This is a genomic window from Amycolatopsis sp. NPDC005232 (assembly GCF_040607795.1).
GTDB lineage: Bacteria > Actinomycetota > Actinomycetes > Mycobacteriales > Pseudonocardiaceae > Amycolatopsis.
In genome coordinates, this window is the sequence record NZ_JBEXHL010000002.1 from 286,843 (window position 1) to 342,641 (window position 55,799).

General features: G+C 67.5%; 58 protein-coding genes and 1 tRNA gene (2 of these 59 only partly in view). 32 read left to right on the forward strand and 27 right to left on the reverse strand.

Translation table 11 applies throughout. The annotated features are described in order from the left end of the window. The 4 genes from ABZU76_RS05035 to ABZU76_RS05050 form a co-directional block, all read left to right on the forward strand. Positions 1 to 3: the 3' end of a M20/M25/M40 family metallo-hydrolase gene (locus tag ABZU76_RS05035; protein ID WP_354865205.1), read on the forward strand. Its footprint begins 1,428 nt before the window's first position; only the last 3 of its 1,431 coding nucleotides appear in the window; the start codon falls outside the window, past its left edge; the stop codon is at positions 1 to 3. A 253-nt stretch (positions 4 to 256) separates the two neighbouring features. Beyond that, complete coding sequence (locus ABZU76_RS05040) at positions 257 to 1,180, forward strand: ABC transporter substrate-binding protein (RefSeq protein ID WP_354865981.1); 924 nt, start codon at positions 257 to 259, stop codon at positions 1,178 to 1,180. Positions 1,181 to 1,204: 24 nt separating this feature from the next. Further along, complete coding sequence (locus tag ABZU76_RS05045; RefSeq protein ID WP_220245192.1) at positions 1,205 to 2,158, forward strand: amino acid ABC transporter permease; 954 nt, start codon at positions 1,205 to 1,207, stop codon at positions 2,156 to 2,158. Then, entirely contained in the window at positions 2,155 to 2,928 is a 774-nt protein-coding gene (locus ABZU76_RS05050; RefSeq protein WP_354865207.1) for an amino acid ABC transporter ATP-binding protein, read from the forward strand. The genes ABZU76_RS05045 and ABZU76_RS05050 overlap by 4 nt, the downstream gene beginning before the upstream one ends. A 68-nt stretch (positions 2,929 to 2,996) precedes the next feature. On the opposite strand, the gene ABZU76_RS05055 is transcribed toward ABZU76_RS05050, so the two are convergent. The 4 genes from ABZU76_RS05055 to ABZU76_RS05070 all read right to left on the reverse strand — a co-directional run bounded on the left by ABZU76_RS05055 (position 2,997) and on the right by ABZU76_RS05070 (position 6,378). Beyond that, positions 2,997 to 3,743 carry an ESX secretion-associated protein EspG gene (locus tag ABZU76_RS05055; RefSeq protein ID WP_354865209.1) on the reverse strand — a complete coding sequence of 249 codons (747 nt, stop codon included), beginning with the start codon at positions 3,741 to 3,743 and terminating at the stop codon, positions 2,997 to 2,999. A 286-nt stretch (positions 3,744 to 4,029) separates the two neighbouring features. Then, positions 4,030 to 5,274 (reverse strand): hypothetical protein, encoded by a 1,245-nt coding sequence (locus ABZU76_RS05060; protein WP_354865211.1) that lies wholly within the window; start codon positions 5,272 to 5,274, stop codon positions 4,030 to 4,032. A 6-nt stretch (positions 5,275 to 5,280) separates the two neighbouring features. Next, positions 5,281 to 5,850 (reverse strand): DUF3558 domain-containing protein, encoded by a 570-nt coding sequence (locus ABZU76_RS05065; RefSeq protein WP_354865213.1) that lies wholly within the window; start codon positions 5,848 to 5,850, stop codon positions 5,281 to 5,283. 24 nt (positions 5,851 to 5,874) lie between these two features. Beyond that, entirely contained in the window at positions 5,875 to 6,378 is a 504-nt protein-coding gene (locus ABZU76_RS05070) for a hypothetical protein (protein WP_354865215.1), read from the reverse strand. A 260-nt stretch (positions 6,379 to 6,638) separates the two neighbouring features. Here ABZU76_RS05070 and ABZU76_RS05075 point away from each other — a divergent pair, with 260 nt between their 5' ends. After that, positions 6,639 to 8,939: an oxidoreductase gene (locus ABZU76_RS05075; protein ID WP_354865217.1), complete on the forward strand. Its 2,301-nt coding sequence runs from the start codon at positions 6,639 to 6,641 to the stop codon at positions 8,937 to 8,939. Between the two features lie 7 nt (positions 8,940 to 8,946). Here the strand turns inward: ABZU76_RS05075 and ABZU76_RS05080 are convergent, their stop codons facing one another. Then, positions 8,947 to 9,513, reverse strand: a complete 567-nt coding sequence (locus ABZU76_RS05080; protein WP_354865219.1) for a hypothetical protein — start codon at positions 9,511 to 9,513, stop codon at positions 8,947 to 8,949. Positions 9,514 to 9,665: 152 nt separating this feature from the next. Between ABZU76_RS05080 and ABZU76_RS05085 the strand changes: the two genes are divergently transcribed. From ABZU76_RS05085 to ABZU76_RS05095, 3 genes are read left to right on the forward strand one after another with little or no spacing between them, the layout of a single operon-like run. Further along, complete coding sequence (locus ABZU76_RS05085; protein ID WP_354865221.1) at positions 9,666 to 11,510, forward strand: NHL domain-containing thioredoxin family protein; 1,845 nt, start codon at positions 9,666 to 9,668, stop codon at positions 11,508 to 11,510. 40 nt (positions 11,511 to 11,550) lie between these two features. Further along, positions 11,551 to 11,844: a co-chaperone GroES gene (locus ABZU76_RS05090; RefSeq protein WP_220247246.1), complete on the forward strand. Its 294-nt coding sequence runs from the start codon at positions 11,551 to 11,553 to the stop codon at positions 11,842 to 11,844. Between the two features lie 23 nt (positions 11,845 to 11,867). After that, on the forward strand, positions 11,868 to 13,700 hold the full coding sequence (locus tag ABZU76_RS05095; RefSeq protein ID WP_354865223.1) for a VanW family protein: 1,833 nt from the start codon (positions 11,868 to 11,870) through the stop codon (positions 13,698 to 13,700). A 55-nt stretch (positions 13,701 to 13,755) separates the two neighbouring features. Here the strand turns inward: ABZU76_RS05095 and ABZU76_RS05100 are convergent, their stop codons facing one another. The 4 genes from ABZU76_RS05100 to mug form a co-directional block, all read right to left on the reverse strand. Continuing rightward, positions 13,756 to 14,031: a GlsB/YeaQ/YmgE family stress response membrane protein gene (locus ABZU76_RS05100; RefSeq protein ID WP_354865225.1), complete on the reverse strand. Its 276-nt coding sequence runs from the start codon at positions 14,029 to 14,031 to the stop codon at positions 13,756 to 13,758. Between the two features lie 230 nt (positions 14,032 to 14,261). Further along, positions 14,262 to 16,106, reverse strand: a complete 1,845-nt coding sequence (locus ABZU76_RS05105) for an acyl-CoA dehydrogenase (RefSeq protein WP_354865227.1) — start codon at positions 16,104 to 16,106, stop codon at positions 14,262 to 14,264. 159 nt (positions 16,107 to 16,265) lie between these two features. Then, positions 16,266 to 17,054 carry a response regulator transcription factor gene (locus tag ABZU76_RS05110; protein WP_354865229.1) on the reverse strand — a complete coding sequence of 263 codons (789 nt, stop codon included), beginning with the start codon at positions 17,052 to 17,054 and terminating at the stop codon, positions 16,266 to 16,268. Between the two features lie 294 nt (positions 17,055 to 17,348). Further along, on the reverse strand, positions 17,349 to 17,897 hold the full coding sequence (mug, locus tag ABZU76_RS05115) for a G/U mismatch-specific DNA glycosylase (RefSeq protein ID WP_354865231.1): 549 nt from the start codon (positions 17,895 to 17,897) through the stop codon (positions 17,349 to 17,351). Positions 17,898 to 17,925: 28 nt separating this feature from the next. On the opposite strand from mug, the gene ABZU76_RS05120 reads away from it, so the two are divergent. Further along, positions 17,926 to 18,591 (forward strand): class I SAM-dependent methyltransferase, encoded by a 666-nt coding sequence (locus tag ABZU76_RS05120; protein WP_354865233.1) that lies wholly within the window; start codon positions 17,926 to 17,928, stop codon positions 18,589 to 18,591. 162 nt (positions 18,592 to 18,753) lie between these two features. On the opposite strand, the gene ABZU76_RS05125 is transcribed toward ABZU76_RS05120, so the two are convergent. Both ABZU76_RS05125 and ABZU76_RS05130 read right to left on the reverse strand, forming a co-directional pair. Then, positions 18,754 to 19,395 carry a VanZ family protein gene (locus ABZU76_RS05125; RefSeq protein ID WP_354865235.1) on the reverse strand — a complete coding sequence of 214 codons (642 nt, stop codon included), beginning with the start codon at positions 19,393 to 19,395 and terminating at the stop codon, positions 18,754 to 18,756. A 91-nt stretch (positions 19,396 to 19,486) separates the two neighbouring features. Continuing rightward, on the reverse strand, positions 19,487 to 19,618 hold the full coding sequence (locus tag ABZU76_RS05130; protein ID WP_354865237.1) for a hypothetical protein: 132 nt from the start codon (positions 19,616 to 19,618) through the stop codon (positions 19,487 to 19,489). Between the two features lie 214 nt (positions 19,619 to 19,832). Here ABZU76_RS05130 and ABZU76_RS05135 point away from each other — a divergent pair, with 214 nt between their 5' ends. Together ABZU76_RS05135 and ABZU76_RS05140 are read left to right on the forward strand one after the other, a co-directional pair. Then, positions 19,833 to 21,521 carry a bifunctional metallophosphatase/5'-nucleotidase gene (locus ABZU76_RS05135; protein WP_354865239.1) on the forward strand — a complete coding sequence of 563 codons (1,689 nt, stop codon included), beginning with the start codon at positions 19,833 to 19,835 and terminating at the stop codon, positions 21,519 to 21,521. A gap of 95 nt (positions 21,522 to 21,616) precedes the next feature. Then, entirely contained in the window at positions 21,617 to 21,940 is a 324-nt protein-coding gene (locus tag ABZU76_RS05140) for an MmcQ/YjbR family DNA-binding protein (RefSeq protein ID WP_220245208.1), read from the forward strand. A gap of 1 nt (position 21,941) precedes the next feature. Here the strand turns inward: ABZU76_RS05140 and ABZU76_RS05145 are convergent, their stop codons facing one another. After that, the gene (locus tag ABZU76_RS05145) at positions 21,942 to 22,472 is read right to left on the reverse strand and encodes a GNAT family protein (protein WP_354865241.1); all 531 of its coding nucleotides are present in this window, start codon (positions 22,470 to 22,472) and stop codon (positions 21,942 to 21,944) included. A gap of 9 nt (positions 22,473 to 22,481) precedes the next feature. After that, a complete protein-coding gene (locus tag ABZU76_RS05150; protein ID WP_220245210.1) occupies positions 22,482 to 22,859 on the reverse strand; it encodes a nitroreductase family deazaflavin-dependent oxidoreductase in 378 nt (125 codons plus the stop codon). Between the two features lie 114 nt (positions 22,860 to 22,973). Here ABZU76_RS05150 and ABZU76_RS05155 point away from each other — a divergent pair, with 114 nt between their 5' ends. From ABZU76_RS05155 to ABZU76_RS05175, 5 genes are all read left to right on the forward strand, one after another. Continuing rightward, the gene (locus tag ABZU76_RS05155) at positions 22,974 to 23,624 is read left to right on the forward strand and encodes a hypothetical protein (protein ID WP_354865243.1); all 651 of its coding nucleotides are present in this window, start codon (positions 22,974 to 22,976) and stop codon (positions 23,622 to 23,624) included. A 110-nt stretch (positions 23,625 to 23,734) separates the two neighbouring features. Next, positions 23,735 to 24,082: a YciI family protein gene (locus ABZU76_RS05160; protein WP_354865245.1), complete on the forward strand. Its 348-nt coding sequence runs from the start codon at positions 23,735 to 23,737 to the stop codon at positions 24,080 to 24,082. Next, positions 24,079 to 25,272, forward strand: coding sequence for a sigma-70 family RNA polymerase sigma factor (locus tag ABZU76_RS05165; RefSeq protein WP_354865247.1), 1,194 nt, complete (start codon positions 24,079 to 24,081; stop codon positions 25,270 to 25,272). Before ABZU76_RS05160 ends, ABZU76_RS05165 begins: the two co-directional genes overlap by 4 nt. A gap of 113 nt (positions 25,273 to 25,385) precedes the next feature. After that, positions 25,386 to 25,778, forward strand: a complete 393-nt coding sequence (locus ABZU76_RS05170; protein WP_354865249.1) for a nuclear transport factor 2 family protein — start codon at positions 25,386 to 25,388, stop codon at positions 25,776 to 25,778. 5 nt (positions 25,779 to 25,783) lie between these two features. Beyond that, positions 25,784 to 26,089 (forward strand): hypothetical protein, encoded by a 306-nt coding sequence (locus ABZU76_RS05175; protein WP_354865251.1) that lies wholly within the window; start codon positions 25,784 to 25,786, stop codon positions 26,087 to 26,089. A gap of 6 nt (positions 26,090 to 26,095) precedes the next feature. Here ABZU76_RS05175 and ABZU76_RS05180 read toward each other — a convergent pair whose 3' ends face one another. From ABZU76_RS05180 to ABZU76_RS05205, 6 genes are all read right to left on the reverse strand, one after another. Beyond that, entirely contained in the window at positions 26,096 to 26,371 is a 276-nt protein-coding gene (locus ABZU76_RS05180) for a hypothetical protein (RefSeq protein WP_354865253.1), read from the reverse strand. 404 nt (positions 26,372 to 26,775) lie between these two features. After that, a complete protein-coding gene (locus ABZU76_RS05185) occupies positions 26,776 to 27,081 on the reverse strand; it encodes a hypothetical protein (protein ID WP_354865255.1) in 306 nt (101 codons plus the stop codon). A 185-nt stretch (positions 27,082 to 27,266) separates the two neighbouring features. After that, entirely contained in the window at positions 27,267 to 28,133 is an 867-nt protein-coding gene (locus ABZU76_RS05190) for a hypothetical protein (protein ID WP_354865257.1), read from the reverse strand. A 24-nt stretch (positions 28,134 to 28,157) separates the two neighbouring features. After that, complete coding sequence (locus ABZU76_RS05195) at positions 28,158 to 29,090, reverse strand: S-4TM family putative pore-forming effector (protein ID WP_354865259.1); 933 nt, start codon at positions 29,088 to 29,090, stop codon at positions 28,158 to 28,160. 251 nt (positions 29,091 to 29,341) lie between these two features. Further along, the gene (locus ABZU76_RS05200) at positions 29,342 to 30,007 is read right to left on the reverse strand and encodes a YdcF family protein (RefSeq protein ID WP_354865261.1); all 666 of its coding nucleotides are present in this window, start codon (positions 30,005 to 30,007) and stop codon (positions 29,342 to 29,344) included. Between the two features lie 15 nt (positions 30,008 to 30,022). Beyond that, positions 30,023 to 30,790, reverse strand: coding sequence for a GntR family transcriptional regulator (locus tag ABZU76_RS05205; RefSeq protein WP_354865263.1), 768 nt, complete (start codon positions 30,788 to 30,790; stop codon positions 30,023 to 30,025). 180 nt (positions 30,791 to 30,970) lie between these two features. On the opposite strand from ABZU76_RS05205, the gene ABZU76_RS05210 reads away from it, so the two are divergent. The 8 genes from ABZU76_RS05210 (at position 30,971) to ABZU76_RS05245 (ending at position 37,444) form a co-directional block, all read left to right on the forward strand. Beyond that, a complete protein-coding gene (locus ABZU76_RS05210) occupies positions 30,971 to 31,423 on the forward strand; it encodes a hypothetical protein (RefSeq protein ID WP_354865265.1) in 453 nt (150 codons plus the stop codon). A 276-nt stretch (positions 31,424 to 31,699) separates the two neighbouring features. Then, positions 31,700 to 31,948, forward strand: coding sequence for a hypothetical protein (locus ABZU76_RS05215; protein WP_354865267.1), 249 nt, complete (start codon positions 31,700 to 31,702; stop codon positions 31,946 to 31,948). Beyond that, the gene (locus ABZU76_RS05220; protein ID WP_354865269.1) at positions 31,932 to 32,180 is read left to right on the forward strand and encodes an AMED_5909 family protein; all 249 of its coding nucleotides are present in this window, start codon (positions 31,932 to 31,934) and stop codon (positions 32,178 to 32,180) included. Before ABZU76_RS05215 ends, ABZU76_RS05220 begins: the two co-directional genes overlap by 17 nt. 329 nt (positions 32,181 to 32,509) lie before the next feature. After that, the gene (locus ABZU76_RS05225; RefSeq protein WP_354865271.1) at positions 32,510 to 34,054 is read left to right on the forward strand and encodes an FtsK/SpoIIIE domain-containing protein; all 1,545 of its coding nucleotides are present in this window, start codon (positions 32,510 to 32,512) and stop codon (positions 34,052 to 34,054) included. Beyond that, complete coding sequence (locus ABZU76_RS05230) at positions 34,051 to 34,437, forward strand: hypothetical protein (protein WP_354865273.1); 387 nt, start codon at positions 34,051 to 34,053, stop codon at positions 34,435 to 34,437. The genes ABZU76_RS05225 and ABZU76_RS05230 overlap by 4 nt, the downstream gene beginning before the upstream one ends. After that, on the forward strand, positions 34,437 to 36,029 hold the full coding sequence (locus ABZU76_RS05235) for a replication initiator (RefSeq protein ID WP_354865275.1): 1,593 nt from the start codon (positions 34,437 to 34,439) through the stop codon (positions 36,027 to 36,029). The genes ABZU76_RS05230 and ABZU76_RS05235 overlap by 1 nt, the downstream gene beginning before the upstream one ends. Positions 36,030 to 36,045: 16 nt before the next feature. Beyond that, positions 36,046 to 36,264 carry a helix-turn-helix domain-containing protein gene (locus ABZU76_RS05240; RefSeq protein ID WP_354865277.1) on the forward strand — a complete coding sequence of 73 codons (219 nt, stop codon included), beginning with the start codon at positions 36,046 to 36,048 and terminating at the stop codon, positions 36,262 to 36,264. A gap of 1 nt (position 36,265) precedes the next feature. Then, positions 36,266 to 37,444, forward strand: coding sequence for a tyrosine-type recombinase/integrase (locus ABZU76_RS05245; RefSeq protein ID WP_354865279.1), 1,179 nt, complete (start codon positions 36,266 to 36,268; stop codon positions 37,442 to 37,444). Positions 37,445 to 37,538: 94 nt separating this feature from the next. On the opposite strand, the gene ABZU76_RS05250 is transcribed toward ABZU76_RS05245, so the two are convergent. Further along, positions 37,539 to 37,609: transfer RNA gene (locus ABZU76_RS05250), tRNA-Gly, on the reverse strand. Positions 37,610 to 37,728: 119 nt separating this feature from the next. Here ABZU76_RS05250 and ABZU76_RS05255 point away from each other — a divergent pair. Then, entirely contained in the window at positions 37,729 to 38,925 is a 1,197-nt protein-coding gene (locus ABZU76_RS05255) for an oxygenase MpaB family protein (protein ID WP_354865984.1), read from the forward strand. Between the two features lie 84 nt (positions 38,926 to 39,009). Further along, entirely contained in the window at positions 39,010 to 39,591 is a 582-nt protein-coding gene (gene dcd / locus ABZU76_RS05260; protein ID WP_220245217.1) for a dCTP deaminase, read from the forward strand. Here dcd and ABZU76_RS05265 read toward each other — a convergent pair. Then, complete coding sequence (locus ABZU76_RS05265) at positions 39,588 to 40,775, reverse strand: FAD-dependent monooxygenase (RefSeq protein WP_354865281.1); 1,188 nt, start codon at positions 40,773 to 40,775, stop codon at positions 39,588 to 39,590. The two genes, dcd and ABZU76_RS05265, sit on opposite strands and share 4 nt — an antisense overlap. 88 nt (positions 40,776 to 40,863) lie before the next feature. Here ABZU76_RS05265 and ABZU76_RS05270 point away from each other — a divergent pair, with 88 nt between their 5' ends. The 3 genes from ABZU76_RS05270 to ABZU76_RS05280 all read left to right on the forward strand — a co-directional run bounded on the left by ABZU76_RS05270 (position 40,864) and on the right by ABZU76_RS05280 (position 47,688). Next, positions 40,864 to 41,334 carry a MarR family transcriptional regulator gene (locus tag ABZU76_RS05270; protein ID WP_354865283.1) on the forward strand — a complete coding sequence of 157 codons (471 nt, stop codon included), beginning with the start codon at positions 40,864 to 40,866 and terminating at the stop codon, positions 41,332 to 41,334. 63 nt (positions 41,335 to 41,397) lie between these two features. Beyond that, positions 41,398 to 46,752 (forward strand): hypothetical protein, encoded by a 5,355-nt coding sequence (locus ABZU76_RS05275; RefSeq protein ID WP_354865285.1) that lies wholly within the window; start codon positions 41,398 to 41,400, stop codon positions 46,750 to 46,752. A 165-nt stretch (positions 46,753 to 46,917) separates the two neighbouring features. Then, positions 46,918 to 47,688, forward strand: a complete 771-nt coding sequence (locus ABZU76_RS05280) for a CAP domain-containing protein (RefSeq protein ID WP_354865287.1) — start codon at positions 46,918 to 46,920, stop codon at positions 47,686 to 47,688. A 13-nt stretch (positions 47,689 to 47,701) separates the two neighbouring features. Here the strand turns inward: ABZU76_RS05280 and ABZU76_RS05285 are convergent, their stop codons facing one another. The 4 genes from ABZU76_RS05285 to ABZU76_RS05300 all read right to left on the reverse strand — a co-directional run bounded on the left by ABZU76_RS05285 (position 47,702) and on the right by ABZU76_RS05300 (position 52,790). Further along, positions 47,702 to 48,706 (reverse strand): cation diffusion facilitator family transporter, encoded by a 1,005-nt coding sequence (locus ABZU76_RS05285; protein WP_354865289.1) that lies wholly within the window; start codon positions 48,704 to 48,706, stop codon positions 47,702 to 47,704. Positions 48,707 to 48,733: 27 nt separating this feature from the next. Continuing rightward, a complete protein-coding gene (locus ABZU76_RS05290; RefSeq protein ID WP_354865291.1) occupies positions 48,734 to 49,147 on the reverse strand; it encodes a DUF742 domain-containing protein in 414 nt (137 codons plus the stop codon). 299 nt (positions 49,148 to 49,446) lie between these two features. Further along, on the reverse strand, positions 49,447 to 50,391 hold the full coding sequence (locus ABZU76_RS05295; protein WP_354865293.1) for a hypothetical protein: 945 nt from the start codon (positions 50,389 to 50,391) through the stop codon (positions 49,447 to 49,449). 137 nt (positions 50,392 to 50,528) lie between these two features. After that, complete coding sequence (locus ABZU76_RS05300; protein WP_354865295.1) at positions 50,529 to 52,790, reverse strand: (Fe-S)-binding protein; 2,262 nt, start codon at positions 52,788 to 52,790, stop codon at positions 50,529 to 50,531. Positions 52,791 to 52,968: 178 nt separating this feature from the next. Here ABZU76_RS05300 and ABZU76_RS05305 point away from each other — a divergent pair, with 178 nt between their 5' ends. From ABZU76_RS05305 to ABZU76_RS05315, 3 genes are read left to right on the forward strand one after another with little or no spacing between them, the layout of a single operon-like run. Further along, entirely contained in the window at positions 52,969 to 53,295 is a 327-nt protein-coding gene (locus ABZU76_RS05305) for a multidrug efflux SMR transporter (protein WP_354865297.1), read from the forward strand. Beyond that, positions 53,292 to 53,852, forward strand: coding sequence for a TetR family transcriptional regulator (locus ABZU76_RS05310; protein WP_354865299.1), 561 nt, complete (start codon positions 53,292 to 53,294; stop codon positions 53,850 to 53,852). The genes ABZU76_RS05305 and ABZU76_RS05310 overlap by 4 nt, the downstream gene beginning before the upstream one ends. Before the next feature lie 43 nt (positions 53,853 to 53,895). Continuing rightward, on the forward strand, positions 53,896 to 54,336 hold the full coding sequence (locus ABZU76_RS05315; RefSeq protein WP_354865301.1) for a GNAT family N-acetyltransferase: 441 nt from the start codon (positions 53,896 to 53,898) through the stop codon (positions 54,334 to 54,336). Positions 54,337 to 54,353: 17 nt separating this feature from the next. Here ABZU76_RS05315 and ABZU76_RS05320 read toward each other — a convergent pair whose 3' ends face one another. Both ABZU76_RS05320 and ABZU76_RS05325 read right to left on the reverse strand, forming a co-directional pair. Then, a complete protein-coding gene (locus tag ABZU76_RS05320; RefSeq protein WP_354865302.1) occupies positions 54,354 to 55,169 on the reverse strand; it encodes an IclR family transcriptional regulator in 816 nt (271 codons plus the stop codon). Between the two features lie 245 nt (positions 55,170 to 55,414). After that, positions 55,415 to 55,799, reverse strand: partial view of an amidohydrolase family protein gene (locus tag ABZU76_RS05325; RefSeq protein WP_354865303.1) — the 3' portion only. Its footprint extends 524 nt past the window's final position; only the last 385 of its 909 coding nucleotides appear in the window; the start codon falls outside the window, past its right edge; its stop codon occupies positions 55,415 to 55,417.

Genomic DNA, 55,799 nt, shown 5'->3' on the forward strand with positions numbered 1-55,799 from the left:
TGAGGTTGCGGTGAAAAGTCCCGGCGCCGGTTGGTCGGTGCCGGGACTTTCCCAACCGCGGGTGCTCCACAGTAGACGCCTTGTGGTTTGGACCACACACTTTTCGCGTCTCAGCTGATACCGGGAGTCACGACTGCATAGGGTGAGACTGCGCCGTAACGTACGGGTGCTGTGCTTACCCGCTTTCGAGTGGCAATATGCGTGCTCTCGACAGTTGAGAACTACGAGGAGTGACGAAGTGGCCCGAGGACACCAGATGAAGGCGCTCGCCCTTCTCCCGGCTTTCGCGCTGGTCGGCCTGACCATGGCCTGCGGCGCGGGCGGCAGTGGCGCGGGCGATGCGGGAAGTGCAAGCTCGTCGGCGGCGGCCCCTGGGGGCTCGTCGGACATCCCGGCCGTGGCCAAGGACGACAAGCTCGCCGCGATGGTGCCGGCTTCGGTCACCAGCGACGGCAAGATCCTGGTCGGTCAGGACCAGAGCTATCCGCCCAACGAGTTCCAGGACGAGAACGGCAAGGTCACCGGCTTCGACGTCGACCTGGGCACCGCGATCGGGCAGAAGCTGGGGCTGCAGATGGAGTTCCAGAACTCCGCCTTCGACGGCATCATCCCCGGCATCCAGGCCGGCAAGTACGAGCTCGCGATGTCGTCGTTCAGCATCAACCCGGAGCGGCTGCAGACGGTCGACATGGTCAGCTACTACAAGGCCGGCACGTCGCTCGCCGTCCTCAAGGGCAACCCGGACGGCCTGAACCTCGACGACCTGTGCGGCAAGAAGATGGGCGTGCAGAAGGGCACCACGCAGGTCGACGACCTGCAGACGCGCTCCGACGCCTGCGTCAAGGCGGGCAAGCCGGCCATCGACGTCACGCAGCTGCAGGCGCAGACGGACGTCAACCTGGCGCTGACGGCCAAGCGCGTGCAGGGCGAGCTGGCCGACTCCCCGGTGATCGACTACGCCGTGAAGCAGACCGGCGGGCAGCTGGAGGTCGTGGGCGCGCCGTACGACACCGCGCCCTACGGCATCGTGCTCAAAAAGGACAGCGGCGACTACACGAAGGCCGTGCAGCAGGCCGTGCAGGCGCTGATCGACGACGGCACGTACAAGAAGATCCTCGACAAGTGGGGCCTGTCCGGTGCGGGCGCCGTGACCACGTCGGAGATCAACCCGGCTTCCTGAAGCCGTAGATAGGACGTAGTTCTCGTGCCCAGTAACTTCGAGGCTCCTCCGACCGTGGAGGCGCCGGCCGACACGACACCCATCAAGGCCGTCCCAGTGCGCCACTACGGGCGCTGGGTGGCCGGGGTGATCATTCTGTTCCTGGCGTTCATCGTCGTGCGCAGCGTTGTCACCAACGTCAACCTGGACTGGCCGACGGTGTGGGCCTACATGTTCAACGACCGTGTGCTGCGCGGTCTGCAGAACACGTTGATCCTCACGGTCATCTCGATGGCCATCGGCATCGTCGGTGGCGTGCTGCTCGCGGTGATGCGCCTTTCGCCGAACCCGTTGATGAAGGGTGCGGCGGGAATCTACGTCTGGTTGTTCCGCGGCACCCCGCTGATCACGCAGCTGGTGTTCTGGAACTTCCTGGCGTTCGCGTACCCGCGGCTCGGCCTCGGCATCCCGTTCGGCCCCGAGTTCGTTTCGTGGGACACCAACACGCTGATCAACCAGTTCACGGCATCGCTGCTCGGCCTCGGCCTGAACGAGGCCGCGTACATGGCGGAGATCGTGCGCGGTGGCATCCAGTCGATCGACGCCGGCCAGCTCGAAGCGTCGTCGGCCCTCGGGATGAAGCGCACGACCACGTTGCGGCGCATCATCCTTCCCCAGGCGATGCGCGTGATCATCCCGCCGACGGGCAACGAGACGATCTCAATGCTCAAGACCACATCGCTGGTCGTCGTGATCGGGTACTTCGAGCTGATGGTCGCGGTGCAGACCATCTACGCGCAGAACTTCAAGACCATCCCGCTGCTGCTGGTGGCGGTGATCTGGTACCTGATCATGACGTCGATCCTCACCGTCGCCCAGTACTTCATCGAACGCCACTTCGCTCGCGGGACCACGCGCGGGATCACTGACAAGAACAGGTGGGGCACTCGGATGTTCGGGTTCCGCGTCGGGCGCCAGGGCAGCGGAGGTGTCGGATGACCGCGGTCGTTTCCGCGCAGAAGATCTGCAAGAGCTTCGGTTCGCTGAACGTGCTGAAAGGTATCGACCTCGAAGTCCACGAACGCGAAGTGTTGTGCCTCATCGGCCCTTCAGGCTCGGGCAAGTCCACCCTGCTGCGCTGCATCAACCACCTCGAGAAAATCGACGCAGGCCGTTTGTACGTCGACGGCGTCCTCGTCGGCTATCGGCAGCGGGGCGACAAACTCCACGAACTGCGGGAAAAAGAGGTCGCCTTCCAGCGCAAGGACATCGGCATGGTGTTCCAGCGCTTCAACCTCTTCCCCCACATGACCGCGCTGGAGAACGTCATGGAGGCCCCGATCCAGGTCCGCCGCGAACCTCGCTCCGAGGTCCGCCAGCGCGCCCTGGAACTCCTCGAGCGCGTCGGCCTGGCCGACAAAGCGGGCTCCTACCCGGCCCAGCTTTCCGGCGGCCAGCAACAACGCGTCGCCATCGCCCGCGCGCTGGCCATGCAGCCCAAACTGATGCTCTTCGACGAGCCCACGTCCGCCCTGGACCCGGAACTCGTCGGCGACGTCCTGGGCGTCATGCGCCAACTCGCGAAAGACGGCATGACCATGGTCGTGGTCACCCACGAAATGCAGTTCGCTCGCGAGGTGGCCGACAAGGTGCTGTTTATGGACGGCGGCGTGGTCGTCGAGGCCGGCCCACCCGACCAGGTAATCGGCGACCCGCGACACCAGCGCACGAAAGAATTCCTGGCCCGGGTCCTAAGCCCGAACGCTTGATCACCGGTGTGGCCGCTTCCCCGCGGGGAGGCGGCCACACTGCTGTTCAGGGGTCAGCGCGGGAGCCTTCAGCGTCCGCTGCGCAGCTCGTTCTCCAGCTGCTGCACCTTCTTCACGAGGTCCTGCGGTCCCGCCCCAGCCAGGCTGATCCACCCCGACTTGTCCACCCCGAACAGAATCCGCCCCTGCTCGGTATCAATCCATCCCGGCGGATTCTCATTCCGCAACCGCTTTCCCCGACTGTCCCTGACCGCGACGTACAGCCGCCCGAAATACGTCTTCGGCGCCCGCAGCCACTGCACCACCTGCTTGGCGTCCCGAATACTCGGACTGGTGCCGCTCGGAATAACGCCACTCTTGATCATGTTCAGATCCGCATCGGAACAGTTCAGCGACGCGATCCGCGCCGCCGGCGCCTCCGGCAGCAGCAGCGCGAACTCCCGCGCCAACGCCTCCGCCGACACAGGCGCGATGTAGAGCACCTGGTTCACCGTCACCACGCTCACTGCATCCCGCCCACTCGCCGCGGCCCGCACAGTGCGCTCGCCCTTGTCGGACTTCACCCACGAGTAGTACTCGACCCCCGGGCGCTGCAGCAGCTGCAGCACCTCGACGAAGTCGTCGTCCAGCCGCCCGCCGCGGATCAGCCCCCGTTGGTTCAGCTCCGCGTCCGTGTCGGCCGCCAGCCGCTTCCGCTCGTCCGGCGAGTACCACAGCGCGCCCCGCACCAGCGTCGGGTGGATGTCGCCGAGGTTGAGCCGCTCGAGCAGCACCTCGTACGTCTGCAGGCTCAACTCCACCGGCTTGCGCAGCACTTTCTCACTCCCCCTTTGTCAGACTTCGGCAGCCGGCGTCGACGGGATGACCACGTCGTTCCTGTTGCTTGCCATCGAAACGCGGCCATTCGCCAGTTCGTCCGTCTGACATCGCTGCCGTGCCTCCCCGCACGGGCCGCTCCAACTCGGGTGCGGCCTACCCTCTGTTCATGTCCCGCTTCGCTAGGTGACTTTAACAGGATTCAACCGCTCCGAAGCGCGCTTCCCTCAAGATCACCCGCCTCGGTAGGGCGGCCGGCCACCTGCCAGCCGCCCCGGCGCTTCCCTACGCCCCGATCACCGGCGGGGTGGGCTTGTTGCCGTCGTATCCGCCGAAGATGGAGTCGGGGTCTTCCTCGGACAGGAGGATCTTGCGCTGGTGCTCCTCGTCCTCAGGCCCCTTGCCGCCCTTGTTTCCGCCGGCACCCATGCCACCACCCATGCCGGGCTGGCCCTTGGCACCGGCCGCACCCATTCCACCGGGCCTCGCGGCGCCTGCGCCTTCACCCATCGCACCGGCTCCGGTGCCCGCACCTGCACCGACGCCACGCCCGGCACCCGCTGCGCCACCGGATGCCCCGCCACCGCCGGGCCCGAAGCCGCTGCCGCTGCCACCGGGACCGAAGCCGCCCCGGCCGCCGCCCGGCCCGAAGCCGCCACCGCCGCCGAATCCGCCGACCGGCCCGAACCCGGGACCGAAGCCGCTGCTGTTGCCACCGCCGGGCCCGTTGACCCCAACCCCACCGGGCCCCTGCCACGACGATGATCCGGGTCCACCCGGCGTCTGCGTCGGCCCTGCGAACGCGGCACTCGTGGTGTCATTCGCCGCCGGGGTGTTCACTCCGACCGTCGAATGCCCCGGCGGAGCAGGAGCGTGGTATCCGGCCGCGCCGGGAGGTGCGGAGTAGGTGCTGGGGCCAGGCGTGTAACCGCCGGAATGCCCGGAAGAGTGGCTACCGCTGCCGGAGCTGTGGGGGCCACCGGACGTCACCGGCGTTACTTGATCAGGCGTGATCCCGCTGGCGGAGACGTTGGGGTCGTGAGCTGCCGGGTAGTCCGGCGCGAGAGTCGTCCTGCGCGGCTGAGTGCTCTGGTAGTACGGCTCGTACAGCTCGACGTTGAACTTGGTATCGGCGTCGAACTGAGCGGCTGCCTTCTCGTCGTCACTCGCTCCGATCGAGAACCAGTCTTCAGGCGTGTTGTCGTTGGCCTTGTCCTTGGAAACGTTCTTCGCGTTGTCGCGGACGTAGCGAAACGCGTCGGATTGTTCTTGCATGGAACGGCTTGCCCGGTCCAGGTTCTCGCTGGCGATTTGAGAACCTTGGATCAAGGGCGTGAGGCCCGCGGTGCCTGTATCGGCCGCCTTGCCGTGCCAGAATTCGTTGAGCGCACTCTGCCCTGAGGTCAACGTGCGCACGATGTTCTCGTGGATTGTCTTGAGTGAGCCAGACGCGTCTCGGGCGTTGTCCAGAGGCTCTGTTTGCCCAGGATTGTGGATATAGGTGTAAATCTCCCAGCCGCTGTAGGTCATGATCAATCAGCCTTTGAGGTGCGTGATCGCGGCGGACGCCAGCGCTGTGGCCATGGAGCACGGGTCCTGGAGGGCTGGATTGCCGTCTCGAAGCTGGGTGATCACCGTGTACGTGACGTCGTTACGAATCCCGACTGCGAGATTGCATGCGCCTAGGCCTTCGCCACCGTTGTCGTACACCACCGCCGGGTAGCCCTGGATGGACGGCTGCGGCTTGAAGGTCGTTAGCGCGCCGCGGGAGTGCTGGATGTACAGACCGTTCAATCCGTCCTTGTTCGCAGTGACCAGTCCGCCGCTGACGTTGCCGGTGCCATCGAAAGTCCAGGCGCAGTCTTTGCCCAAGTCTGAGTCGTCGACCGCAGTCTTCTTCACCGTGCCGCCGGCGCTTTCGACAACGGTGACCGGCACTGCCGAACACGGGTCGGCCTCAATGGAGGACGTGTCAGTGATCGGCTCAGTGATTTTGGGCGCCAAGCTCTGCGGTGCTGTCGAGTTGGCCGACGGTGAAGGAGAGGGCATACCGGAGGTTGATCCGCCGCTGCATGCGGCTGAGGTCAGTGCTGCGGCGATCAACACGACTGCCGAACTGCGGGCTCGCATCTACAGGGCCTTTCCGAAATTGCGTAGCTGTTCTTTGGTTTGCTCGTCGTTATTCTGATAGGCGGTGCGAATATCCTTCAGTGTTTTGACGTATGCGCTGATGAAATCCGTGGCGCCCTTCAAGAACTGGTTATAGGAAGCGCCGGAAGCACTCGCGGTTTGGACGTACCCCTGACTTCCGACTTCGGATCCGGGTGCTGGGATCTGCATCAGCTTTGCCGCGTGCCGGCGCGCCTCGGCGTAGTCACCGTCAAGGCTGTCTTCGAGCTGGGTGATTACCTTGTCGATTGCTTCCGGGTCGAAGTCCCAGCCACCGTTCGCCGATGCGGTTGCGAAATCGGACTTCGCCTGGTCCGACCCCAGTGCGAGATAGTCCGGGGGCTGGGCAGGTGGCGGTGCGGTGTTCGAGCCCGGTATCAGACCAGAGTCTGCCGGTGCCTGTTGCGCCGGTGTGGTCAGCTCGTTGTTGACACCCTGCAGCCCGCCTGTGTTTCCGTCTGGCATGTCGTGCCTCCCCGCACGGGCCGCGCGCGCGGCCTACCCTGTGTTCAGATTCAGCTCCAGCAAGTGACCTTAACAGGGACGACTCCCCCACAAGATCGGTTCCCGCAAGATCACCCGCCGGCGGGGAACAGCTCGTCAGGCGTTGAAAAGCACCACGAACTTGGCAGTCCGCCAACAAGTCACCGCTACTCCATTAGGACGCTTGCCATTCCTCCTCTCTTCCGATTCGCTGGTACTACCACCAGCGAGCGAGGGGGCACGTGCCGACCGACACGACGCTGCCGCCGCTGGATCCGTTTGCCGGGGTGCCCGACAAGAGGTACGAGGTGAAGGCCGCGGACCTGCTGAAACCCGGCACGGGCGGGATTCTCGGGTGGCGCAAGCAGGCGACCAACGCGCCGATCGTGCAGGTCGAGGACGCGTACATCACCGGGACGTTCGACCTGAGGGCCGCCGAGCTGGGGTATCTGTTCCGCTTCGAGCGGTGCCGGTTCGAGTTTCCGCCGGATGTGCGGGAGGCGAACGTGCTCGGGCTCGTCTTCCGGAAGTGCTGGTTGCCGGGGCTCAAGGCGCGCAACCTGCGTAGCCGCAACGATGTTCGGCTCATCCGGAGCGTGGTGGAGGTCGGGCCGGAGGACAGTGAGATCCCCGAGACCACGATCATGCGCGGCGACGACCGCGAGCGTGGCATGCCCAACGCCGCCGTGAACCTCACCGACGCCGTGATCGAGGGGTCGGTCGTGCTCACGCGCACGACGATCAAGCACCCCCACGGCAAGGCGATCCAGGCCGACCGGCTCGTGATCACGGGCGCGCTGCTCGCGTATCGCATGGTGGCGCGCGGCGAGGTGCGCGTGCCGGGTATGCGCACGGGCGGCAACGTGAACTTCTCCGGCGCGGAGTTCGACAACCCCGACGGCTTCGCGTTCAACGGCAACGGCATCCACATCGGCGGCAGCCTGCTGTGCGAAGTGGACAACTACGGTCCGGCCGCCGAGCGGAAACGGTTCTCCGCCAAGGGCATCATGTACTTCCCGAGCGCCACTGTGGACAGTGACATCGTCCTGCGGGAGGCGAAACTGACCGTGGACCAGCGCGGGCCGGTGGCCGTCGACGCGTGGAAGTCGAACGACCCGTACCTCGACCCGCGGCCCGCGCTCGTCGCCGATCGGCTGAAGGTCGACGGCAACCTGGAGCTGTCCGACGGGTTGCAGGCGTTCGGCACGCTGCGCATGGTCAACGCGCGCATCGGCGGCTCGCTCAGGCTGGCCGGCGCGGAGATCAAGATGGCGCGCGGCCGCGCGACGCCGTACTACGACCGCGCGCTGCACCTCGACGGGTCGACCATCGGCGGGGACGTCGAGGCCACGAGCCTGCGCGTGCCCGTGGGGCAGCTGCGCATGGCGGACGTGCAGATCGGCGGCAACTTCCTCGCGTGGAATTCGATGTTCCTGCACCCCGGGCGCGACGTCTTCTCCGCGCGCCGCGCCAAGATCGCGGGCAACTTCCAGCTCACCGACGCGACGTTGCAGGGCACCGTGCGCCTGCAGGGCGTCGTGGTGGGCGGCAGCGTGAACCTCTACGGCAGCAAGCTCACCGAGCCGGGGCAGCGCACGTCGTCGAGCTTCTCGCTCGACGTCCGGACCGCGCGAATCGGCCGTGACCTGGTGCTGACGGAGAACAAGGACCGCGCGTTCGTCGCGGAGGGCGGCGTCAATCTCGACGGCGCGCAGATCGCTCGGCGGCTCGAGCTCGGCGGCGCACAGCTCGGATCCCTTCCGTCGCACGGGATCGCGCTCGACGCGAGCGACGTGACGGCCGACGAGTTCCTCTTCGGCTTCCGCACGCCGCCCGCGGGACGCGTCGTGCTCCGGCGCGCGCACTGCGGGACCCTCGGCGACACGGAGGAGTTCTGGGCCGCCGCGGACGGCATCGAGCTCGACGACTTCCGTTACGACGCCTTGAAACACGGCATCCCCCTCGACGACGACCGCGCTCTCGACCATCGCATCGCGTTGCTGAGCAATGCGATGCGCGGCTACCGGCCCGGTCCGTACGACCAGCTCGCCGCGACCCTGCGCGCGGCCGGCAACGAAGAACACGCCTCGACGGTCGGGTTGCGCAAGCAGCAGTTCCGCTACGAAGCGCTCGCGAAGGGGTTCAAGATCTTCGGCCCCGGCGTGCGGCTGTGGAGCTTCCTGCAACGCTCGATGGTCGGCTACGGCTACCGGCCGGTGCGCGCGCTCGGCTGGCTGCTGACGTTGCTGGTGCTCGGCAGCCTGTGGTTCGGCCTCGGCAGCGACGACTGCGTGCAGAACCCCGGCCGCTACGCCGTGAGCGGGCCGCGCTGCCTCGTCAACCAGCAGGACACGGGGCTGCAGTGGAACCCGGTGATCTACACGGCCGACCTGCTGGTGCCGATCGTCGACTTCGGCAACAAGTCGCGCTGGTACATGCACGGCGCGGACAACTGGGTGGCCGCCGGCTTCACCGTCTCTGGCTGGCTGCTCGCGACGACCGTCGCGGCCGGCTTCGGCCGCATGGTGCGCCGCGACAGCTGAACAAACCTCACTCCGACAGCCCCGACCAGAACGCCACCTCACGCGCGTCAGCCGGCTCTTCGGCCAACGGCGCGCCGTCGAACTCATGCCGCAGGTAACCGCGCAGGTCCCAGCCGTATACCACCACGTCAGCGTGGTAAACGGACAACACCGGATACCCCGACGCGCCCGCGATCGCCGGCAGGTAGCGGTGTCCGCAGACCGGCACCAGCTGGGGCACGGCGGCGAGACATCGCTGGGCGCAGGCCAGCGCGTTGGAGAGCACCCTGGGCCGCTCGCCCCACGACGGGTGCCAGAAGCCGTTGTGCTCGACCTCGTACAGCAGCCCGTCGACGGGCCAGTCGAGGCGTTTTCGCAGGTGATCCGGGTTGCCGTGCAGCCAATCGGGCCACCGGTCGCCCACCGGCACGCCCGCGGTGAGAAACGCCCGGTGGTCCAGGGAGAACCGGAAGCCGAACTGGGCTTCGACGTCGGTGAGCTCGGCTTCCGACAAGCCCGGACGCAGGGGCTCCCCGAGGCTTTCCTGCAGCGTGCGGGCCTCCTCCACCGTGAGGACTTGCTGGACGTGTGACATACGAAGAAGCGTACGTACCGCCCACACGGCCTCGCGCGTCCTTTTTGCGCCGCCTTGACGGCCGGACAACAACCTCCCTCGGCGGGGTGAGGTTCTTCTCCCAGACCGTGGTTGACGGAACACACCACGGCAACGTGTAGTTCACTCGTCGCGTGAGTTCCGCACAGGCGCGAGTACGCGCACCCGAACTGACCGGCGACGTCTGGCTCAACACCGGCGGCCGGCGACTCTCCCTCGCGGAGTTGCGCGGGCGGATCGTGCTGCTCGACTTCTGGACCAGTGGCTGCGTCAACTGCCTGCACGTGCTCGACGAGCTGCGCCCGCTCGAGGAGGAGTACGTCGACGTCCTGGTCACCGTGGGGGTGCACTCGCCGAAGTTCCTGCACGAGGGTGAGCGCGCGTCGATCGAGGCGGCCGTGCGCCGCTACGAGGTGCACCACCCCGTGGTGAACGACCCGAAGATGGAGCTGTGGTCGCAGTACGCCGTGCGTGCGTGGCCGACGCTGGTGGTCGTCGACCCCGAGGGCTACGTCGTGCACGTCGCCGCGGGTGAGGGCCACGGTGAAGCGCTGAGACGCGTTGTCGCGGACCTCGTGGCGAAGCACGCCGCGAAGGGCACGCTCCGCCGGGGCGGCAACCCGTACGTGCCGGTCGAAGAGCAGCAGACGGAGCTGCGCTTTCCGAGCAAGGCCGTCGCCACGGCGGAGGGCCGCATCCTCGTCGCCGACACCGGGCACCACTCCGTGGTCGAGTTCGCGTCCGACGGCGAGACCGTGATCCGCCGCTTCGGCAGCGGCGAGCGAGGCGCGCAGGACGGGCCGTTCGACGTCGCCACCTTCACCGAGCCCTCGGGCATCGCGCTGCTGCCCAACGAGGTCGCCCAGCGCGCCGGCTACCACGCCGTCGTCGCCGACACCGCGGGTCATCGACTGCGCGGCATCGACCTCAACACCGGCGAGGTCACCACCGTCGCCGGCACCGGCAACCAGTGGCGCAACGGCACCGACACCGGCAAAGCCCTCGACACCGACCTCACGAGCCCGTGGGACGTCGCGTGGTGGGCGCCCGCCGGAGGCGTCGTGGTCGCCATGGCCGGCAACCACACGCTCAGCGTTTTCGACCCGATCTCCGGCGGCATCCGCCGCTTCGCCGGGACGACCGTTGAAGGCCTCAAAGACGGCGAAGCGAGCGAGGCGTTCTTCGCGCAGACGTCCGGCCTCGCGCCCGACGGCGACAAGCTGTGGCTCGCCGACGCGGAAACCTCGGCGCTGCGGTGGATCGAGCCCGAGGGCGAGACGTTCACCGTGCACACCGCCGTCGGCACCGACCTGTTCTCCTTCGGCCACGCCGACGGCGCGGCCGAAGAAGCGCTGCTGCAGCACCCGCTGGGCCTGGCCGTACTGCCCGGCGACCGCATCGCGATCGCCGACACCTACAACGGCGCCGTCCGCCGCTACGACCCGTTCACGCGCGAGGTCACCACGCTCGCCACCGGCCTCGCCGAGCCGCAGGGCCTGCTGCTGCACGACGGTGAGCTGCTCGTCGTCGAGTCGGCAGGCAACCGTCTCGCGCCGGTCGGAGCCCAAGTCACGACCGTGGCCGGCGAGAAGAACGCGGTCCGGCGCCCGCCGACGGTGCTCGCGACCGGCGACGTCGAGTTCGCCGTGGTCTTCACGCCGCCGCCGGGTGAGAAGCTCGACGACCGCTACGGGCCGTCCACGCGGCTGGAGGTCAGCGCGTCGCCGCCGGAGCTGCTCGCCGACGGCGCCGGCATCGGCACCGACCTCACCCGCCGCATCCGGTTCGCCGACGGCGTAACGGAAGGCGTGCTGCAGGTCGTCGCCCAGGCGGCCAGCTGCGACGAGGGCGGCGAGCACCCCGCGTGCCGCATCACGCGGCAGGACTGGGGTGTGCCGGTGCGCTTCGAGAGCGGTGGTGAGCGCACGCTCAGCCTGGTCATGGCGGGTGAGCCGAAGCCGGCGGCACCCAGTCAGTAGCATTGGGGACGTGCCCGACAAGCCCAAGCTCCAGATCCAGATGCTGCAGGACCGCGTGCTCGTGCGCCTGTCGCCGGAGGAGGGCGAGCGCCGCAGCAGCGGCGGAATCGTGATCCCCGCGACCGCGCAGGTGGCCCGCAGGCTCGCCTGGGGTGATGTACTGGGCGTCGGCAACAGCGTGCGCAACGTCAAGCAGGGCGATCGCGTGCTCTTCAACCCGGAGGACCAGCTCGAGGTCGAGATCCAGGGTGAGGGCCACTTCGTGCTGCGCGAACGGGACGTTCACGCCGTCGCCACCGAGCGGACCGAACACGGCACGGGGCTCTACCTGTAGCTCCCGGCCACGGGAGGGCAGGCGTGCGCGAAGACGAGACCTCGCAGGACCTCTTCATCGACGACCTGCTGCCGGAGCGCGAAGACGACGACCTCGCCACCGAGATCTTCGCCGTCGTCGACGGGCCCCCGCTGCCGGAGACGCCGCAGCGGCGCCTGCGCAAGGGTGTCGCACGCACGTTCATGATCGTCGGCTGCGCGCTGGGGCTCTTCGTACTGCTGTACGCGATCGACCTCGTCACCAGCGCCGGCGACGTGCCGCGCGGCGTGCTCGTGGCGGGCGTCGACGTCGGTGGCCTCTCCCACGCCGACGCCGAGGCCAAGCTGCGCACGGAGCTGCAGCCGCGGCTGACGCAGCCGGTGACCTTGCACGCGGGCGACATCACGACGTCGATGGTGCCGTCGGAGTCCGGCCTCGGCCTCGACTGGCCAGGCACGCTCGCGCAGGCCGGGCACCAGCCGTTGAGCCCGATCACGCGGTTCCTGTCGTTCTTCACCACGCGCGACGTCGGCGTGGTCACGCGCTCGGACCAGGAGCAGGTGGCGCAGGCGCTGGGCACCCTCGCGACGGACAAGCTCAACCACCCGCTGGTCGAGGGCAGCATCGGCTTCCAGCCCGGGGACGACGGCGCCGTCACTGCGTACCCCGTGGAGCCGCGACAGGGCCAGGAGCTCACCGACGTGCGCGCGGCCGCGCAGACCGTGGCGAACGAGTGGCTCGCACCGGGCGGCGTCACGCTGCAGATGGCCGTGAGGCCGGCGAAAGCCACGTCGAAAGGCGTTCACGCGCTGCTCGACCAGGTCGTGGCCCTCGCCGTCGCCGCGCCGGTGGTGTTGCACGGGCAGGGCAAGGACGTCGCGCTGGAGCCGGCGGCCATCGCGGGGTCGTTCCAGTTCGCGCCGCGCGACGGCGGCTCGCTCGAGCTGCGCATCGACCAGGGCAAGCTGCAGCAGGCCGTGGAATCCGACCTCGCGTCGACCGAAACCGACGGGCGCAACGCCGAAATCGTGTTCACCTCGGGCGCGCCGACCGTCAACCCGTCCGAAGACGCCCGGAAGATCAACTGGGCCAACACTTTCAAGTCGCTCACGGCCGTGCTCGCCAAGCCGAGGGGGCGTGACCTGCCGGTGGCCTACGACGCCACGAAGCCGAGCCTCTCCACCGACGCGGCCAACGCGCTGGGCATCAAGGAGGTGATCGGCGAGTTCACCACGAGCGGGTTCTCCGGCCCCGCGGCCACGAACATCCAGACGCTGGCCGACCGAATCTCCGGTGCCATCGTGAAACCCGGCGACACGTTCAGCCTCGGCGCCCGCTCGGGCTCGCGGACCGCGGCCGACGGCTACGTCAGCGCGCCCGCGAACGAAGACGGCACCGGTCCTTCCGTGGTGGGCGGCGGAGTTTCGCAGCTCGCGTCCACTTTGTACAACGCGGCGTACCTGGCCGGCCTCGGCGACGGCGGCCACCTCGCCCACGACCACTACCTCGACCGCTACCCCGCCGGCCGCGACGCGAAAGCCATCGACGACGCGGGGAACCCGGTGGAGCTGAAGATCACCGACAACGACGACACGGGCTTCGCGATCCAGGCCGGCGTCAGCGGGGATTCCGTCACCGTGCGGATCTGGGGCACGAAACACTACCTCGTCGAGGGCCGCACCGGGGGCACGTCCGACGAGGTCTCGCCGACCGTCCAATTCGGACCCGGTCCCGACGGCGCGTGCCGGCCGTCGATCGGCGCGCCGGGCTTCAGCGTGTCCGACACACGCGTGTTCCACGACCTGGCGACGGGCAACGAGGTCCGTGAGGAAACGCGCAACACCACGTACTCGCCGCAGCCGATCGTGATCTGCTGACAGCGTCCACATAGGACAGAACGGCCCGGCCCGCACAAGGGGCCGGGCCGCGAAGTCACCTGTTGATACTTCGCTTGCTCCACAGGCTCGCGACCAAGGCCACGCCGAGTGCGGCGACACCGACCTGGGTGATGATTTCGAGCCAGTCGATGCCGCTCGTGTCGGCGTATCCGATGCCGCGCGCGATGGCGCTGCCGATGAAGGCGGCCGCGATGCCCACGAGGAGCATCAGCCAGATCGGGATGTTCTGTTTGCCGGGCACGACCAAGCGGCCGAGCAGGCCGAGGATCAAGCCGACCACGATGGCGCTGATGATGCCTGAGACGGTCATCGAAACTCCTCTGCCAGATGGGTTCCGGGCCGAGCCGCGGACTCGGCGTCCGGATGCCCTGGGAACGGACGGCCGAAACTCGAGACCACGGCGATATCACCCACCTGGCACCAGCGTGCCGTGAGCCGCGGCGGGAGCTCTCACCCGCAGCGGGCGAAGTCACCCGGAAGAAACACGGATGCCCCCGGCCCGAGATGGGCCGAGGGCATCCGCAGGGGAACGGGAAGAGCCTAGAAAGCCGCCTCGTCCAGCTCCATCAGCGCGTTGTCGGCGCCTTCGACGATCGTGCGGCGCGAGGACAGCTCCGGCAGCACCGACTTCGCGAAGAACGACGCCACGGCCACCTTGCCCTCGTAGAAGGCCACGTCCTTGGCCGCCGCGCCCGCGTCGAGCTTGGCGATCGCGACCTCGGCCTGCTTGAGCAGCTGCCAGCCCACCAGCAGGTCGCCCATCGACATCAGCAGCCGCACGGTGTGCTGGCCGACCTTGTTGATGCTCTGCGGGTCGTCCTGCGAAGCGGTGAGGAAGCCGATCATCGCGCCGAGCATGCCCTGGGAGTCCTCGAGGGCCTGCTTCAGTAGCGCGCGCTCGTTCTTGAGCCGGCCGTTGCCCGCCTCGGACTCGATGAACTTCGTGATCTCACCGGCGAGGAACGCGAGTGCCTGCCCCTTGTCGCGCACGATCTTCCGGAAGAAGAAGTCGAGCGACTGGATGGCCGTGGTGCCCTCGTAGAGCGAGTCGATCTTCGCGTCGCGGATGTACTGCTCGATGGGGTAGTCCTGCAGGAAGCCGGACCCGCCGAGCGTCTGCAGCGACTGCACGAGCTGCTCGGTGGCGCGCTCGGAGCCGACGCCCTTGACGACCGGCAGCAGCAGGTCGTTGATGCCGTGCGCCAGCTTCAGCGCGGCCTCATCACCGTCCTGCGTCCACAGCTGGTCCTGGAACGACGCCGTGTACAGGTAGACGGCGCGCAGGCCCTCCGCGTACGCCTTCTGCAGCATCAGCGAACGGCGCACGTCCGGGTGGTGCGTGATGGTGACGCGCGGCGCGGCCTTGTTGAGCATGTTCGGCAGGTCGGCGCCCTGCACGCGCTCCTTGGCGTAGCCGAGCGCGTTGAGGTAACCGGTCGACAGCGTGGCGATGGCCTTGGTGCCCACCATCATGCGGGCGTACTCGATGACCTGGAACATCTGGGCGATGCCGTTGTGCACTTCGCCGAGCAGCCAGCCCTTGGCCGGGGTGCCGTGCTGGCCGAAGGTCAGCTCGCACGTGGTGGACGCCTTGATGCCCATCTTGTGCTCGACGTTCGTCACGAAAGCGCCGTTGCGCTCGCCCAGCTCACCGGTCTCGGAGTCGAAGTGGAACTTCGGCACGAGGAACAGCGACAGGCCCTTGGTGCCCGGCTTGGTCTCGATGCCGGGACCCTCCGGGCGCGCCAGCACGAGGTGCATGATGTTTTCGCTCATGTCGTGCTCGGCGGAGGTGATGAACCGCTTCACGCCGTCGATGTGCCAGGAGCCGTCCTCCTGCTTGACAGCCTTGGTGCGGCCGGCTCCGACGTCGGAGCCCGCGTCGGGCTCGGTCAGCACCATCGTGGCGCCCCACTGGCGGTCGATCATGAGCTGCGCCCAGCGCTTGTGCTCTTCGGTGCCGTTGTTGTTCACGATCATGGCGAAGTTCGGGCCCGCCATGTACATGAACAGCGGTGCGTTGGCGCCGAGGATCAGCTCGGACGCGGCCCACTGCACCGTCGGGGGCAGGCCGAAGCCGCCCAGGTCGTTGGTGAGGCCGAGGCGCCACCACTCGCCGTCCAGGAGCTGCTTGTAGCTCTTCTTGAACGACTCGGGGATCTTCACGCTGAAGGTCTTGGGGTCGTACACCGGCGGGTTGCGGTCCGCGTCGGCGTAGGACTCGGCGAGCGGGCCGGTGGCGAGCTTGTTCAGCTCCGAGAGCACGCCGCGCGCGGTCTCCTCGTCCGACTCGGCCAGCACGCCCTTGCCAAGGCGGTCCTGCACGCCGAGTACCTCGAAGAGGTTGAACTCCAGGTCTCGGACGTTGCTCTTGTAGTGGCCCATGTCGTCACTCCGTGTCGTGTTCGGCTTTCCGGCCGGGCACATGTTCCCTTACTCGCCGGTAACTTCAGGATATTACCTACGAGTAACTGGAGCAAGCGGTTCCCCTCTTCCAGGGGTGTGGATTCAGCCGAAAAACCGACATCGACCAGGAAGCCGACCTCAGGGCGTGCCGCGCGCCACGGCGCGGTCGGCTGGCACGGGCATGTGGGTGTCGTCAGTGTGGGGCACGAGGATGCCGCTGCGGAACGCGATGGTCACGGCGTGTGTGCGATCGCGCGCGGTCAGCTTGCGCAGGATGCTCTTCACGTGCGTCCGGACCGTTTCGACGGAGAGGAACAGCAGCTTCGCGATCGCCGAGTTCTCCAGGCCTTCGGCCACGAGCTGCAGCACCTGGTACTCGCGGCGCGACAGCGGCATCGCGCCCTTCGGCTGGGTGAGGTGCTCCTCGGCCGGCGCCGCCCTGGGGGACGGCTGCCGCTTGGGCCGCGCGGTGAGCGCGGCCAGCGCCGGGTCGATGTAGCGCCGGTCGGTGTGCGCGCGCCGGACGGCTTCCGCCAGCCGCCGCGGATCCACCGCCCGCGGCACGATCGCGTGCACGCCCGCCGCGATGGCCGTGGCGAGGTACTGCTGTGTGCGGTTGACGTCGCGCACCAGCGTCACCAGCACCACGGCGGGGTCGCCGGAATTGAGGAGCTTCGTGAGGTGGCAGTGGGGATCCAGCGCCGAGTCGAGGATCACGACGTCGGGACGCACCTGCTCGCACAGCTGCATCGCGGCGTGGTGGCTGGCCGCCTGGCCCGCCCAGTGCAGCCCCGGCGTCCGGTGGACCATCGACGCGAGCCCCTCGCGGAAGATCGGGATGGGATCGACGACAGCCACCCCCAGGCTGCGGTTCGCGGTCAGTTGTCCGGGCACAGCCGGCGTTCGGTGGGGCTCGATGCCGCGCATCTCGGGCCTCCGTCTTCCAGGTCGTTCCCGGGTCGCCGGACGCCCGCGCACGCCCCCCGGCGTGCCGTCCTGGCACCACCCGATCCCCCCTGCTGGGATCGGACAGGAATGACACCTTGTCCTTGATTCGACTCCTTCGGAAGGCGGTTGTGACGCGGTTTCCCCCTCATGGCCGTATCGGCCGGTTGCAGCAAACTCTCCGTAGAAAAAGGTTCGTGATCTGCGGCTTTTTGGCTCTGTACTGCAGCGGTGGCTCGCCCGTTTGCTACTGAGGGTGTAGCCGAAAGATGGTCGCTACGTGACTACCCGTGCACGCAGCGCGGCGAACTCGCTCGCGAGGCCGGCGGGCGTCCAGTGGGCGTTGAGGCCGCTGGGGTTGGGCAGGACCCAGACGCCGGTCTCGCCGATCACGCGCTCTTGGGGGCCGACTTTGGCTTTCTTCTCGCCGAACGCGGTGCGGTAGGCGGTGATGCCCAGCACGGCGAGCCAGCGGGGTTTGTTCTCGAGGACTTTGTCGACCAGCGTCTTGCCACCTTCGCGCAGCTCGTCGCCGGTCAGCTCGTCCGCCCGGGCGGTGGTCCGCGCGACGACGTTGGTGATCCCGAGGCCGAGGTCGAGGAGCTCGTGCTGCTCACTCGGGTCCAGCAGCCGCGGCGTGAAGCCCCCGGCGTGCAGAGCGGGCCAGAAGCGGTTGCCGGGCCTCGCGAAGTGCAGGCCGAGGGCGCCCGAGTAGAGCCCGGGGTTGATCCCGCAGAACAGCACGTCCAACCCGGGCGCGATGACGTCGGGGATGACGACGTCCTGCGCCGCGGCAAGCTGGTCTTTGGTGGGTCGGATGGGCATGGGTCCAGTTTCGGGCACGCTGTTCGGCATGACCACGACGCCCGACGGTTGCTCCGTGGACCTCTACCTGCGGCTGCCCGCGGCCGGCGAACCAGAGATCGTCCACGGCGCCGTGCCCGACGCCGCGTCGATCCTGGAGCTGGGCAGCGGCTGCGGACGCGTGACGCACCCGTTGCTGGAGCTCGGCCACGCCGTGGTCGCGGTCGACGAGTCTCCGGAGATGCTCTCCCACATCCGCGGGGCGGAAACGGTCTGCACGCGGATCGGCGACCTGCGGCTGGAGCGCGAGTTCGACGTGGTCCTGCTGGGCAGCCATCTGGTCAACGCGGCCGATTCCGCGGAGTGCCACGCGCTGCTCGCGGCGGCCCGGCGGCACATCGCGCCCGGGGGCCGGTTGCTCGTCGAGTGGCACCCGCCGGAGTGGTTCGACCACGTGGCCGAGGGGCCGGGCGGGCTCCTCGGGGAGGTCGCCGTTTCGCTGCACGACGTCGTCCGCGAGGGCGATCTGCTGTCCGCGACGGTGCGCTACCGAGCCGCCGAACGGGTGTGGCACCAAGAATTCACCTGCCGGCGGCTGAGTTTTCCGGAGCTGTCCGAGGCGCTGACCTCGGCCGATCTGACCTTAGGCGAGTGGCTGACCGCTGACCGGGATTGGTTCTCGGCACGCGGGGTAGCGGATCAGGTACCGATCTAGGTAGCCTGTGTGATCTCTCGCACAACGTCGTAGGGAGGAGCCCGCGTGCAGCTTTGGGTTGTCCTCGCACTGGTGGCCCTCATTCTGGCAGCCGCCTCGCTGATCGTGGTTCTGGAAGACCGGCGCGCCGCCAAGCGGGCGGCGCTGCGGCGCAAGGCGCGGCTAGCGCGTCTGGGCGAAGTCGATCCGCTCGCGCCCGGTCGGCTGAGCGTGGATCGCTGAAGGGATTCCGCGCAGGGCGAGCAGCAGGGCGCCGAAGAGCCACCCGAGGCCGGCGCCGAAGGTGTTGGTCATGAGGTCGTCGACGTCGAAGATGCGGTAGACGAACGGCGCCGTCCCGAAGTTCGCGGTGAGCTGCGTGATCTCGATGGCCAGTGACACCGCCGCACCCACGGCCAGCGCGCCGACGAGGCCGCGGCGCCACAGGATGCGGGCGAAGATCCCGAGCGGCACGAAGAGCAGCACGTTGAGCGCGGCCTGCTGGAACGTCTGTGTACTGAACCAGTGCGCCGCCGAAAGACCGTGCTTCACCAGCTCCGTGTGGATGTCGGCGATCCACTGGAACGGCCGCAGCTGCACCGTCTGCTCGAGGCGCCGGCCGTTCGCGCTCGGCAGCGGCAGGAAGACGACCGCGAGCGCCATGCACGCGTAGAAGACGACCGAGGCCGTGGTCACGAGGCCGCGCAGCCGCGGGCGGCCGTAGCGCGCCAGCTGCAGCACGAGCTGCGGGACGAGCAGCGTGCCCCACAGTGCGAGGAATCCGATGAATCCGTACTGCAGGGCCGTGACCTGTGCGTTCGTCATGCCGAGAACGTTATGGATCTTGGGGGTCACGCCACTTCGGTCGAAGAGCCGGACGGAATCCGGCCGGATCGGCCATCTGGCCGAGGGCGACTTAAGCCGATCGGTCAGGCTCCTCGTCGCGCTGCTCGTCCTCGGCGCGCTCCGACCGCCACGCCGCGAAGACCGTGCCACCGACGAGCAGGGCGACGACCACGATCACGGTCGCGACGATCTGCAGTTCCACAGTGACTCCCGGGGTTCGGCCGGTTGATCGCTGCCTGGGGGCTGCGCGTTACGCCGGGCAGCCCCATTGCACCGAACCGGACACCCGAGCGAAAACGCCGGGTGACATTTGCCCATCACCCTCCTTTTTCCTCTGGTGAGGTCCCTCCCGTTTGGGCAGACTGCACCGCCGTGTGCCCGTTCCAGGGGACGACGGGCGCGAAATCGGAGGAAACATGAGGCTCTTCACCCGGCTCGCGGTCACCGCCGCGGCCGCATTGGCCACTGTGGCCGTCACGAGCGTGCCCGCGTCGGCCGCGCAGACCACGGACGTCCGGATCATCACGCTGAACGACCTGCACGGCAACCTCGAGCCGCCGGCGGGTTCGGCCGGCAAGGTGTTCGTGTCCGACGGGACCAGTGTGGACGCGGGCGGCGCGGCGTACGTGGCGACGCACGTGAAGCAGCTCGAGTCGCAGGTGCGCAACTCGATGGTGCTCTCGGCGGGCGACAACGTGGGCGCGTCGCCGGTGATCTCGGCGCTGTTCCACGACGAGCCGACCATCGACTTCCTCAACGAGCTGGGCGTGAAGGCCTCCGCGGTCGGCAACCACGAGTTCGACGAGGGTTACCAGGAACTGCTGCGCATGCAGTTCGGCGGCTGCAACAAGACCGACGGCTGCCAGTTCCACCCGACGTACCAGGGCGCGGACTTCCCGATCCTCGGGTCCAATGTGTACTTCACAAACGGTCTGCCCGCGCTGCTGCCGTTCTCGGTGCAGTTCTCCGGCGGCGTGCCGATCGGCATCATCGGCGCCACGCTGAAGGACCTGCCCTCGGTCGTCACGCCCGATGCCATCAAGGGCCTGAAGTTCGGCGACGAGGCGCAGGCCATCAACCGCACGGCCAACCTGCTCGACCTGCTGGGCATCAAGGCCCAGGTCGTGCTGCTGCACCAGGGCGACGAGACGCTGCCGGGCTCCGGCCCCAACGACTGCAAGGTGGCGCCGGGCGGCGAGGCCGACGTCATCGCCAAGAACGTGAGCCCGAAGGTCGACGCGATCTTCACCGGCCACAGCCACCAGCAGTACAACTGCGTGATCAACGACCCCGCGGGCCAGCCGCGCCCGGTGATCCAGGGCGCGTCGTTCGGCCGGCTGCTGTCCGTCGTGGACCTGAAGATCGACCTGCGCACGCGCGACGTCATCCGGTCGCAGACCAAGGCGCACAACGAGATCGTGACCCGCGACGTGACGCCGGACCCGGCCGTGACCAAGCTCGTTGACGAGGCCAAGACCAAGTCGGGCCCGATCGCCAACAAGCAGGTCGGCACCATCACCGCGGAGCTCACCGCGGCCGGCGCGCCCTCGGGTGAGTCGACGATCGGCGACGTGATCGCCGATGCGCAACTCGAAGGCACCAAGTCCAACAACGCGGTCGTCGCCATCACCAACCCCGGCGGCATCCGCGCGGACCTGAACTACGCGTCTTCGCCCAACGGCGAGGGCGACGGCGTGGTCACCTACGGCGAGGCGTTCACCGTGCAGCCGTTCGCGAACATCATGCAGACGATCACGCTCACCGGCGCGAACCTGAAGACCGTGCTGGAGCAGCAGTGGGGCCAGCCGGGCGGCACCAAGATCCTGCAGATCTCGAGCAGCCTGCACTACACCTACTCGGCCTCGGCGCCGATCGGTTCGCGCGTCTCGAACATCACGGTGAACGGCACGCCGGTGGACCCGGCCGCGACGTTCCGCGTGTCGGTGAACAACTTCCTCGCCGCGGGCGGCGACGGGTTCACCGAGTTCACGAAGGGCACCGACCTCGCGGGCGGTCCCGTGGACCTCGACGCGCTGATCGCGTACCTCGGCGCGCACCCGGGCGTCACCCCGCCGCCGGCGGACCGGATCACGATGGTTCCGTAGTCGGTTGTTTCGAGTAGCCCCGCCCCTCGCTCGTTGAGGGGCGGGGCTCTCGTTTTTCCAAGCTTTCACACGTGCGGAAGCGCACGATGGGACCAATGACGACCTGGGAAGACGTGGTGGCACTCGCGGCGGAGCTGCCGGAGACCGAGGAGTCCACCTGGTACCGCACGCCCGCGTTGAAGGTCGCGGGCAAGGGCTTCGCGCGCCTGCGCAGCGAAGCCGAGGGCGGCGTGGTCCTGTTCTGCGGCCTCGACGAGAAGGAAGCCCTCCTCGCGTCCGGCGACCCGGCCTATTTCACGACGCCGCACTACGACGGTTACGGCTCGATCCTCGTCGACCTGGAACGGGTGGATCCGGTGCAACTGAAGGAACTCCTGGTGGAGTCGTGGCGGCGCAAGGCTCCGCGCAAGCTGCTGTGAATCAGTCGACCAGCTCGGGTTCCAGCAGGCTCATCAGGTACATGTCGTGGTACTTCCCGTCGCTGCCGCGGAAGCATTCGCGGTGCCTGCCGTCCTCGACGAAGCCGGCCTTGCGGTAGACGTGGCGCGCGCGTTCGTTCTCGGCGACGACCCACAGGGCGATGAGGTGCAGGCGCATCACGTTGAAGCCGTAGCGGCACATCAGCCGGAGCGCTTCGGTGCCGTAGCCGCCGTTCCAGTGGTCCTTCTCGCCGATGTAGATGTCCAGCTCCGCGCGCCCGGTCTCCGGCGTGGCGTCGCGCAGGTCGGTCACGCCGATCAACGCGCCCGACGCCACGGATTCGATGCCGCACACCAGGTGGGCGTAGGTGTTGACCGGGCGTTCCTCGCAACGCTTGCGCACCTGGTCGAGCGAACGCGGGTACGAGCTGTCCATCCACTGCCCGACCTCGGGGTCGTGGATCCAGCGGTAGAGCGACTCCGCGTCCGACGTCTCGAGCGCCCGCAGCCGCACCAGCTTGCCCGTGAGCACCGCTCCCCCTCACTCCCGCCGTAGCAGCAGGAAGTCCTCGACCCCGACGAGCCCGAGGAACTGGCGCACCCCAGGCGGCATCGGACGGCGGGACCCATCATGCACGAGCCGTGGATCACTGACGCGCCATTTTCGGCCGCGCGTGACGATCTCCGCGTGGCCCGCGGCCAGCACGTTTTTGACCCAGTCGGTGTCGGGGCCGTAGGTGAGGGCGACGACGAAGCCGTCGTCGGTGCGGAAGACGTTGAGCGGAGTGCGGAACTCCTTGCCGGACCGGCGGCCCTGGTGCACAACCATCCCGAAGCCGGGCAGCCACCCGACGAACGGTCCCGTGACGCGGTTGGTCACCACGCGGTTGAAGTGGGCGAGGCGTTCTGGCAGCACCATCCGTCCAGCGTAATCCAACGTCCGTGGAATTAGGGCGTTTTCGGGCCGGTGCGAGGCCGTTTCGCACATCTGGTGGGATGTTCGCGGACGCAGGCACGACGCGGGGAGAAGAACATGTCGAACGACTGGACGCTGCGACAGGACCCTGAGTCGCCCGTGATCTTCGCGCGGGCGTTGCTGGAGGACCCCTCGCAGCTCGCGTTCGTGGTCCTCGACGATGACGACGACTGGTTCATCAGCGACGGCGCCGAGTTCGACGAGGACATGGACGTCAACCGCGAGCAGTTCGGCGCAGTCTCGCTGCGCGAGGCCGTGGAGCTGGTCCCGCAGCTCACGGCGCTGGCGTCGCTGCCAACGGGCATGGCGGCCGACTGGGACCCCGAGCGTTCGGCGTGGCTGCTGAGCTCCGTCGCCGACTCCGACGACGAGGCCGAGGACCGCGAGATCCGCGACGCGCGCATCGCCGCGTGGCAGCACCCGGGCTCGCCGGTGGACGAGGTGCAGTTGTCGACCGGGCTCACCGAGATCGTGACCGGTGGTGACGCGCCCGTTCGCGCCGTACGCCAGGTGGTGCGCGAGGGTGACGGCACGTGGCTCTTCGTGGGCTTCGAGGTGCCGGAAGCCGAGGATTTTGAGGTCGAGGGCCTGGAGCTGGAGCACGTGGTGAGCCTGTACCCGGACGTCGTGAACGTGCTGCAGGCCGCGCCCGGCCAGGTCTTCGACCGCGCCGAGCCGGGTGCCGAGTGGGAGCTCGTCGAGGGTTGAAAGAGGGCTGAAAGTTTTCCGCGGCGATTGTCCTGGCGCGGCAGGGGCCATTCGTCCTTAGAGTGTTAGCCGGCGAACGGCGCCGGTCCGGACACTCACCAGGAGCAGCCATGCCCACCTATGCCGCGCTCATCTATTCCGCCGACGTGGACCCGACGCAGCCCGAAGCCGCGTCGATGATGAAGGACTACAACGAGTTCGGTGCGGCGGCCGCCGCCGTCATCCGTGGCGGCAACGCCCTGTACCCGACCGCGACGGCCACCACCGTCCGCGTGAACGGCGGCAAGGGCGGCGACATCGTGACCAGCGACGGCCCGTACGCCGAGACGAAAGAAGCCCTCACCGGCTTCTACCTCATCGAATGCGCCGACCTCGACGAAGCCGTCAAGGTCGCCGCCCAGATCCCGGCCGCGTGGGACGGCGCCGTCGAGGTGCGCCCGATCGTCGAGTTCTCGTGACGGTCGCCGGTGACACGCTGGCGCGGCTCATCCGGGATGAGGGGACCCGGGTGCTCGCCACGCTCGTGCGGGTCATCGGCAGCGTGGACCTGGCCGAGGACGCGGTGCAGGACGCCGTCGTGCGGGCGCTCGAAACGTGGCCGCGCGACGGCGTCCCGGACAACCCGCGGGCCTGGCTGCTCGTGACGGCGCGGCGACGCGCCGTCGACGTGCTGCGCCGCGAGGCCAAGCGCGTCGGGAAGGAGGCGGACGCGATGCCGCTCGCCGAGGACGATCCGCCGCCTTCCGTGATCCGCGACGACTTGCTGCGCCTCGTGTTCACCTGCTGCCACCCGTGTCTGTCGGTGGACGCGCAGGTCGCTTTGTCGCTGCGGACGCTCGGCGGTTTGTCGACCGCCGAGGTCGCGCGTGGCCTGCGCCTGCCCGAGGCGACGGCGGCGAAGCGGCTGACGCGGGCGAAGCAGAAGATCGCGACGGCGGGGATCCCGTACCGCGTGCCGGCGGCGGAGGAGCTGCCCGAGCGGCTTTCCGGTGTGGCGGCGACCGTGTACCTGATCTTCAACGAGGGGTACGCGGGCGTGCGCGCTCCGCTGGTCGACGAGGCCGTGCGGCTGGCGCGGCTGCTCGCGTCGCTGATGCCGGACGAGCCGACGGTGCTGGGGCTGCTGGCGTTGCTCTTGCTGCACGACGCGCGCCGGTGCACGCGCGTCGCCGACGACGGTTTGCCCGTGCTGCTGGCCGATCAGGACCGTTCGCTGTGGGACGCCGTGCTGATCCAGGAGGGCGTTTTGCTGGTGGGGCGCGCTTTGCGGCGGACGCCTTCCGTGCCCAATCCTTATGTGGTGGAAGCGGCGATCGCGGCCTGTCACGCCTTGGCGCCGACGTACGAGTCGACCAACTGGGACGCCGTGATCTCTTGGTACGACGTGCTTTTCACCGTCCGCCCGAGCCCGGTGGTGTCACTGAACCGCGCCGCCGCGATCGCCGAACGTGACGGCGCCGCCGTGGCCCTGCCGCTCGTGGACGCGCTGGACGTCCTGGCGGACTACCCCTGGTGGCACGCGACGCGAGCGGAACTGTTGCACCGCTTGGGAAATCGCTCTGCGGCTCTGGCTGCTGTGGCCAGCGCCGAAGCGGCGGGCCTTGGTCCCGGCCACGCGGCCTTGTTGCGTCGCCGAGCAGGTGAATAGGGCGGCCTTGACACGTTCGCGGCGCGGCGCGTTCGATGGTGACACGCCCTGCGGCCGGTGAACACGCCCGCACCCAGGGCGCCCAACTTTTTCTTTGCAGAGGGGGCCCCACGATGGCCGAACACCCCAACGCGACACTCATCCGCCGCGGCTACGCGGCCTTCTCCTCCGGCGACGTCGAGGCCCTGTCCGAGCTCATCGCCGCCGACGCCGTGCAACACATGCCAGGCCACAACGTCTTTTCCGGCGACCACAAGGGCCGCGACGCGATCCTGTCGATGTACGGCGAGCTCGCAACCCGCAGCGACGGCACCCTCCGTGTGGCCCTCGAGGAGGTCTACGCGAACGACGACGAGGTCGTCACGGTCTACCACTCCACCGGCACCCGCGGCGGCAAACACCTCGACACTCGCCACGCGCTGGTGTTCAGGATGCGCGACGGCCAAGCGGTCGACCTGCTGGACGTCTCTCAGGACGAATCCTCCGACGACGCCTTCTGGGGGTGATCACCATGTCCGTGCTGATGCTCCTACGCGTTCCCGGCAACGGCGCCCAGTTCGAGAAGGCCGCCGCCTCCGACCCCGCCCGCATGTCGACCATCATCGCCTCCGCCCGCGCCCACGGCCTGCAGTCCCACCACTTCTGGGCCGACGACAAGGACCTCCTGGTCGTCGACGTCTGGCCCGACGAGGCCTCGTTCCAGGCCTTCTTCTCCTCCGAAAGCGACCGCATCGGCGCCTTGATGGCGGCGGCCGGCATCACCACCCAGCCGGAGATCACCTTCTACCGCAAACTCGACGTCGGCGACGACGTGTGAGTATGTCTATTGTGGATCGATCTTCTTGGTGAGCCCGACCCACGTCCCGCTCCACCCACTCGAGACGGCGATTTCCTCGAGGGCGCCGGTGGGGAGGAAGAGTTCCCTGAGCCGTTGTTCTGCGTTGTGGTCGCCTTGTCGGATGCGCTCTTTGAGCTGTTCCAGCTCGGTTATGGCGTCGTCCACGGAGCGGTAGCTGCTCCAGGACGTGTCGTGCTCGCCGGTGCGGAGGATGTGCAGGAGGTCGTTGATGACTTCGCCGAGCTGCTCGCCACGCGTCATGGGTGGGATTATCCCCTTGTGGAGGGTGGCGGTGAAATAGCAGTGAGGGTGTTTTCCGTGAATCGGAAAACACCCTCGCTGCATTTGTGGAGCGGATGACGGGAATCGAACCCGCGTATTCAGCTTGGGAACCAGGGTGATCATGGCCGATAGTGGTCCTGACCTGCGGACCGGGCTGCCTGCGGTCGGCCGCCGTTGACCGTGGTTGACCGGCCTGAATGGCACGGCAATGGCACGCTGCCGCCTGCCCCACTCCCCTCCCTTCACCCCGATACGAAGCCCGCACGCGGACGGTGGTGCCGGGTCAAGGCACGCTTTCCCGCCTTGACGCGGTGTCGCCGGCCGTTGTCACGATCCGGCTTCGGGGTGGAGCCTGGCGACCTCCGTGCGTAACGCTCGCGGCTCTATCGGTCTCCCAGCTTGCGGCTGAGGGTGTCCATAGCGTCGACCAGGTCGGCGGCACCTCGGAGGGTGATGGTGTCATCCTGCATGTATTTGAGCTGGTGGAAGACGGCCAACAGCCCCTCTGCGGTCGCAAGGCTGATCGGGTCGGCGGTACTCCTGCCCTGCTCGATGGCTTGGCGTGCGGCTGCGGCGTGGGCTTCTGCGGTTGCGCGGTCGGACGTCGGCATGAAGTCGACCTTGCCAGCGGGCCTGTCCGGCGTAACTAGGCCGATGAGCTGATCGTCGACGGTGGGGGCGCGCTGCACGGTGCTATATCGTCGGCGGGCTGCCCGGCGACCGGCGGCCGAAGCGGAGCGGCAGGCCGTCCGTGTCGCAGTCGGGCGAGCCCGCCGCACGCGTGGTGACGTGCGCGCCGCCACTGGCGGCGCCTTGATCCCATAGAGCCAAGTTCGGCAGGCAGGAGATAGCCCGATCAGTAGTTTCGCTCCGTTCAGCTGGGAAAATCCTCGCCGAGGACGATACGCCACAGCCTGCGAGCCTCAACCACATCGTTCAGATCTTCTGCTTGAATAGCCCTTTTGCAGCGGTTGCGACTGGTGGCGAATGATTGCAGTAGATCTTGTTTTGTTGACCAGGTTAGGTAGCCGCTTAAGTCGCCGCTATGACCACCTGGGTCCTGTACGATAATGTAACCCGAAGCCCAGTCAAAAAAGTCGCGCAACGCTGTACGTCGATTTGAGTTGAGCCGACTAAAGATCGTCGCAGCCATAGTCTCAAGATGAAAAGAGCTCAACCTTGATGAATGCTCTCGGTTCCATTTCTTCAGCAATCTAACCAGTGGTTTTAGGTGGTAATCAAGCTCTTGATTGCGTTTCGTGAACCAATCATTAGCTTTGAATGGACTCGTCTTTATCCATGAACCGTTACCAGACGGTAGAAGGTAGTCGTCACCTCCGCTATAAAACACTGGTGCGACGTCTACGTGTCCGCCGGTCTGAAAGAAAACTCGGACGGCTTGACCTCGCGCGCCTACTTGCTGGATTGACACGCCGCTATAAGCTTGACGGATGCGGTATAAGAAGTTCTTTGAATCCCACTGGTACTTTTGGTAGGCATCTTTCTCATTTGAGAATATTGCAAGGACATCAATATCGTCGATAGGTCTAATGATCGTCCCCTTTTTTGCTGAACCCATTAGATCGGCCCGCAGGAAGGGCATATCTGAACTTGAGGGGAACTTCTCCTCCAGGTTTTCGATCACGGACTTCTTTCGGGCCGGTATGAGTGTATCTATGTGATACTCAGTGGGCTCGAGCTCCTCGAGGAACTGGGAAAATGACTGCGTGATGGTCGACAACTTTTATTTCCTTTCGGCCTCAAGCTATGCGAGACCGTGATCGCGGGCTTCTTCTATCAATTGCTTGGCGCTGGATTGCATGGAGTATTCGAGCGACTCACGCCTTTTGTTATGTAGCCAATTGGGTACTGAGAGGTTTAGCTGTCGCGACGAAAGTATTCTATCTTGAATTCGTCGACAATCGGTCTCCGTGACCGACTCGGGGTTCTCTAAGCCGCGCCGCCAAGCATTTAGAATCTTACCTTCAAGAGTAGAATTCGATCGACTATTTTCAATATTCCCGCGAATCATGTCAATAAGCTCGCGGGCTGGCCCAATAAGGGGTGCAAATATGGTTGCGAGAGCTTCCGCTATAGGCATATTCAGGAAAATTCCTAAGGCGGTTGCGCTTGCGATTATCAACGTCAACGCGAAACTAAGAATAGTCGCCCAGAGGCTATGAAGGGAAGCGCCCCACCCAACATTGCTCCGCTGGCATATTAGCACGTCGAGCGGTCTAGCAACGGCAGAGGTGTCCGGATACCAATCCTTGAGGCTCTCCCCTGAGTACCGCCTTTCCGCTGCTGCAATAAGGGTGGGTGAAGGGTGATCTGCCGCCATTTCGTTCCATGGAAGAATAAAGACCTGTGTGTCAAACTCTTCCTGCACGGCAGCAGCGTCTTGACTCCTCCGCTTCTCCCAGTTGGCGCCAAGTATCCCTATGATCAATAGAAGTACCGCAGCAGTAAGTCCAATTGCTACTCGGGCATCTTTGAAAACGAAGGTCGCAAGTATGCTTAGCCCGGCTCCGCAAAAAACTACTAGCATTCTGAGGCTGTGTATCGCCTTTGCATCAGAATATAGTCTTCGCTGAGCGGAGAGTAGCCTTAACGCCCGACTCGTGTTCTGCCGATCGAATATTGATTTGCCGCACGGTGTTGCTGAACTTCTGGGCGAGTCGGCGGGTCCGTCCTCCATGCGCAGTCCTGTCAGGTCGTATCCGATGGCTATTCTCTTCTAGTCGCATGAGACGATTGAGTCGTTACAAGCCCGATGTCTTTGATGGCGACCTTGACATAAAGTCGCGGACTGATAACGATCGCACTTCTTCCTGGATACGACTCGACGAGTCGGCAAGACACAGGCCAGTGGATCAGCTGTTTGAGGATTCGAAAGAACAGGACCTGTGGGTCAAATCTTCTTGTGGCAATTATTTATTAGATCGTCGACTATGATAGTAAGCGCTTGGTGAAGCCAAGCGCTTTGAGTCGTGCGAAAGAAGTCTTTGCTGCAGACGTTACTTCTTGCGGTATGGAAAAGCCGCGGTCTGCATAGATGGTGATGCGTTGTGTGTCGCCGACGAGCATGTTGACGACCCGGTCCACGTCGCCGATGCTCTCGATGTATTCGTCAAGGGGCTGCGGCCGTGATGCGCAGATGACGTCGACTTCGGGCCAGAGCTTCTTGCATGTCGCAAACGCTCGGCGCTGCTGGTACGGGCGCGAGATCAGCATGACCGACTTGACCTCCATCCCCCGCGCCTCCAGCAGCTGCCGGCTAAGCGTGATGTTGTCCCCAGTGTTCCGTGCCTCCGGCTCGACCAGGATCGCGTCATCGGGAACTCCCAGTTCCAACGCGTTCTCCCGGTAGTGCACAGCCTCCCCGCGCGGGAACCGCTCCACGGTCGTCGGCGCGTTCGCCCCGGTGAAGACAATCCGCGGGAAGTACCCCTGCTGGTACAGCTCCGCCGCGTACGTGGCGACGCCGAGATCGTGACTCCCCAGACCGATCCCGACGTCTGTAGGCCGAAGTTCGTGGTGCATGTCGTGGTAGTCCCAGAGCGTTTGGACGTCGGCGCGGAGGTTGTCCGGCAGGGTGGTCGAGCGCTCGGTCATACGGGGACTCCGGAGTCAGTCGGGGAGCTTGAACGTATACGACCAGGAGAAACGGCTGGCAGCGTGGATGCCGCGCGCGAACTCGACGACGCGGCCGTCTGCGGTGAACGTGCGGCGCTGCAGGACCATGACGGGCTCGCCGGCCGGAAGCTCCAGCGTCTCGATCTCGTCGGGCGTGGGCATGCGGGAGTAGAAGGTCTCGCTGATCGTGTCGGGTTCGAGCCCCTGCAGCGTGAGAACCAGGAAACCACCACCTCGACCGGCCGGCCCCGGGGTGTCGTCGACAAGGCGAGTGCCCTCGACGTCTTCCGGGCGGTAGTAACTGGACAGGGTATGTGTGGGGTGTCCGGCGTCCTTGACCAGGCGAGCACGTTCGTAGACGAGTGAGCCGATGTCGACGCCCAGGGCTTCGGCGATCTCCTTGTCGGCTTCGACCTTCGAAACGGTCTGCGTCTGGTCGGTGGGCTTCCACTCGCGGCCGGAGGCCTCGCGGTCGGCGATGAAGGCCACCGTGTCGCCGTACTTCCACTTGCTCTTGGCGTAGCGGTCGGTGCCGAGGCGCTTCATGGGCGGTCGCGCGCGAACGACGGTGCCGCGCCGGCGGATCGGTGTCACCAGCCCTTCGGCCTCCAGGACGCCGACGGCTTTGCGGACCGTGTTGACGTTGACGCCGTACTCCTCGGCCAGCTCCTCTTGCTTCGGCAGCGTCGAGTCTGGGGCGTAGTCACCCCGCTGGATCGCGTCGCGCAGGCTCGCGGCGAGCTCGCGGTACCCAGTGCCCACGTGGTCCTCCTCTGTCGGTCGATAACGCTAGCGGTATCGGCTCATCATGGGCTACTGAGCGTGTTAGAGATAGTTCTATTGACAAGTTGATCGACGAAGCCTCTAATAGAACTACCTCTAACGGAGTGAGCGGCCCACGGGGCCCCAGAGACCAGATGCGACGACAGAAGGGCATTTACGATGGCGATCAGCAAGGGACACCGGTTCGCGATCGAGTTCGACGAGGCTTTCCCGCTCGGCCTGGTGCTGGTCGGCGAGGTCGCGCCGGACAACGAGTACCAGTCGCGGGAGGACCGGGCGGCGGGTCGTCCGGCTCGCCAGCGTGTGGACGAGACCACGGGCAAGCGGCAGTGGAAGGCGACGGTCACTGACCCGAACGAGACCAACTCCAAGCGTGCGTCGTTCGACGTGACGTTCCTGGCCGACGTTCAGCCGGTGCCGACGACGTCCGAGGCCCTGCCGGGGATGAGGCCGATCGAGCTGGACGGGCTCACCGCCGAACCCCGCGTGGCCGGGAACGGGGAGTTCAAATACCAGTCCTACGCCTTCCGTGCGACGGGCTTCAAGGCCTCGGCCAGCTCGGCGAAGCCTGCCCGCAACGCCACGACTGAGTCGGCGCAGAAGGCGGCCTGATGAAGCGGGTCCCCGCCGGGGTCGACTTGGTGCAGGCGTGGGAGCACGCCTACCGCCGATACGGCGCTGCGTCGGAGTTCGCGGCTCGGGTGGGCCGGGGAGACCACGGTGGGGCTTCCGCGATGGCGGACGCGTCGTGGTCGGTCGCTTCGGCTTGGCGGGCGCTCGCAAACAACCGGGACGACCTGGAGTGGTGGCTCCTCGCAGCAGTGGAGTCCGCCGCCGAGGCGTTCGAGGACCAGGCACGGTATTGGCAGCAAGAGGAAGGACACAAGGGTGGCGTTCAACGCGACCTGGACCCCGGGTGCGGAGGCGGTCGCCGGGATGCACCAGCTTGGTTCGACGTCGCTCCCGGGCCTGGTGCTGTACCTCGACCCGGACAGTTTGGCGATCGCCCCGCCGGCGGATCCGGCGCTGTGGCCGAGGTTCGCGGAGTTCCTTCGCCAGCTCCGCGACGGGGCGGAGCAGCTGGCGGTAGTGGTCGACGCCCGGGCCGCGGTGGTGCGTGATGGCGACGACGACTGAGCCCACGACCCTCCAGGCCGCGCACAACGAGGCAACCGAGCGACGTCCGCCCTCCAACGCGAATCTCACCGCGTGGGTGGCGTTCCACCAGAGCAACGCCCGGATGTACCGCGCCGTCGCGGACGTCGATCGGTGGCATCACCACGAGGCCATGTACTGGGTCGGCTACGAGGAACGAAAAGCGGGTGAGGTGTCGGCACGGATCCAGGCGGAGAAGCCACGGTCCGACTAGTCCCGTGTAGACAAACAAAAAGTCAACAGATTCAGAAAAAACGCGCGTGATGACGTGCGGCGATCAATCACGCCCTCATGCGGTGATCGAGAAACGTAAGGCGCAGAAGCGGAAACCGGCTACCAACCATGCCGCTCCTGCGCTGTCCACAACCAGCGGAAGTGAACAATGACAACGCTAAACGATGACAAGCGGCGCGTGTCAACGGGGGTCACCCGGACGCGTTGCTGCTCCTGCAAGCGATTCGCGAAGCTGCTTCCCGGCGAGACGAAGTGCGCGGCCTGCCTGGGAATGCTCCCCTTGAACCTCACGTCGCGGGGTGGTCGCTGATGTCGGCCGGGTTCGTGCTCGTGGCAATGGCGGCGCTCGGCGTCGGTGTGTGGGTGTTGCACAAGGTCGGCCGTGCGCTGGCGTCGGTCGCAGAAGCCCTGGCGGCGGCTGCGGTGGTCTTCATCGCGCTCTGGTGGGTGTGCAAGGCCATCGTCTGGGCACTCGCACAGCTCGTGACGCGGTGGCGGACCAGCCTCGCCGTAGTGGCGGTGGTCACGTGGTGTGCTTTGTTGGGCTGGATCTCTCTTGCTGCGGTGCTCGGTGGTGTCGCGCTTGCGCTCGGTGCCTGGCGGTTGATCGACGCGGTGTCGTTCGATCAGCGGTGCTGGCGGTTCCTGCGCTCGTGGTGGGCGCGGTGGTGGTTGTACAACCGCAAGCTTCCGGTGTGGCTGCACGCCTGCGGCCTGTCCGTGCGCGACGGGTCGTTGCCGGTCGTGGTGGACGTGAACTTGCTTGGTCGCAAGGCCAGTCGCTCGACGTCTCCGGCAGCGACGCGGATTCCGAAGGTGCGCAAGGTTCGGTCGGGCGCCTCGTGGGATGAGGTGCGGGTGGAGCTCGTGGCCGGCCAGAAGCCGGAGGACTTCGACGAGGCCGCCCGCACGTTGGCGGTGGCGCGCAAGGTCGCGCGGTGCCAGGTCCGGGAGGTCGCCCCGAACGTCGTCTCCATCGATTTCCAGCGTCACGACCGGCTCTCGTCGCTGGTGCACTGCCCGCCGCTGCCTGAGGGTGTCGAGGCCGGCGGGGTTGATCTGCGCAACGTGTGGGCTGGGCGCACGGACTACGGGAAGGACTGGCGGATTCCGCTGCTCGGCTCGGGCGCGCACACGCTGACGGCTGGTGCGTCGGGTGCGGGCAAGAACTCGGTGATGTGGTGCCCGCTGGTCGCGGCTGCCTCGGCGATCCGGTCCGGCGTGGTTCGGATGTCGGGGATCGACCCGAAGGGGATGGAGCTGGCCTACGGGCGCGGGATCTTCTCCCGCTACGCGGTCACCGGCGCCGAGGCCCTGGAGGTCTTGAACGGCCTGGTGGATGAGATGGAGTCGCGTAAACGCGCCTTCGCCGGGCGAGTGCGCACGATCCCGGTATCTACCGAGTACCCGTTGGAGCTGCTGGAGTTCGACGAGATCGGGGCGCTGACGAAGTACACCGACCGTAAGACCCGTGATGCCATCGTGGAACGGGTCGCCCTGCTCACCACCCAAGGCCGTGCGCTCGGAATGTCCGTGCGGGGCTACGTGCAGGAACCGACCAAGGACACGGTTCCGGTGCGGGAGCTGTTCACCCGGCGCGTGTGCCTGCGGGTGACCTCGAAGACGCACGTGGGCATGGTCCTCGGGGACGGCGCATACGAGCGGGGCGCCTGGGCCAACCGCATCGGCGATTCCGAAGCCGGCGTCGGCTATGTGTGGGGCGAGGGCATCCGCGAACCCCTGCGGGTCCGTGCCGGCTGGGTGTCGGACGAGACGGTAAAGGCACTGGAGGAGTACGTCACCAACGGCGGGCGCGCTGATCTGGGCACCCGTGGGATCGGGGTGGCTGCATGAACCGGCTGATGGTCTTCCTCGACGCGGTCCGCGACCACTTGGACCTGCACCATCTGCCTCCGACGGCATCGGTGACTGTCACTGCTTGGTCCGATCCGCTCGTGGTTCAGCTCGACGTGACGGAGCTGTCGGCGGTCGCGGCCGGCCTCCTGCGGTGGGTCTCGACGCTCGACGAGGTCTCGGTCTCCATCTGGCGGCCTCGATCGTCGGATCGGGTCCACCTGGCCATCCATGGCCGGACTCCGTGCGGGGTGCCGGTGCAGGTCTACGGCGGAGTGCGGTTCGACGAGATGACGTTCCCGGACCTGCCGGAAGGCGTTCGCCAAGATATGCCCGTCTTCGTCCTGCGTGGCTGGGCCGATGCCGGGGAGGTGGCTGCCTGATGGCCGAAACTCGCGCTGAACGGATGCGCCAACCCATCGCGGCGGATGTCATCAAGGCGACGGCCGAGAAGCACGGCGTTTGCGTTCGACCCTTCACAATGGAAGTCGGCGACAAGGAAACCGGCGAACTGCAATACGTTCCCATCCCCTGCGGATCCACTGTGGAATCGGCGTGCCTACCCTGCGCCCGCAAAGCCAAGGCGCTTCGGCAGGTCCAGTGCCGCGAGGGCTGGCACATGACCGAAGAACCCGACCTCACACCCGAGGAACCCACCGAGGACCAGAAGGAGCTATTGACGTACCGCGCTGATCTCGTCGCGGCCTACCGGGAGATGGCGGACCACGATCCGGCCGAGGCCGAGGAGTTGCGTGCGGAGGTCGCCGGGGTGGATGCAGAACTTCGGCAACTCGGGGTCCGGGGCCGGCTGCCGTCGCTCGACCTGCCCGCGAAGAAGCCGGTGAAGCGCTCGACCAAGCGTCGCCAGGACACGCCGAACCTGCCTCGGAAGAAGGTCACCAAGACCACCGTGGGCAGGGAGTTCGCGGGCAAGTTCCGGCCGTCGATGTTCGTCACGCTCACCTGCGACACCTATGGTCGGGTGCGCTCGGACGGCACACCTGTTGATCCGTCGACGTACGACTACCGCCGGGCAGCTCGGGACGCTGTGCATTTCTCCGCGCTCGTGGACCGGTGGTGGCAGAACCTCCGCCGGGTTGTGGGCTGGGACGTGCAGTACTTCGCGACGGTCGAGCCGCAGAAGCGGGCGGCGCCTCACCTGCACGCCGCGCTCCGCGGTTCGATCTCGCACGAGACCGTCCGCATGGTCACGGAGGCGACGTATCACCAGGTCTGGTGGCCCAACCAGGACCAGCTCGTCTACACCGACCGGGTGCCCTCCTGGGACGGGCCAGAACGTGGCTTTGTCGATCCGGAGACACGGCGACCGCTGACCACCTGGGACGACGCTGTGGAGGAGGTCAAGGAACCCGCGCACGTGGTGACGTTCGGGCGACAGGTGCACTCCAAGGGCATCCTCGGCGGCACCGAAGAGGCCGGCCGCCACATCGGCTACCTGACGAAGTACCTCACCAAATCCACCGGCGAAGTCGTCGAGGCCACCGGCGCCGCCCAGGTCGCTCACCACGACCGGCTTCACGCCGAGCTGGCCGTCACCCCGTGCTCGCCGCGCTGCGCGGTCTGGCTTCTCTACGGCATCCAGCCCAAGGGCGCCAACGGCAAGATGACGCCCGGGCACTGCAAGGGGCGCGCGCACCGGCGGACCACCCTCGGGCTTCCGGGGCGGCGGGTGCTGGTGTCGCGGAAGTGGTCGGGCAAGACGCTCGTGGACCACAAGGCCGACCGGAAGGCGTTCGTGAAGCAGGCGCTCGCGGTCGTCGGAATCGAGAAGCCGGAACCCGACCCGGCACGGCTGGTGTGGCGCAAGGTCGAGTCCACCGACGCCCACGTCCCGCCCCGGGATCACCTCGTCATGCGCGCCATCGCCGAACGAATTACGTGGAAGGCCGAATACGACCGGGCGCTACTCGCTGCCGGACCGCCAGAAACTTCGGCAACTCGGCAAGCGGCCTGACCAGGAAGGGGGACGGATGGAGACGAAATACCTGACGGTCGACGAAGCGGCCGACTACCTGAACACCGGCGTCCGGTTCGTGCGTCGGCTCATCGCTGAACGACGGATCGCTTTCCACAAGGCCGGCGCGCACGTGCGGCTGGCGGTGGCAGATCTGGAGGAATTCATGCAGTCGGGGCGGGTCGAGCCGATCACTCGCGTCTCGGTCCGTCGGGATCTCGGAAGGGCGGCCTGAAATGGCGAACAAACACGGCCACCGAGGATTCGGAAGTGTTCGGCAACTCCCGTCAGGTCGCTGGCAAGCCCGATATCCCGGGCCGGATGGCATCACGAGGACGGCGCCCAACACTTTCGACACCAAGCGGACGGCTGAACGATGGTTGTCCGAGGTCGAAACGCAGATCGCACACGGCGACTGGATCGACCCGGAGCGGGCAAAGCGCAAGCTCCACGACTACGCGGACCAGTGGATCACTGAGCGGCCGGGACTGCGTCCGCGCACGGTCGAGCTGTACAGGTGGTTGCTGCGCAAGCACATCGATCCCGGTCTTGGTGGGGTCGAGTTGGGCAAGCTCTCCCCGGCTCTGGTGAGGCAGTGGCGGTCGGATCGGCTGTTGGCGGGCGTCTCAGAGTCCGTGACGGCCAAGTCGTACCGTTTGCTGCGCGCGATCCTGAACACGGCGGTGGACGAAGACAAGATCCTCATGCGCAACCCATGCCGCGTTCGGGGCGCTGACCGGGAGAACCCTGACGAACGGCCGGTGCTCACCGTGCCTCAGGTGTTCGATCTGGCCGGGCGGATGCCGGAACGGTTCCGTGCCCTGGTGCTACTCGCCGCGTTCGGTTCATTGCGTTGGGGTGAGGTGACTGCCCTGCGTCGGTGCGACGTCGCCGAGGACGCGGCGTGGGTTCGGGTGACCCGGGCGATGGTCGAGGTTCCCGGTCGTGGGCTCGTCGTCGGGCCGCCCAAGTCGCGAGCGGGCGTGCGCACGGTGATCATTCCGGCGGCCGTCCGGCCTGACCTGGTTCAGCACCTCAACACCTGGGTCAAGCCGCCGCAGGACGCGCTGCTTTTCACCGGGGAACGAGCTGGTCATGCGGTCCGCCGGCCGAACTTCAGTCAACGGACCCGGTGGACGGAGGTCGTCGAGAAGATGGGCTTAAAGGGGCTGCACTTCCACGACCTGCGGCACGCCGGGAACATCTGGGCGTCCAAGGCCGGCACCTCGACCAAGGACCTGATGGCGCGCATGGGGCACGACGACATGCGGGCAGCCCTGATCTACCAGCGCGCGACCAGCGACGCCGACCAGCAGATCGCGGACCGGCTGTCCAAGCTCGTCGACCGGCACCGCAAGGGCATCGAGCCGAAAGACGACGAGGGTGAGGACGGCCTACCGGTTCCGGTCGGCTAATGGCACATTAATGGCACGCGAGAAATGTCAGCGAGACAAAACGAAAGCCCCAGGTCCACAGTAGACACCATGTGACCTGGGGCTTTCGCATGAGAGCGGATGACGGGAATCGAACCCGCGTATTCAGCTTGGGAAGCTGATGTTCTACCATTGAACTACATCCGCAGTGCCTCGTCAGCTTACACGGGAGCGTGGTCGGCGTGTCCAGTGGGGCGTGGGTTGACGGCGCCGGGGGCAAGTGACAACACTTGTTGTCGGACGGGGTGGCGGCGCCGGAGGTGGATGTGGTGGACGACCCGGTGTTGTTCCGGCAAGGCGGGTTTCGGCTGGTCGCGCGGTTGCGCGGGGTCGAGGGGCTGCGCGCCGGAGACGAGCAGGTGCATCGGCTGAGGGAGTTCGCGCAGCGGCAGGACGCGCCGGCGGATGCGTTGGTGGAGTGGTTCGGGCGGGATGCTGGGAATCGGGCGCGGTTCGAGCGGGCGTTGGTGCATGGGGTAGGCCCGGAGAGCGACGTTGAGCTGCGGGAGTTCATGGCGGGCGTCGAGGCGACGCCGTATTGGGTGGATCGCGCGAGGCTGGAGCGTGGGGCGCGGGCGATCACGCGCGCGGGGTTGCTGGGGCTGTTTCCGCTGGGCGACATGTCGTTGATGGGTGGATATCTGGCGTCGCGGGCGACGAAGGCGTTGGTGGGGACCGGGGAGATCGAGAACCGGGCTCCGAAGCGGCTGGTGGAGACGGCCGCGTGGTGGATCGACGTCACCACGCCCGGGGCGATGGATCGGACCGCGGCCGGTTTTCGGGCGGCGGTGCAGATCCGCGTGGTGCACGCGCACGTGCGGCGGGCGATGAACCAGCGCGAGGACTGGGACTACGAGCAGTGGGACCGGCCCGTCAACCAGGTCCAGACCGCGGGCACGTTGCTGCTGTTCTCGCTGGTCTACGTCTTCGGCACGCAGCTGCTCGGCCTCCGCTACACCGAACGCGAGCGCGCGGACATCCTGCACCTGTGGCGCTACATCGGCTGGCTGATGGGCGTCGACGAGGAACTCCTCCCCGCCGACGAGGGCGACGCCTGGCGCCTGCTCTGGCTCCTCGCCGCGACCGAGTTCATCCCCGACGACGACTCGAAACGCCTGGCCAAGGCCCTCGTCGAGAGCCACGCCGCGATCGGCGAGGGGCGCGGAGCCGCGGGCAAGGTGCTGGCGCATGTGAACGTCTCGGTGCACTCCGCGATCAGCCGGCTGGTGCTCGGCAAGGAGAACGCCGATTTCCTGGAGCTGCCCGACGACCCGGTCGCCCAGGCCGCGGTCGTGGCGGTGGCCGGGGTGAACTTCGCGGCGGAGACGGCCCGGCGGTTCATCCCGGGAGCGACGGCGCTGCAGGAGCTGCTCGGCGGGCTGGGGCGCCGGCGGTATCTGAAGCGGGTGCACGAGGTGTTCAAGGCGGATACGTCGTACGGGAGCGATGAGCGCGCGGCCTGAGTTCAGTTACCGTCTGAACCGGAATAGTTATCATCTGAACCAGCCTGATCCCACCTGGTTCAAAGCAGACGTTAGGCTGCGTCCGTGCTGCTCAGTGACCGTGACCTCCGCAAAGAGCTCGACGCCGGCCGGCTCGGGATTGATCCGTTTGATGCCGCGATGGTCCAGCCGTCGAGCATCGATGTGCGGTTGGATCGGTTCTTCCGGGTGTTCGACAACAGCAAGTACACGCACATCGACCCGCAGTTGCAGCAGGACGAGCTGACCTCGCTGGTCGAGAAGGAGGGCGAGGAGCCCTTCGTGCTGCACCCGGGCGAGTTCGTGCTCGGGTCGACGTACGAGATGGTCACGTTGGCCGACGACCTCGCCGGGCGGCTCGAAGGCAAGTCGTCGCTGGGGCGGTTGGGGTTGCTGACGCACTCGACCGCGGGGTTCATCGACCCTGGCTTCTCGGGGCACATCACGCTCGAGCTGTCGAACGTCGCGAACCTGCCGATCACGCTGTGGCCCGGCATGAAGATCGGCCAGCTGTGCATCTTCCGCCTGTCCAGCTCGGCGGAGTTCCCGTACGGCTCGAAGGAAGCGGGCTCCCGCTACCAGGGCCAGCGCGGCCCGACGCCGAGCCGGGCGTACAAGAACTTCCACCGCGTGGACACCTGGCGCTAGACCGACACCGGGGCCGCCCAGTCGATGCGGTGGTTCCACATGAACGCGTTGGGGTCGTCGCCGCCGGCGTTCTTCATCGCGCGCCGGATGAAGAAGTCGCGGACGACGCGGCCGAAGAAGCCCGGTGATTTGTCGTCGCCGTTGCGTTTTCCCTGCGCCACCACGGCTTCCACGCGTGAGCGGCGCAAGGTCTCGAACGTCGACAGCGCGGCGTCCGGAGCGACGTCACGTAGGCATTGCGCCAGCGTGACGGCGTCCTCGATCGCCATCGACGCGCCCTGGCCGGCGGCCGGTGAGGTCGCGTGGGCGGCGTCGCCGATGATGCCGATGCGGCCGCGGTGCCAGACCGGCACGGACGGGAAGTCGTAGGTCGGCCACGGGGCGTAGAGGTGCTCTGTGGCGCCGATGATCTCGGCGGCGCGAGTGCGGTCACGGCGCACCAGGTCCAGCAGCTCGGCGCGCCATTGCGCGGGGCTCGGTACCGGGGAGGACGGCGTCGGCTCGGTCGCGCGCGGCACGTTGGCGAACCACCACGCCGAACCGTCCGGGTGCACGACGTGCGCGAAGAACACCTTGCGGCCGAACACCATGTGCATCACGCCCGGTTCGTCGTCGAGCCGCACACCCGTGGTGAAACCGCCGGTGTTGAGCAGCGGGACGTACCGCGGCGCCGGCGCGGCCGGGTCGAGGATCCGGCGCACGGTGGACCGCAGGCCGTCCGCGCCGATCAGCAGGTCGCCGGACTCCGACGAGCCGTCGGCGAACACCGCGGTGACCTCGGCCGACGTCTGCGAAGCGTCCGTGAGCCGGCGGCCGAACTCCGTGCGCACCCCGCGTCTGGCGGCCTCGTCGCGCAGCGCGACGTAGAGGTCCGAGCGGCGCACGGTCTGGCTCACCGTGCCGTCCGGCAGCGGCCCGCCCAACGGGAACTCGGCCAGCCGCTTGCCATCACCCAGCCCGATGCTCATCCTCGGCGTGTCGAACCCCAGGCCCTTGACCAGGTCTTTCAGCCCGAACGGCGCCAGCGCGTCGAGCCCGTTTACCGCCAGCGTGAGGAACGCGCCGACCCCCTCGGCCGTGCGGTCGTACGCCTCGAACAGCACCGGCTCGTGGCCCACCTCGTGCAGCGCGATCGCCGTGATCGTGCCCGCGATACCCCCGCCCGCGATCAACACCCGTGACATCCTTCGCCCCCTCGCATAGTTCATAGTCTCGAATATTTCGATGCTCCGAATAATACTGCCGACCGAAGGATGCGCTAGGCTGCCCGTCGTGTCAAGCGAGCACGAGAAACTGGTCGACCGGCTGCTGCTCAAGTCGCGGGAGCTGTCCACGGAGACGGTCATGTTCCACACCGCGATCGCGATCCTGCGCGACCTCTCCGCGGTCGAGAGCAAGGTGCTCGACTACGTCGCGCGCCTCGGCCCGCTCACGCCGAAGGAACTCGCGGAGTACGCGGGCCTGGCGCCGGCGTCGATCACCGCGCTGATCGACCGGCTCGAGCGCAAGCAGATGGTCACCCGCTCGCCGCACCCGGACGATCGGCGGAAGGTGCTCGTCGGCGTCGAAGAGGAGACGATCGAGCGGGCCGTGTCCCTGTGGGACCACATCGTGGCCGCGACGCGCGAGCTCGCGAACGACTACTCCGAAGGTGAACTCCGAACGGTGATCGGGTTCCTCGAAAGAGCCGCGGCGGTCACCCACGAGTCGACCTTGCGCCTCACCAGTCGCTCGCTGGAGTGAGTTGCGGCCACGGCCGGGTTGGAAAACGCGATTCGTTCACCGGTTCGTGGAAAGCTCGCGAACATGGGCTCGGCCGGGAAACGTCTGCTCGCGGTACTCGGCCTCCTGGCCACTTTTGTCGTGCCCGCGCACGCGGACACCGTCAAGGTATTGCAGCAGAATTACCACCAAGTGGTGTACGGCGATTTCCTCTACGCCGGCAACAGCGTGGTCGAGTGCACGCCGAGTGACGCCGACTGCGCGAAAGCCGCCAGTCGCGAGACGAAGAAGTCCGCCGGCGATTTCGCGTTGCGATGGTCCGATGTGGACTCCGACGCGAGCACGTTCGACTCCTCCACCGCGTCGGTCACGATCCCGCCGGGCGCGAAGGTCGCGTTCGCGCGGCTGAGCTGGGGTGGCACGAGGACGGGGTGCGCGAGTCCCGCCGGCGCGCCGAAGACACAGGCCGTGCGGTTTTCAGTCGGCGCAGCCAAGGCCGACGTCACGCCCGGGTCCTACGCCGAAGACGCGAAGTTCTACTCCGCCTACGCCGACGTGACCGGTCAGTTCGCGACAGCCCCGACCGGCGCGCCGCTCGCCCTCACCGCCGCCAACGTCTGGACCACCGCCGGCCGCGGGTGCGGCGGGGGCTGGTCGGTGGCGATCGTCTTCTCCTACCCCGCGCGCGATCCGCAGTACGCGCCGGCCAAGCGCGCGATTTACGTCTACGACGGTCACGTGCCGCAGGGCGCGAACGGTCCCGCCACGACCACCACCGTCACCGGTTTTCGCGCGGCCTCGGCCGACGCCCACGTCGGCGTGACCGCCGAAGGCGGCGACTGGGGCACGACGGGTGACCGCTTCCTCATCAACGACAAACCCGTCGCCGAACCGGGCACCGGCGCGTCGGACAACTTCTTCGTCGCCAGCACCGACAACGCCGGGAAACCCAACGTCAAGAACACTTTCGGAATCGACGCGAAAGCGTTCAGCAGCGACGCCGTGCCCAGCGGCGCGACCAGCGCGAAGCTCGCTTTCAGCACTACCGGCGACGATTTCGTCGCGCAGAACCTCGTGTTCTCCGTGCCCGTGCCGGATCTGCAGCTCGTGACCCACGCCGATCCGCCGCGCGCGCACGCGGGCGACCAGGTCACCGTGACGGTCGGTGTCACCAACCCGAACGACACCGCGGCCACCGGCGTCGAGGTGACCGACGAGCGCTTTCCCGCCTGCGCCAAGAAGATCGGCGAACTCGCCGCGGGCGCGACCACGGGTTACCAGTGCACGGTGACCGCCCCGGACGACGACGTCACGATCGCCGCGAAGGTCACCGGCACCAGCACGCTCGGTGACGCACTCGACGGCAGCGCGTCCACTCGCGTCGACGTCGTGCACCCGGCGATCACGCTCGCGCAGCAGGCCGACAAGGCGGCTTATCGCACCGGCGACCCCGTGACGTTCACCGTCACCGCCACCAACACCGGTGACGTGCCGCTCCACGACGTCGCCGTGACGAACGCGAAGGTCGGCGCGTGCGCGCGCACGATCGGGACGCTCGCTCCGGGCCAGCACACCACCGGTACCTGCACGGCGAAGGCGCCGGTGCCCGACACCAGCGCGTCCGTCACCGGAACCGATCCGCTGGGCAAGACGGTGACGGCCAACGCCGACGTCGACGTCCCCCTCATCGCGCCCGCGCTGGACGTCACCAAGACGGTGGACCCCGCCGTCGTCCACGCCGGTGAGCCGGTGACCTGGACGATCACCGTGCGCAACACCGGCGACAGCCCGCTGAACCCCGTGGTCGTCACCGACGCCACCACGCCGGAGTGCTCGCGGACGTTCGGCGCGCTCGCCGCCGGCGCCCAGCAGAGCTTCCCCTGCGTGGCTAACCCAGCGCTGACCACGACGAACACGGTGACGGCGACCGGCACCGACCTGTCCGGCCAGCTCGTCACCGACACCGCGACGGCCACGGCGAAGGTGATCCACCCGGCGTTGTCGCTCACGAAGACGGCCGCGCCGGCGCAGGTGCGCGAGGGGGACCGCGTGACCTTCACCGTCACGCTGAAGAACACTGGTGACGCGCCGCTCGACGACGTCGCGGTGGCCGACGACCGCACACCCGGCTGTGTGCGGAAGTTCGGCACGCTCGCCCCACAGGCCACGCAGACCTACCAGTGCGATCTGCTCGCGCCGGGCGACGACTTCACCGACCCCGCCGTCGCGACCGGCAAGGATGAGCTGGGCAAACAGCTCAGCGTGACGGCCGACGCGGCAGTCGACGTCATCCACCCCGCCGTCTCGGTCACGGAGTCCGCTGCATCCGCGCAGGTACGCGAAGGGGACCGCGTGACCTTCAGCGTCACGGTTAGCAACACCGGTGACGTCCCACTGAAGAAGCTCGCCGTGACCAGCAGCAAGGTTCCCGACTGCGCCAAGCAGCTCGGAATCCTGGCACCGCAAGGGAAACAGACCTTTACCTGCACCACGGTGGCCGGAACTCACGGCTTCACCAACTCCGTCAGCGCCACGGGAACAGACCCGACCGCCCGTACCGTCACGGCGTCGGCCGACGCGAAGTTCACCGTCCAGCACCCGGCCGTCACGCTCGCCACCACCGTCCAAGGTGGACCCTTCCGCGAGCACGACAGCGTGCCGATCCAGGTCACCGTCAAGAACACCGGCGACACCCCCCTCACGAAGCCGCACGTCACCACCGCGGCCCGCGCCGACGCGTGCACGCAGGACCACGACACCCTGGCACCCGGTGCCACCTGGACCTTCAGCTGCACCACCACCGCACCCGCCGACGACGTCACCGAATCGCTCACCGTCAACGCCACCCCACCGGTGGGACCGCTCGTGACGGCGAGCGCCGAGGCCGCCGTCGACGTGATCCACCCGGCCATCGCCGTCACGCAGACGGTCACGCCGACGGTCGTAAGGCCCGGCGAGCCGGCGACGTTCACGATCACTGCCACCAACACGGGCGACGCCGAACTGCACGACGTCACCATCGAAGACCCAGCAGCACCCGAATGCGCTCACCGCCTCGGAACCCTGGCCCCACAGGCGAAACAGAACTACACCTGTACCCACTCCGCCGGCGACGACCTCACCAGCACTGCGAAAGTCACCGGCACCGATCCGTCGAACCGCCCGGTCACCGCGACCGCCGAAACGCACCTCGACGTGATCCACCCCGCCGTCACGATCACCCAGTCGGCAAAGCCGCGGCAAGTGCGTGAAGGGGACCAAGTCACCTTCACGATCACAGCGAGCAACACCGGCGACGTCCCGCTCACCAGCGTGTCCATTGTGGACGACAAGACCCCGGCCTGCGCCCGCACGGACGGCAACACCCTCGCCCCCGGCGCCACCGACCACTACACCTGCACGGCCAATGCCGGCTCCGACGGCTACACCAACGCCGCGAAAGTCACCGCCACCGACCCACTCGGCGGCACCGTCACCGCCACAGCCGACGCCGCGTTCACCGTCGTCCACCCCGGCCTCTCGCTCACCCGCACCGTGCACGGCGGTCCCTTTCGCGCCGGCGACGTCGTGACCACCACACTCACCGTCACCAACACCGGCGACTCACCGGTCACCGCCGTGCAAGTAGCCGACGACCGAGTACCGGCGTGCGCCAAGACCTTCACCACCCTCGCCCCCGGCGCGACCCAGTCCTACGACTGCACCTCAGCCGCCCCCGCCGACGACACCGTGCTCACCGCACGAGTCACCGGCACCCCCGCCACCGGCCCCGCACTCACCGCGACCGCCGACGCGAAGATCGACGTGATCCACCCGGCGCTCACCGTGAAACCCGTTGCCACACAGGCACAAGCTCGACCCGCCGACGACGTCACGATCACCGTCACCGTCGCCAACACCGGTGACACCCCGCTGACGAAAATCACCCTCACCGGCTGCGCCCACACCCTCGACCAGCTGGCCACCGGCGCCGCCGCCACTTACACCTGCACCGTCAAAGCCGCGCCCGACGACTTCACCACCACCGTCAACGCCACGGCCAACGACCCGACGACCCGCCCCGTGACCGCGTCCGGCACCACGAACGTCGACGTGATCCACCCCGAGCTCGCGATCATGGCCGACGCCGAGCCGTACCAGGTCCGCGAAGGCGATACCGTCACATTCTCCTTGCTGGTGAAGAACGTCGGCGACGTACCGCTGACCAAGGTGTCCGTTGTGGACGATCACACCGCCGCCTGCGGCCGCGACTTCGCCACCCTCGCGCCCGACGCCGAGGAGACCTACACCTGCACGACGGTCGCGGGCAAGACCGGTTTCACCAGCACCACCAAGGCCACCGGCACCGATCCGACCCAACGCACGGTGACGTCATCGGCGCAAGCGTCGTTCGAGGTGCGGCAACCGAAACTCACCGTCACGAAAACCAGCGCCGAAGGTCCCTTCGCACCCGACGACTCCGTGCGCTTCGACCTCGTCCTCACCAACACCGGCGACACCGAACTGCGCGACGTCCACGTCACCGACCCCCAGGCTCCCGAGTGCACGCGGACCTTCTCGACGCTGCCCGTCAACGGCATCCAGCGCTACCCGTGCACCACCACTGCGACCGGCACGACCACCGACACCACCCAGGTCACCGCCACCCCGACCCGTGGCGCCCCCATCACCACCACCGCGGACGCGCCCGTCGCCGTGATCCACCCCGGACTCGCCGTCAGGACCGATCACCTCGACCAGCCCGTCCGTTCCGGTGACCCCGTGACCTACCTGACGACCGTCCGCAACACCGGAGACGCAGCACTGCACGACGTGACCGTTCGCGCCACCGACCCGGCCTGCGCGTTCACGCTGCCCAGACTCGAGCCCGACGCCGAAGCCCTCCGCGCCTGCACCCTCACAGCCCAAACGACCACCGTCACCGACACCACCGCCACCGCTCACGACCCCGCCGGCCACCAGCTCACGGCGACCACCACCACGACCACCAACGTCGAGAACTCCGCTGCCCCCAAGCGGGCCCAACCCACCCCACGCCCAGCCCTGAACCTCACCGAACAAGCCGACCCCACCGCGAACCCCGGCGACACCGTCACGTTCCTCGTCACCGCCGCCAACACCGGCACCACCCCGCTCACGCTCGACGGCCACCACCTCGACCCTGGCAGCCGACGCGAATGGACCCGCACCGCCACCGCACCCCGCGCAGGCACGCTCACCGACGCCGTCGAAGTCACGGCCCAACCCGACGCCGAAAAGCCGCTCACCGTCCGAGCCGCCGCGACCGTCCGGATCCTCGACCCCCACGCCCGAACGACCGCACAAACGCAGCCGATCCCCGGCCCCGATCCGGACCGAACCACCGACGCGTTGGTCAGTCTCGCCCTCCTCGCCGCAGGTGCGCTCCTCCTGCGCGTCACCCGCAGGCCACGAGCGTGAGTTGAGTCTCCCAAGCTCTTCAGACCCGAGCGCGCACCGGGAGATCACCATCCCCCTGCACCAGGAAACCCCCGCACCACGTGATCATTTCCCAGGCTTGATCAAATAAAGCACTGCGCCTTTCGGGGGTAACGGTCGTAATCGGTTCGTGATATTTTCTCGCCCGTGTCCCCCATTGGTGCGCGTGGTCGAGTTGTTTTGGTGTCACTGAGTGTTCTTCTCGGCGGTTTCTCCGCCGCCGGAGGGACAGCGTGGCTCCACGCCAGACCCAGCGTGGCGACGCTCAGTAGCGCCGCCACCGGTCAGTCCGACCCGCTGTCCGGCGTGCCGCCGGTCGATCCCTACGCGAAGCAGCCGTCGTCGTCCACTCCGGGCGGCACGCCGGCCGTGGGCGGCGCGGGCGGCACCCCGACGTCCGGTTCGACCGCCCCCACGACGCCGACCTCCTCCGGCCCCGGCCCGACGTCGACGCCCGCGTCCGGCACCCCGGGCTCCGGCACCCCCGCGCCGCCCAAGCCGAATCCCAAGACCACCCCGACGTCGCCGACCCCGGCCCGCACCACGAACCCCTCGATGGCAGGCCAGATTGTGGACCTCGTGAACGACGAGCGCGCCAAGGCCGGCTGCGACCCCGTCGCCGAGGAGTCACACCTCGACCAGGCCGCGCAGGACCACAGCGACGACATGTCGGCCCGCAACTACTTCTCGCACGACACGCCTGAGGGCAAGCACTTCGACGAGCGCATCCGCGACGCCGGCTACAACAAGCCGGGTGCCGAGAACATCGCGAAGGGCGCGACGAGCGCGAAGCAGGTGATGCAGCTGTGGATGAACTCCAGCGGCCACCGCGCGAACATCCTCAACTGCTCGCTGACCAAGCTCGGCGTCGGCGTGACCACCGCCGGCTGGTACTGGACGCAGGACTTCGGGTACTGAAAACCGGCAAGATCTACTGCGAATCCTCGATCGGCTGCGTGGTCAAGTCGCCGTAGCGCGCGAGCACCGCCGCCCGCAGGTTCGGATCCGACCGCGGCACCGGCTCGATGAACACCTCGGTGACATCGTGGAAGCCCTCGGTCAACTCGCCCGCGATCCGCACGCAGGCGACCTCGACGTCGGCCGCACCCAGTGAATCGTCGAAGTCCACGCGGGCACACACCAGCACTTGGTCGGTACCCATCAGCATCGTCTGCAGGTCCACCAGCGCCTCGATCTCCGGCGCCGACACGAGGTGGTCGCGCACTCCGCGCACGATCCGCGGGTCCGCCTGACGGCCGACGAGCAGGCCCCGGTTGGTTCGCCCCAGCAGGTACGCGACACACGCGAGCAGCAGTCCGATGAGGATCGACGCGATGCCGTCCCACACCGACGAGCCCGTGAGCTGGTGCAACCCGATGCCGGCGAACGCCAGCAGCAGACCGATCAGCGCGGCCGAGTCCTCGAACAGCACGGTCTTCGGCGCGGGGTCGTCGATCATGCGCAGGTAGGTGAAGAACGAACGCCGCTCCTGCCGGGCCTCCTTGCGCACCTGCCGGATCGCTTGCAGCCACGACACGCCTTCGAGGACGAACGCGATGCCCAGCACCGCGTAGCCGACGATGGGGTTCGTCTGCTCTTCGCTCTCGCCGAACACGGTGGTGAAGCCCTCGTACAGCGCGAACATCGCGCCCGAGGCGAAGATCGAGACAGCCGCCAACAGCGACCAGAAGTAGCGCTCCTTGCCGTAGCCGAACGGGTGGACCCGGTCGGCGGGGCGCTCCGAACGCTTGAGCGCGGTGAGCAGCAGGACCTCGGTGATGGTGTCGGCGAAGGAGTGCGCGGCCTCCGACAGCATCGCGCCCGAGCCGGTGATGATCCCGGCGATCAGCTTCAGGATGGCGATGGCCAGGTTCACGCCGCCGGCCAGCAGCACCGTAAGGGTGCTCTCGCCGCCCGATTCCTCTTGCTCGCTCACGCGCAGAACACTAGCCGCGCGGGTGGGTCAGAGTCGGTTGAGACCCGAAAGCACTCGCTCCATGAGCGCGATCGCCGGCCGGCCGTCCTCTTTGCGCTGCGGCGCGTGGATCGTCACGAGGCCGAGCTCGGCCAGGTCGTCGAGCAGGACCCGGGCGACGCCGAGTGGAACGCTGAGTGTGGCGGCGACCTCGGCCACCGACCGCGGGTACAGGCACAGCGACCGCACGATCCGGAACTCGCCCTTCACCTGAGGCGAGTTCCAGCGCGGGTCCCGGGCGTTGGCCTTCACGAGCGCCTCGATGGCGAGGTTTCGGCGGGAGTGCGTGCGGCCGCGGGTGAGGACGTACGGCCGGACGAGTGTCCGCGGGCCGGGGACCGGCGATGGGTCGGAAACCCAGCCGTCGCCCACCACTGGCTCGCCCGCGAACTCCTCGGGCACTTCGCTCGGCCAAACGGGTTCGGGGGTCCGGCCCGGCGCGACGCTGACTCGCCCGGAAGGCGGAAAGGGGGTGCCCGAGTGGCCGGTGTAACCAGGTCCGCTGTACCCGTTCGCCACGTCGCGCCCCCTTATTTCGGTAGCCGAATTCGCTTCCCGCAAGCGGCGTCGATCGCGAGGAACCGTAGATTACGCCCGTTGTCCTGTCTGTCATCGGCAATGTGACGAAGCCGGACCAGAGGTGCAGAAATTGTGCACGGTAAACGTTTTCGTGGCATTCCGGTACGCCCGTGCCTCTTGTGTCAAACGTTTACCGGAATTCGCCGACGGGCTGCGAGCGCGAGTACCGAAAGCGTCGCGGCCACGAGGACCACCTGTTCGATCAGCGCGACCGGATTGCCCGCGGCAGTCAGCAGACCGACCCAGCAGTACGTGACGATCGCGCCTGCTGCCAGGGAAAACGCGGACGGACGGCAGCGCACGGCGTACGCGACCACGGCCGCTTCGAGCGCCAGCATCAACGCGACCGTGCCCCACGAATGGAGCAGCGCGGTCTTGTCCACCAGGTGGAACAGCGTGCTCGCCCCCAGCCCGACGGCGAACCCGGCCCACGCCGAGCCCCGCGTGTCAAGGGCTCGAACGGGCAGGCGCAAGGCAAACACTACGAGCGCCACAGCCACCACGGCCGCGCCGACCAGCTGTCCGGGCGCCGCGAGGAACGCCGGAGTTCCCATCATGCGAGACACCAGGAACGTCCCCGCCCCGCCGACCAGCAGCGCGCAGGTCCACGCCACCGTTCCCGGCCGGCGCAGCCACGGCTCGCGGCCGAAGAACGCCTCCGCGATCGCGATCGGCGAGGCGATGCTCCAGACCACGTGCAGCGTCAGCACGAACACCGTCCACTGGCCACCGATGCCGAGCCCCGGCACGTGCGCGGGGCTCAGGAGGTCGAGGCCGAGGTAGTGCGGGTTGAACAACGTTTGCGTGAGCAGGCCTTCTTCGACGACGCCGAAGGCCAGCGCGAGCGTGAGGATCGTCGGCCAGCCCCGGCCGCGGCGGCGCGCGACCTCGCGGATCAGCACCGCGGCCGAGCCGTAGAGCGCCACGAACATCGCGAACATGCCGAGCTGCTGGGTGATCAAAACCTCGCCAAGCCGCCCGGCCAGGTATTGATCACCGAGCAGGAATTCGGCGACGAACGGGGAGAACAGAGCGAGCGCGACGACCGCCGTCTTGCGAAATGACATGAAGTGATCGTGTCGCTCTGCGAGCATTCGTACACGGGCCGTTAATCACGACTGTTCCCGTGACAAATGATCGAGAAACGCCCCTTTCATGATGGCGAACCATCACGAAAGGGGCGTTCATTCCAGTTTGGGATCGGCTATTCGGCCGAAGCCGGCTGTTCCTCGTCCGCCCCTTCTGCCGGGGCGTCCTCGAGTGACGGCGCCCCCGTCGCCACCAAGGCGGTCTCCGGCTTGCGCTTCACGGACGTGAGCAGCAGCTGAGCGACGTCCACGACCTCGACCCGCTCGCTCGCGAGGCCGTCGCTCTGTCGCGCGGTCACGCCGTCGGTGAGCATCACGCGGCAGAACGGGCAGCCGGTCGCGATCTTCGACGGCGCGGTGCCGAGCGCCTCGTCCACGCGCTCGACGTTGATCCGCTTGCCGATCTTCTCCTCCATCCACATCCGCGCGCCGCCGGCGCCGCAGCACATGGACCGATCGCCGTGGCGCGGCATCTCGCGCAGCTTCGCGCCCGAAGCCCCGACAAGCTCGCGCGGAGCGTCGTAGACCTTGTTGTGGCGGCCCAGGTAGCACGGGTCGTGGTAGGTGACGTCCTCCGCGACGGGCGCGACCGGCGTCAGGTACTTCTCCCGCACCAGGCGGTTGAGCAGCTGCGTGTGGTGCACGACGTCGAACTGGCCGCCCAGCTCCGGGTACTCGTTGGCGAGCGTGTTGAAGCAGTGGGCGCAGGTCACCACGACCTTGCGCGCCTTGCGCTCGCGGCCCTCGAACACCGAGTTGAGGACCTCGACGTTCTGCTGGGCCAGCATCTGGAACAGGAACTCGTTGCCCGCGCGACGCGCCGGGTCACCGGTGCACGACTCCTCCGAGCCGAGCACGGTGTACTTCACGCCCGCGATGTGCAGCAGCTCGGCCACGGCGCGCGTGGTCTTCTTCGCGCGGTCCTCGAACGCGCCGGCGCAGCCGACCCAGAACAGGTACTCCGCGTCGCCCAGATCGCCCTCGAACACCGGCACCTCGAAGTCGAGGTCCTCCGTCCACTGGAGACGGTCCTTGGCGTTCTGGCCCCACGGGTTGCCCTTGTTCTCCAGGTTCTTGAACATGCCGTTGAGCTCGGTGGGGAACGAAGACTCGATCATCACCTGGTAGCGGCGCATGTCCACGATGTGGTCCACGTGCTCGATGTCCACCGGGCACTGCTCGACGCACGCGCCACAGGAAGTACAGGACCACAGCATGTCGGGGTCGATCACGCCACCGTCTTCGGCGCCGCCGATCAGCGGCCGCTCCGACTCGGCCAGCGCCAGCACGTCGATGCCGGCGTGCGAGTTGTCCCCGGTCAAGCCGATCTCGTCGCCCGCCATGTCCCGCTTGCCGCCGGCGAGCAGGTACGGCGCCTTCGCGTACGCGTGGTCGCGCAGCTGCGTGATCAGCAGCTTCGGCGACAGCGGCTTGCCCGTGTTCCACGCGGGGCACTGCGACTGGCAACGGCCGCACTCGGTGCAGGTGGAGAAGTCGAGCCAGCCCTTCCAGCTGAAGTCCTCGACCTTGCCGACGCCGAACGTGTCCTCGTCCGGATCGGCCTCCTCGAGGTCGAGCACCTTGCCCTTGCTCATCATCGGCTTCACCGCGCCGAGCGCGACGCCGCCGTCGTCCTCGCGCTTGAAGTAGATGTTGAAGAACGCGCTGAAGCGGTGCCACGCGATGCCCATCGTCATCGTGCGGGCCACCACGATCAGCCACACCGTGGCACTCATCAGCTTGATGAACGCGAACACCGATACGAGCGCGGCGCTGGCAGGCAGCGCGTGCGACAGCGGGTTGGACACGAAGGCGGCCCACGTCGGCGTCTCGTGCACGCCCATCGCGGCCTTCGCCGCGCGCACGCCGATGATGCCGATGCCCTCGATGATCACCACGGCCTCGACGAAGTAGGCCCACTTGAAGTTCGAGCCCGCGAAGCGCGACTGCCGGTCGGCGCGGCGCGGGTGGTTGACCTGGCGGATGATCACCAGGCCGATGCCGCCGACGATCGTGGCCACGCCGAGCAGCTCCATGAGCAGGCTCCACAGCGACCAGTCCTCGAGGATCGGCCAGCCCCACGTCGGCACGAACACCTCGCCGTAGGCCTCGAACAGCGCGAGCGACCCGATGAGGAAGCCCCACATCACCATCCAGTGCCAGGGCGCGACCTGACGGAACTTCGCCATGCGCGTGTGCGCGGCGAACTCCTTGATCAGGGTGCCGAGCCGCGGCATGAACGGTCCGTTGCGCGTCGGGTCGGGCTGGCCCAGCCGGATCACCCGCACGAAGCGGGCGATGGTGGCGATGAACAGTCCCCAGGCGAAGATGCCCAGGAGGACCGAGATCCCCCCGAGCGTCAGCTCTACAGCGCCCATCGTCGGGTGCCTTTCGTCCGGTGTGGTGGTGCCGGTGCCTGTGCGTTTCTCACAGCGCCGGTGCCGAGCAGGGTAACGCTTCTTACTGATGGGTAACTGGTTGGCAGCGCCCAAGTCCCACCGATGTGGTGCACGCCTCGCTGGCTAGTGAGACGATCGTTCAGGTAGTTTTGTCCTCATGGGTGCTTACTTGTACCTCGCTTTGGCGATCGCCGCAGAAGTGACGGCCACTGTTTCCCTGAAGCTCTCCGAGGGCTTCACGAAAGTCGTGCCGTCCGCGCTGGTCGCCGTCGGGTACGGCGTAGCGTTCTTCGCACTTTCCCGCGTGCTGAAGTCGGGGTTGCCGCTCGGCATCGCGTACGCGGTGTGGGCCGCCGTCGGCGTGGCGCTCGTGGCGATCATCGGGGTCCTGTTCCTCAAGGAACCGGTCAACCTGGTGATGGCCGGCGGGCTCGTGCTCGTGATCGGCGGAGTGGTGCTGATCGAGGTCGGGAGCAACCAGTGAAGATCCAAGTCGACGGCCGCAAGGCGCGCGGCGAGAAGCGGCGCGCGGAGATCATCGCGGCCACCCTGCGGGTGATCGAGCGCAACGGCGTCGCCGGCGTCACGCACCGCACGGTGGCGGTGGAGGCCGACGTGCCCACCGCGTCGACCACGTACCACTTCGCCTCGCTCGACGACCTGCTCGTGGCCACACTCATCTCCTGCGCGCGCGACATGGCCACCGAGGTCTACTGGATGATCGACCGCGCCCGTTCGCGCGGCAGCCGCGGCGCCGAAGAGGTCGCCGGCCTGCTCGCGGAGGCACTCGGGCCGCGCCGCGGCCGCACGATGGCCGAGTACGAGCTGTACCTGCTCGCCGCGCGCAAACCCGAGCTGCGCCCGGCCGCGCGCCGCTGGCTCGACGTCCTCACGTCCATGGTCCGCCACGACAACGAGGTCGCGTTCCGGGTTTTCCTCGCCGGCATCGACGGCCTGCTGATCCAGGGCCTGATCGACGACGAACCGCCGTCGGCCGACGAGCTGCGGCCTGTAGTCGACTACCTGCTCAAACCGCGTTGAAACTCTCGTGCGCACCACAGCTCGGCTCGGCTAACTTGCGGACATGCGGATCGCAGGCGACTACGAACTCGACGACGACCCCGGCCGGCTCGACCTCGACGTGCTGTGGAAGTTCCTCTCCACCGAGGCCTACTGGGGCCGCTGGCGCACGCGTGATCAGGTCGAGGCCGCCGTCGCCGGGTCCTGGCGCTTGGTCGGCGCGTACGAGCGCGCCACCGGTCGCCAGGTCGGCTTCGCGCGGGCGATCTCCGACGGCGTGACGTCCGCCTACCTCGCCGACGTGTTCGTGGTCGAGGACGCGCGTGGTTCGGGACTGGGCAAGGAGATCGTGCGCGAGATGATCGACAACGGCCCGGGCGCCGGCATGCGCTGGATGCTGCACACAGCCGACGCGCATGGGCTGTACCGACAATTCGGGTTCGGCGAGCACACCAAGGGGCGGTTCCTCGAACGCGAGGGCGCCAACCGCGAAGCGCTACGGTAGACCGGTCGGTCAAATTTTCAGTTGTCCTTGGCGGACAACAACTTCGAGAAGTGCGCCGCCCCGGCACGGGCGGCGCGTTCGAGGTCCGAGCGGCGGTCGGCGAACTGGTGCACCGGCACGGAGAACGCGACCGCGCCCGTCACGCGTTGCTCGGTGTCGAGCACCGGCGCGGACACGCACGCGAGCTGGGGCTGGAACTCCTCGATCTCCAGCGCGATCCCCGAGCGCGCCACGGTTTCGAGCTCCGTCTCGAGGTCGCGCGACGTCACGCGGGTGCGGTCGGTGAGGCGGGGCATGCCGGCACCCGCGAGGTAGTCGCGGCGCTCGCGCGCGGGCAGCGACGCGAGCATCACCTTGCCGAACGCGGTGGCGTGCGCGGCTTCGTGGAAACCGAAGTCGAGCGGCTGGGCGCGCGGGAACTCCGGCGAGTCGGCGACGGCCGCGACGACGACGTCGGTGTCGCGAAAGACCGTGTAGTACGCGGGCGCGCTCACGCGCAGGTGCAGCTGGTGCAGGCCGTCGCGCAGCTGGTGATCGACGTCGAGCTCGCCGAGCAGGCTGTGGTAGAGGCCGCCGACCTTGTAGCCGAGGCCGAACCCGCGGCCGTGACCGAGGCGGATCAAATAGCCTTCGTGGACCAGCGTGTTGAGCAGGTGGTAGGTGGTCGAGAGCTTGTAACCGGCGCGCCGGGCCACGGCTTTGGCCGCGATGCCATCGCCGGCGCCGGCCACGATCTCGAGCACGCGCAGCGCCCGCTGCGCCGAACCGATCAGCCCGCTGGGTTCCTTCTCGGTGATGTCGTCGTCGGAAAGCGGCAGGGCGGGTTCGGACACAGCGGCACCTCCGTGAAACCGTTCGGCAGTGAACGGGCGATCACATGCGCCCACCACCATACGTGCTCCGAACGGCTCAAGTGGAGCACCCGTTCGGCAACGATTCCGACGTCGCCGCGGGTGCTCACACCGACCGGGCCTCGGCTTCACCCGGTGAGATCAGTGCAGGTCGCCCGCCGACGGGCCGTGGTGACTCCGGCGGACCGGGATCCCAGCCCACTGGACCGAACGGGTGAGTCCCGGCGTCACACCGGTACTTTCGAGTTCGAACCGATCTCGTCGTTCTCTGCCGCCGCTTCGGTGGTCCCGCAGCCGTCCGGCACCTCGAGGTCGTACAGGCGAGCCGCGTTGAGGCCGAGGATCTTCTTCTTCACGTCCGTGGTGAGCTCGCCGTACTCGTCCTGGAAGTCCTCCGGCATCTCGAAGTCCACAAAGGACTCGATCAGCCACTTCGGGTGCTGGAGCCCGTAGTCGCTGGCGAACGTGATCCGGTTCTCGTCCATCCAGTAGAGCAGTTCGCCGATGATCTCGGCGAACTGGCGCGGCCGGGTGAGGATGGCGGGCAACGCGAGCGCGAGGCCGGCGTACACGTTCGGCTCCTGCGTGGCGATCCAGCAGAAGTCCTGCAGC

Excerpts from the sequence above, each read along its gene's own strand:
- ABZU76_RS05040 (WP_354865981.1), top strand. The coding sequence starts at position 257 with ATGAAGGCGCTCGCCCTTCTCCCGGCTTTCGCGCTGGTCGGCCTGACC.
- ABZU76_RS05050 (WP_354865207.1), top strand. The coding sequence starts at position 2,155 with ATGACCGCGGTCGTTTCCGCGCAGAAGATCTGCAAGAGCTTCGGTTCG.
- ABZU76_RS05060 (WP_354865211.1), bottom strand. The coding sequence starts at position 5,274 with ATGACCTACAGCGGCTGGGAGATTTACACCTATATCCACAATCCTGGG.
- ABZU76_RS05070 (WP_354865215.1), bottom strand. The coding sequence starts at position 6,378 with ATGCCAGACGGAAACACAGGCGGGCTGCAGGGTGTCAACAACGAGCTG.
- ABZU76_RS05080 (WP_354865219.1), bottom strand. The coding sequence starts at position 9,513 with ATGTCACACGTCCAGCAAGTCCTCACGGTGGAGGAGGCCCGCACGCTG.
- ABZU76_RS05090 (WP_220247246.1), top strand. The coding sequence starts at position 11,551 with ATGCTGCAGGACCGCGTGCTCGTGCGCCTGTCGCCGGAGGAGGGCGAG.
- ABZU76_RS05100 (WP_354865225.1), bottom strand. The coding sequence starts at position 14,031 with ATGACCGTCTCAGGCATCATCAGCGCCATCGTGGTCGGCTTGATCCTC.
- ABZU76_RS05105 (WP_354865227.1), bottom strand. The coding sequence starts at position 16,106 with ATGGGCCACTACAAGAGCAACGTCCGAGACCTGGAGTTCAACCTCTTC.
- ABZU76_RS05110 (WP_354865229.1), bottom strand. The coding sequence starts at position 17,054 with ATGCGCGGCATCGAGCCCCACCGAACGCCGGCTGTGCCCGGACAACTG.
- mug (WP_354865231.1), bottom strand. The coding sequence starts at position 17,897 with ATGCCCATCCGACCCACCAAAGACCAGCTTGCCGCGGCGCAGGACGTC.
- ABZU76_RS05120 (WP_354865233.1), top strand. The coding sequence starts at position 17,926 with ATGACCACGACGCCCGACGGTTGCTCCGTGGACCTCTACCTGCGGCTG.
- ABZU76_RS05125 (WP_354865235.1), bottom strand. The coding sequence starts at position 19,395 with ATGACGAACGCACAGGTCACGGCCCTGCAGTACGGATTCATCGGATTC.
- ABZU76_RS05135 (WP_354865239.1), top strand. The coding sequence starts at position 19,833 with ATGAGGCTCTTCACCCGGCTCGCGGTCACCGCCGCGGCCGCATTGGCC.
- ABZU76_RS05140 (WP_220245208.1), top strand. The coding sequence starts at position 21,617 with ATGACGACCTGGGAAGACGTGGTGGCACTCGCGGCGGAGCTGCCGGAG.
- ABZU76_RS05150 (WP_220245210.1), bottom strand. The coding sequence starts at position 22,859 with ATGGTGCTGCCAGAACGCCTCGCCCACTTCAACCGCGTGGTGACCAAC.
- ABZU76_RS05155 (WP_354865243.1), top strand. The coding sequence starts at position 22,974 with ATGTCGAACGACTGGACGCTGCGACAGGACCCTGAGTCGCCCGTGATC.
- ABZU76_RS05160 (WP_354865245.1), top strand. The coding sequence starts at position 23,735 with ATGCCCACCTATGCCGCGCTCATCTATTCCGCCGACGTGGACCCGACG.
- ABZU76_RS05170 (WP_354865249.1), top strand. The coding sequence starts at position 25,386 with ATGGCCGAACACCCCAACGCGACACTCATCCGCCGCGGCTACGCGGCC.
- ABZU76_RS05175 (WP_354865251.1), top strand. The coding sequence starts at position 25,784 with ATGTCCGTGCTGATGCTCCTACGCGTTCCCGGCAACGGCGCCCAGTTC.
- ABZU76_RS05180 (WP_354865253.1), bottom strand. The coding sequence starts at position 26,371 with ATGACGCGTGGCGAGCAGCTCGGCGAAGTCATCAACGACCTCCTGCAC.
- ABZU76_RS05195 (WP_354865259.1), bottom strand. The coding sequence starts at position 29,090 with ATGGAGGACGGACCCGCCGACTCGCCCAGAAGTTCAGCAACACCGTGC.
- ABZU76_RS05200 (WP_354865261.1), bottom strand. The coding sequence starts at position 30,007 with ATGACCGAGCGCTCGACCACCCTGCCGGACAACCTCCGCGCCGACGTC.
- ABZU76_RS05210 (WP_354865265.1), top strand. The coding sequence starts at position 30,971 with ATGGCGATCAGCAAGGGACACCGGTTCGCGATCGAGTTCGACGAGGCT.
- ABZU76_RS05220 (WP_354865269.1), top strand. The coding sequence starts at position 31,932 with ATGGCGACGACGACTGAGCCCACGACCCTCCAGGCCGCGCACAACGAG.
- ABZU76_RS05225 (WP_354865271.1), top strand. The coding sequence starts at position 32,510 with ATGTCGGCCGGGTTCGTGCTCGTGGCAATGGCGGCGCTCGGCGTCGGT.
- ABZU76_RS05230 (WP_354865273.1), top strand. The coding sequence starts at position 34,051 with ATGAACCGGCTGATGGTCTTCCTCGACGCGGTCCGCGACCACTTGGAC.
- ABZU76_RS05235 (WP_354865275.1), top strand. The coding sequence starts at position 34,437 with ATGGCCGAAACTCGCGCTGAACGGATGCGCCAACCCATCGCGGCGGAT.
- ABZU76_RS05240 (WP_354865277.1), top strand. The coding sequence starts at position 36,046 with ATGGAGACGAAATACCTGACGGTCGACGAAGCGGCCGACTACCTGAAC.
- ABZU76_RS05245 (WP_354865279.1), top strand. The coding sequence starts at position 36,266 with ATGGCGAACAAACACGGCCACCGAGGATTCGGAAGTGTTCGGCAACTC.
- ABZU76_RS05265 (WP_354865281.1), bottom strand. The coding sequence starts at position 40,775 with ATGTCACGGGTGTTGATCGCGGGCGGGGGTATCGCGGGCACGATCACG.
- ABZU76_RS05275 (WP_354865285.1), top strand. The coding sequence starts at position 41,398 with ATGGGCTCGGCCGGGAAACGTCTGCTCGCGGTACTCGGCCTCCTGGCC.
- ABZU76_RS05295 (WP_354865293.1), bottom strand. The coding sequence starts at position 50,391 with ATGTCATTTCGCAAGACGGCGGTCGTCGCGCTCGCTCTGTTCTCCCCG.
- ABZU76_RS05300 (WP_354865295.1), bottom strand. The coding sequence starts at position 52,790 with ATGGGCGCTGTAGAGCTGACGCTCGGGGGGATCTCGGTCCTCCTGGGC.
- ABZU76_RS05305 (WP_354865297.1), top strand. The coding sequence starts at position 52,969 with ATGGGTGCTTACTTGTACCTCGCTTTGGCGATCGCCGCAGAAGTGACG.
- ABZU76_RS05315 (WP_354865301.1), top strand. The coding sequence starts at position 53,896 with ATGCGGATCGCAGGCGACTACGAACTCGACGACGACCCCGGCCGGCTC.